Origin of the sequence: Nakamurella flava (assembly GCF_005298075.1) — a bacterium.
In the GTDB taxonomy this organism is placed as follows: domain Bacteria; phylum Actinomycetota; class Actinomycetes; order Mycobacteriales; family Nakamurellaceae; genus Nakamurella; species Nakamurella flava.
Window position 1 is genome coordinate 515,401 of record NZ_SZZH01000001.1, and the last position, 57,671, is coordinate 573,071.

The following is a 57,671-nucleotide window of genomic DNA, read 5'->3' on the forward strand; positions in this document are numbered from 1 at the left end:
CGGCGCCGGTGCGGCGGCGGACCAGCAGCTCGTGGAAATCCTCGACCATCCGCTCGAACGGGACCACATCGTCGAGGGCGATCAGGCAGAGGTTGCGGCGCCGGGCCGCCGCGGCCAGTTCCCGCGGCACGTCGAAGAAGGACCGGCCGACCTCCATGGCCAGGGCCGCACACCCGGCGTCGGCCAACCGGTCGACGTAGGTGCCGAGCTCGCGATCGGTCCGTCCCTCCAGGCCCAGCCCGCTGGTCAGCAGCACCTCACCGCCGGCCAGCAGACCGCCCATCTCGAACACCTCGGACGAATGCACCCACCGGATGGTGATCGAGGCCGGGTCACCGCACAGCAACCGGGGCGACCCGGCCACGAACGAGGGCAGGGTCAGGACCTCGGCCAGGGTGGGGAGCACCGGTCCAGCGTGGGGAGCACCGGACGATCTGTCCAGGACCTGCCGGGCAGGGCGGGACACTCTGTCCCTGTTCGACGGTCGTCCCGACCTGATGGGGTGAACGCCATCACCGACGGGAAGGGACCACATGCCCAGTGCACCGCCCACCGAGGACTCCCGGGTCCCCATCGACCCGGTCGATCGTGACCGGTACTTCCTGGACCTGGCCATCGAGCAGGCCGAGATCGGCTGGTCGGAGGGGGGCGTGCCGATCGGGGCGGTCCTCGTCCACGGCGACACCGTGCTCGCCGCCGGCCGCAACCGGCGGGTGCAACTCGGCTCGCCTATCCGGCACGGCGAGACCGACTGCATCGACCTGGCCGGCCGGCAGCCGGCCGAGGTCTACCGGGCCAGCACCCTCTACACGACCCTGTCCCCGTGCTACATGTGCGCCGGGACCTCGCTGCTCTACAACATCCCCCGCATCGTGATCGGCGAGAACACCTCGTTCGAGGCGTCGGAGGCGTGGCTGACCTCGCACGGGGTCGAGCTGACCGTCATGGACGACCCGACCTGTCGGGGTCTGATGGACCGCATGCTGGCCGAGCGCCCGGAGATCTGGTTCGAGGACATCGGGGAGCCCGCGTGACCGGCCGTCTCGACACTCCGGTGACCGCGGAGACGGTCGTCGACCCGGACTATCCGGTCACCCCGGTGCCCCGGCACGCCCGGCGCAGCTTCTTCTCCATCGCGGTCGTGCTGCTCGGCTTCACCGTCTTCACCCCGACCATGCTGGCCGGGGCGTCCCTCGGCGCCGCCTTCGATCTCTCGCAGCTGGTCCTGGTCATCCTGATCGGGTCCGCCGTCCTCGGCACCTACGTGGCCTTCATGGGGTGGGTCGGCGCCCGCAGCGGCCTGACCACCGTCGTGATGTCGCGCTACACCTTTGGCACCGGCGGCGCCAAGCTCGCCTCCATCCTGCTCGGCGGCACCCAGATCGGCTGGTACGGCGTCGTCGTCGGGACCATCGGCGACCTGACCGCGCAGGCCTTCGGCTGGGAGTCCTGGGGCGCCCGGGCCGCCGTCATGATCGTGACGAGCGCCCTGATGTGCGTGACCGCCTGCTACGGCTACCGCGGCATGTACTGGGTGTCGCTCGTCTCCACCCCGCTCATCCTCGTCCTGGCCGTCTGGGTCCTGGTGAAGTCGCTGGAACAGGTCGGCGGCTGGGCCGGCCTGGCTGCCGTCGCCCCCACGACGTCCATGAGCCTGGCCGTCGCCGTGACCACCGTCGTCGGCACGTTCGTCTCGGCCGGCACCCAGTCGCCGAACTGGACCCGGTTCGCCCGGACCGGTCGGCAGGCGGTGCTGGCCTGCGTCATCGGCTTCCTGGTCGGCAACGGGCTGATGATCTTCTTCGGGGCGGTCGGGGCCATGACCACCGGCGAGGGCGACTTCGTCCTGGTGCTGTTCAACATGGGCCTCATCGGCTGGGGACTCTTCCTGCTGTTCGGGAACCTCTGGAAGAGCAACGCCGACACCGCCTACGCCTTCGGGGTGGCCGGGGCCGAACTGTTCGACCGGCCGCGGAAACTGCCGTTCGTCGTCGCCGGATCCGTCATCGGCACCGTGTTCGCCCTCACCGGTGTGCACAACCACCTGGTCGACTACCTGGTGCTGCTCGGGGTCTTCATCCCCCCGCTCGGCGGCGTCATCATCGGCGACTTCCTCCTGCGGTGGCGCGGCGGCGTCCCCGAGGGGCAGGCCACCCAGGTGGTGCGCTGGCAGAACGTCGCCGCGTACGTCGTCGCCAGCCTCGCGGCTTGGGCGTCCAGTCACTTCGCGTTCGGGGTGCCCCCGGTCATCGGCATCCTGCTCGCCGTGGCGCTCGCCGTCGGCCTGGGGCTCGCCGACCGCGGTGCGGCGGCGATCGGTCGGGAATGACGGCTCCGTCTGACCCGCCGGCGTTTTCCCGCCGGCCCGGACCTTCGTAGGGTGGAGGAATGTCAGTCGCGGTGCGGGTCATCCCCTGTCTGGACGTCTCCGAGGGGCGCGTGGTCAAAGGGGTCAACTTCGTCGACCTGGTCGACGCCGGCGACCCGGTGGAGCTGGCCCGGCGTTACGACGAGGAGGGCGCCGACGAGCTCACCTTCCTCGACATCACCGCGACCAGTGACAACCGGCGCAGCGCCTACGAGATGATCCGGCGCACCGCCGAGCAGGTGTTCATCCCGCTCACCGTGGGCGGTGGGGTCCGCACCATCGACGACATCGACCAGCTGCTGCGGGCCGGGGCAGACAAGGTGTCGGTCAACTCGGCCGCGGTGGCCCGCCCGGACTTCCTCCGGGAGGGCGCCGACCGCTTCGGCTCGCAGTGCGTGGTCATCGCCATCGACGCCCGTCGGGTCGCCCCGGGTTCACCGGAGGCGGCGGCCTGCCCGTCCGGGTACGAGGTGACCACGCACGGCGGCCGGCGGGGGACCGGGATCGACGCGATCGCCTGGGCCGAGCAGGCCGAGGCCGCCGGCGCCGGGGAGATCCTGCTCACGTCAATGGACGCCGACGGCACCAAGAACGGCTTCGATCTGCCCATGCTGGCCGCGGTCCGGGCCGCGGTCGGAGTGCCGCTCATCGCCTCGGGCGGGGCGGGAACTCTGGCTCACTTCCCGGAGGCCGTCGGTGCCGGCGCCGACGCGGTCCTGGCCGCTTCGGTCTTCCACTTCGGCACGTTCCGCATCGACCGGGTCAAGCAGGAACTCGCCGAGGCCGGGTATCCGGTCCGCCGGGCCGGGCTGGCCGCCGCCGCCATCGACGCCGTCACCATGGGGGAGGCCCGATGAACGTCCCCGCCGCCGAACGGCAGCCGACGGATTTCCCGACCGTCCGGTTCACCGCCGAGGGACTGGTCTGCGCCGTGGTCCAGCAGCACGACACCGGCGAGGTGCTGATGGTCGCCTGGATGGACGCCACCGCGCTGTACCGGACCCTGACGACTGGGCGGGCCACCTACTGGTCCCGCTCCCGACGCGAGTACTGGGTCAAGGGCGAGACCTCCGGCAACCCGCAGCGGGTGGTCGAGGTCCGACACGACTGCGACGGCGACGCGCTCCTGGTCAAGGTGGATCAGACCGGGGTGGCCTGCCACACCGGGGCCCGGACCTGCTTCGACGACGGGCTGCTCACCGCCGACTAGGTCGCCGGTCAGTCCCGCGGGCGGCGGTAGTGGTAGCCGTGGTGGTCGACGAAACCCAGCCGCCCGTACAGCGCCCGCGCCCCCTGGTTCTCCCGGGCGACCTGCAGGTAGACCTGGTGAGCCCCGTGCGCCGCGCCCCAGTCGAACAGGTCGGCCATGACGGCGGTCCCGGCGCCGGCGCGCCGAGCCGACTCACGGACGGTGACCGCCGTGACCCCGAGCCAGCCGTCGGTGACGACCGCGCGGGCCACGGCGACCCGGCCGGCGGGCGCGCTCAGGGTGGCGAACACCGGTCCGGTCCCGCTGAGCAGCACAGCCTCCGCGGTGTCCGGTAGGGCGGAACCCCGGTACCGGTAGCCGGCGAGCCACTCCGGCGTCGGTCGATCGGCCAGCGCGGCCGGCGACCAGCCCCGCCCCGTCGACGCGCGGCGGGCCGCGTCCCGCACGGCGACCAGGTCGGCGACCATCACGCTCGTCGGGTTGAACGCGACCCACCCGTACCGGTCGAGCGCGGTGTCCAGGGCGTCGGTCGCCGGGCACTCCGGCACCTGGAACAGCGGCCGTAGCCCATGGCCGGCGTAGAAGCGGTCCACCGCGTCGAGGGCATCGTCCAGCGGTCCGTCCGCCGGGCCCAGCGGGAGGACCGAGTTGGCCCGCCCGGTGAACCCGGCCGCCGCCCGCAGCAGCCAGTCGCCGCGCCACACCTCGGTGGTCCCGCACCAGCCGCGCGCGGCCACCCGCTCCAGGGTGAGGACCTCGGTGTCCAGGTCAGGCATCGATCGCCCGGCCGAGCCGGTCGGCGAGTTCGCCGACGAGGGGGTGCGGCAGGGCCAGGTTGAGCCGCAGGAAACCGGGTGCGCCGCAGGCCTGCCCGTCGACCCCCCGCACCCGCGCCGCCGCCTGCAGGTCGGCCACCGATCGGTCCACCGATCGCAGGTCGACCCAGGCCAGGTACGTGCCCTCGATCGGGGCCACCGGCACCGTCGGCACCACCTCGGCCAGCCGTCGGACGAAGAGGTCCCGGCCCCGCTGCAGGTAGCCGACCGTGGCGTCCAGATGCGCCTGCCCCTCGTCGTAGGCGGCGGCGGTGGCCAGGGCGCCGAGCGGACCGACCCCGTGCTGCACCAGGAACGGGACGGTCGCCCACCGTTCGCGCATCGCCGCACCGGAGACGATGAGCTGGGCGCACCCCAGACCCGCGATGTTCCAGCCCTTCGACGCGGAGGTCCCGGTCACCGTGTGCTCGGCGGCGCGGTCCGACACCGTCGCGTACGGCACGTGCCGTCGACCGTCGAACACGACCGGCGCGTGAATCTCGTCGGCGAACACCAGGGCCCCGGCGGCGTCGACCACGTCGGCGACCGCCCGCAACTCGGCCGCCGTGAACACCCGACCGGTCGGGTTGTGCGGGTTGGTGAGCACCAGCACCGCGCCCGGGACGAGCGCCGCCGCGATGGCGTCGAGGTCGAAGGTGATCGCGCCGTCCGCGGTGTGGGTCATCGGGACGGTGCGCAACTCGCGCCCGGCCAGCGCCGGCACGTCCAGGAACGGCATGTAGGCCGGGACGGGCAGCACGACCGGTGTCCCGGGCGGGGTCAGATGGTCGAGCATCACCTGCAGGGCCCGCAGCACGGAGGTCGTCAGGTGGACGTCCGCGGGGTCGACGGCCCAGCCGTACCGGCGGTGCTGCCAGGCGGCGGCGGCGCGCTCGGCGGCCTGCTGGGCGGCCGGGGGCAGGTAGCCGGTCAGGCCCTGCTCGATCGCATCGTGCAGGGTGCGGCGGATCGCGGGGGCCAGCGGCAGGTCCATCTCGGCCACCCACGCCCCGAGGTCGCCCGGGTCGGTGGCCGTCCATTTGAGGGACCCGCGGGCACGCAGATCATCCGGTGTCAGGGCATCGGTGCCGCCGCCGATGTCCGGGCCGGGCCTGTCGCGCCCCGGAGCGGCTGCCGGTCGAGGATCGCCGCATTCGGCAAAAGTGGGGGACACCCGGCCACCGTAGGCCGACCGTCCGACAGCGGCGGTGCGGGTCCCGGGTGGCGTTCGGCCTCCCCGGCTCCCGGCAGAATGACCCGCATGTCCGTGCCCGCCAGCCCCGCACCGCCGACCGCCGGACCGAAGGCCCCGCTCGGGGAGGTCAGCCCGAGCCGTGAGCAGTTCCGGGAGCTGGCCCGTGACCGCCGGGTCATCCCGGTCACCCGCCGTCTGCTGGCCGACGCCATCACCCCGGTCGGTCTCTACGCCACCCTGGCCGGGGACCGCTCCGGCACCTTCCTTCTCGAATCGGCCGAGAACGGGCGGTCATGGTCGCGGTGGTCGTTCGTCGGGGTCAGTGCGCCGGCCGCTCTCACCGAACGCGACGGCGCCGCGACCTGGCTGGGGAACCCGCCGGTCGGCCTGCCCACCGGTGGCGACCCGTTGGCGGTGCTGGCGCAGACATTGCGGTTGCTGCATACCGACCCGCTGCCCGGCCTGCCGCCGCTGACCGGCGGACTGGTCGGCTACCTCGGTTACGACGTGGTCCGCCGCCTCGAACGCATCGGGAATCCCGACGAGCCGGGCGACCGTGAGGTCGACGTGCCGGAGTTGGTGATGTTGCTGGCCACCGATCTCGCCGCCCTCGACCATCACGAGGGCACCGTGACGTTGATCGCCAACGCGGTGAACTGGGACGCGACCGACGAGCGGGTCGACGCCGCCTACGACGCGGCGGTGCGGCGGCTGGACGAGATGACGGCCCAGCTGGCCGCCCCGGTCCCCGTCCCGGCCGCGGTGTTCACCGCCCGGCGCCCCGACGTCCGCCGGCGGATGACCTCCGAGCACTACCGGGGCCTGGTCGAGCAGGCCAAGGAGCACATCTACGCCGGCGACGCATTCCAGATCGTGCTCTCCCAGCGGTTCGACATGGATGTCGCCGGCACCGACGCGCTCGACGTCTACCGGGTCCTGCGGGCGACGAACCCGAGCCCGTACATGTACCTGCTGCGACTGCCCACCCCCGCCGGTGACCCGGTCGCCGTCGTCGGATCGTCCCCGGAGGCGCTGGTGACCGTCCGGGACGGCCTGGTCACGATGCATCCCATCGCCGGGACCCGGCCCCGAGGCGCCACCGAGGAGGACGACATCCTGCTCGGCAAGGACCTGCTGGCCGACGAGAAGGAACGCAGCGAGCACGTAATGCTCGTCGACCTGGGCCGCAACGACCTCGGTCGGGTCTGTGCCGCCGGCTCGGTCAAGGTGGTCGAGTTCTTCACCCTCGAGCGCTATAGCCACGTCATGCACATCGTGTCGACGGTCACCGGCCAACTGGCTCCCGACCGTTCGGCGTTCGAGGCGGTGACAGCCTGTTTCCCGGCCGGCACCCTGTCCGGGGCCCCGAAACCCCGCGCGATGCAGATCATCGACGACCTGGAACCGGCCCGTCGCGGCGTGTACGGCGGGGTGGTCGGTTACCTCGATTTCGCCGGGGACGCCGACACCGCCATCAGCATCCGCACGGCGGTCATCGTGGGGGACACCGCCCACGTCCAGGCGGGCGCCGGGGTCGTCGCCGACTCGGTGCCGGAGAACGAGGACGCCGAGTGCCGGAACAAGGCCGCCGCGGTGATCTCGGCGATCGGGGCGGCCACCACCCTGCGCTCGGTCCCGCCGGTGGGCGCTCCGTGAGTGGTGGGTCCGCTCGACGCGCCGCCGGGGTGGCGGCCGGGGCCGCCGTGCTGGGGGCGGCCGCCGTGGCCGGTGGTGCCGTCCTGACGTGGTGGACCGCGCAGTGGACCGACACCCTCGTCGGCCCGGTGACGACCGCGGCGACCGGGTCCGACGTCGTTCCCGAACTGCTGCCGCTGGCCCTGGTCGGTCTGGCCGGGTGGGCGGCGGCTGCCGCCACCCGTGGCCGATGGCGACGCGTCATCGGCGTCGTGCTGGCCCTGGGTGGCCTGTGGCTGGCCGGGCGGGCCGTGCTGGCCGTGCTCTCCCCGCCCGACGCCCTGGCGGCCGCCCTCGTCCGGCCGGCCCAGGCGGTCGGCGATCCGACGCGGAATCTGCCCGGCCCCGCGCTGACGGTGCTGGGCGGGATGCTGCTGGCCGTCGCCGGCCTGCTGCTGGCCGCCCGTCCGGCCGGCCCACCCCCGCCCCGGTCCGGCGTCACGTCCGGATCCGACGACGGATCGGCGCCGGCTCGTCCGAGCCCCCGGCGGCGTGACGCCGGCGACACCACCGACGACTGGTGGAAGGACCTGGACGCCGGGACGGATCCCACGACCCGGCCCGCGGGTGGGCCATGACCGATGTCGTGTGGTCGGCCAGCCCCCCTGGCGGGCATTACCATGACCAGGATCACGTGGCGATGCGGTTGCGGTTCCCGAAAGTGGGGGAGTGGCCGCCGCTGGTGGTGGAGAACGCAGATGTCCGGCACCTGGCCGGGCGGCCGGTGAGGAGAAGATTCGCGTGAACGTGCTGGAATCCATCCTCGTCGGCGTCCGGGAGGACATGGCCACGCGCGAGGCCGCGTTGCCATTGGCCGAGGTCAAGGCCATGGCCAAGGACGCCCCGGCCCCCCGCGACGTGCTCTCCGTCCTGCACGAGCCGGGTGTCGGCGTCATCGCCGAGGTCAAGCGGGCCAGTCCGTCGCGCGGCGCGCTGGCCGCGATCCCCGACCCGGCCGCGCTCGCCGCCGACTACGCCGCCGCCGGGGCCCGGGTGATCTCGGTCCTCACCGAGCAGCGCCGGTTCGGCGGGTCGCTGGACGACCTGGACGCCGTCCGGGCCGCCGTCGACATCCCCGTGCTGCGCAAGGACTTCGTGGTCAGTCCGTACCAGGTCCACGAGGCCCGGGCACACGGTGCGGACATGGTCCTGCTGATCGTCGCCGCGCTCCCGCAGAACGTGCTGATCGGTCTGCTGGAGCGCATCGAATCCCTGGGCATGACCGCCCTGGTCGAGGTGCACACCGAGATCGAGGCCGACCGCGCGCTGGCCGCCGGCGCCCGGCTGGTCGGCGTCAACGCCCGTGACCTCACGACCTTGACGGTCGACCGCACGGTCTTCGGGCGGATCGCGCCCGGGCTCCCGTCCGGGGTACTCACGGTCGCCGAGTCCGGTGTGCGCGGGCCGGCCGACCTCCTGGCCTACGCTGGAGCGGGCGCGGACGCGGTTCTCGTCGGAGAAGGGCTCGTGACCAGCGGCGACCCCCGGTCCGCGCTGGCCGACCTGGTGACGGCCGGGTCCCACCCATCCTGTCCGCGGCCGGCCCGCTGAGTCACAGCACCGGCCCAGGAGCGTCTGGAGTCGTCGGTTGTCCGTAGTACCGCCTGTCCTGTCGCGGCAGTCCGCCGCCGCCACCCCCGCCGGTCTGGCCGTCCCGTCCGAGGGTCTGGCCGGAACTGCGCACGATCCCGACGACCGCGGGTATTTCGGCAACTTCGGGGGGCGCTGGTTGCCCGAGGCGCTGGTCGTGGTGCTCGACGAGGTGGCCGACAGCTACCGCAAGGCGCGTCGTGATCCCGAGTTCCTGGCCGAGCTCGACCGGCTGGCCAGCACCTACGCCGGCCGGCCCAGCCCGCTCAGCGATGCGACCCGGCTGACCGCCCACGTCGGCGGGGCGCGGATCCTGCTCAAGCGCGAGGACCTCAACCACACCGGCAGCCACAAGATCAACAACGTGCTCGGTCAGGCGTTGCTGGCCAAGCGGATGGGCAAGACCCGGCTGATCGCGGAGACCGGTGCCGGCCAGCACGGCGTGGCCACCGCCACGGCTGCGGCCCTGCTCGGCATGTCCTGCCGGATCTATATGGGTCGTGTCGACACCGAGCGGCAGGCCCTGAACGTGGCCCGCATGCAGCTGCTGGGCGCCGAGGTCATCGCCGTCGAGACCGGTTCGGCAACCCTGAAGGACGCCATCAACGAGGCGTTCCGCGACTGGGTGGCCACCGTCGAGAACACCTTCTACCTGTTCGGGACCGTCGCCGGCCCGCACCCGTTCCCGGTGCTGGTCCGCGACTTCCAGCGCATCATCGGCCTCGAGGCGCGCGCGCAGGTCAAGGCACTGACCGGCCGTCTGCCGGACGCCGTCGCCGCTTGTGTGGGCGGTGGGTCGAACGCCATCGGCGCGTTCCATGCGTTCATCGACGATCCCGGGGTCCGCCTGGTCGGCTTCGAGGCCGGTGGCGACGGTGTCGAGACCGGCCGGCATGCGGCCACCATCACCGGTGGTTCGGTCGGCGTGCTGCACGGCTCGCGGTCGCACCTGTTGCAGAACGAGGACGGTCAGATCGTCGAGTCGCACTCGATCTCGGCCGGTCTGGACTACCCCGGTGTCGGGCCGGAGCACTCGCACCTGGCCGACATCGCGCGGGCCGAGTACCGGCCGATCACCGACCGGCAGGCGATGGAGGCGATGGCCCTGCTGTCGCGGACCGAGGGCATCATCCCGGCCATCGAGTCGGCGCACGCCGTGGCCGGTGCCGTCGACCTGGCCCGGGAGATCGGTCCGGACGGCATCGTGCTGATCAACGTCTCCGGGCGCGGGGACAAGGACATGGAGACCGCCCTGCGCTGGTTCGGCCTCGGCGGCGCCACGCCGCAGAGCGCCGCGTCCGCGCCGGGATCCGCCCCCCAGGGGCAGGCCGGGACCGACGGCACCTCGCCGGTGGGCGGCGCGAGCACGGAGGCCGGAGCATGACCGAGACGACCACCACCACGTCCGGCGTCGATCGGCTGGACGAGATGTTCGCCGGGGCCAAGGAGGAGGGCCGCGCCGCGCTGGTCGGCTACTTCCCGGCCGGGTACCCGACGGTGGACGCATCGGTCGACCTCATGACCGCGATGGTCGACGGCGGCTGCGACCTCATCGAGGTCGGGCTGCCGTTCTCCGACCCGGTGCTGGACGGCCCGGTCATCCAGGAGGCCGCGCAGACCGCGCTGGAGCAGGGCTACCGGGTCAAGGACACCTTCGACATCGTCCGCAAGATCACCGAGGCCGGCGGCCGGGCCGTCGTCATGACGTACTTCAACCCGGTGCTGGCCTACGGCCCGGAACGGTTCGCGGCCGAACTGGCCGCGGCCGGCGGGTGCGGGGTCATCACCCCGGATCTCATCGTCGACGAGGCCGGCCCCTGGCTGGCCGCGGCGGAGTCCGCCGGTATCGCGCCGATCTTCCTGGTCGCACCGTCGTCGTCGCCCGAGCGGATCGCGCTGACCACCGCCCGGACCCGCGGCTTCGTCTACGCGGCGTCGGTGATGGGGGTCACCGGCACCCGTGACCAGGTGTCGTCGGCCGCGCCCGAGCTGGTGGCCCGCACCCGGCAGCAGACCGACCTCCCCATCGGGGTGGGCCTCGGGGTCCGGACCGGCGCGCAGGCCGCGGAGATCGGCAAGTACGCCGACGCCGTGATCGTCGGTTCGGCGTTCGTCCAGGCGGCCCGGAACGCGGCGGGTGCGGCCGACGCCACCGACGCCGTCCGCGAGGTCGCCCGCGGGCTCGCCGCCGGGGTCGCCTCGGCCCGATCGGAGTGAACACCGCCTACCTGGCCGCCATCCCGTCGCCCCCGCAGGGCGTCTGGTATGTGGGGCCGGTTGCTCTCCGGGCCTACGCGATCTGCATCATCGCCGGGATCGTCGTCGCCGTCTGGTGGGGCAACAAGCGCTTCGTGGCCCGCGGCGGTCGCCCCGGGCGGGTGACCGACATCGCAGTGTTCGCCGTGCCTTTCGGGATCATCGGCGGGCGGCTGTACCACGTGATCACCGACCATCAGCTGTACTTCGGTCCCGGTCGCAACCCGTGGAACGCGCTGGCCATCTGGAACGGCGGCCTGGGGATCTGGGGGGCGATCGCGCTCGGCGCGGTCGGCGCCTGGCTCGGTTGCCGCTACTACAAGGTGCCGCTGTCGGCCTTTGCCGACTCGGTCGCACCCGGCATCGTCACCGCGCAGGCCATCGGTCGGCTCGGCAACTGGTTCAACCAGGAACTCTTCGGTGGTCCGACGTCGCTGCCCTGGGGGCTGGAGGTCTTCGTCCGCACCCCCGGCGGGGTCGCGGGGGCAGTACCGGCCGATGGGGTCTGCGAGTTCCCGACCGACTACGTCAAGGCCACGCCCGAGGTGTTGTGCGGGACGTTCCAGCCGACGTTCCTCTACGAGCTGTTGTGGAACCTGCTGGTCGCCGCGGTCATCGTGGCGGCCGACCGTCGGTACCGGCTGGGGGGCGGCCGCGTCTTCGGCCTCTACGTGGCCGGTTACACACTGGGTCGGGTGTGGATCGAGATGCTCCGGATCGACCCGGCCAACACCTTCCTCGGTGTCCGCATCAACGTGTTCACCTCGGTCGTGGTGTTCCTCGGCGCCGTCGTGTTCCTCGTGCTCCGCCGCCACGCGCCCCGGGAGGATCCGGCGCTGGTCGCCGGCCCGGAGAACCCCCGGGGCAAGCCCACCGACCCGACCGCTGTCCCGGCCGACGAGCCGGCGGACGCCGCCGGGTCGGTGGCCGCGACGGCCCGGCGGGCCGGCGAACCGGATACCGACGCCACCGATCGGGCCGGGAGTGCCGGGTCGGCGGAGGACGCGTCCGGCGGACGGTCGTGACGGCGGTTTCTGGGGAGTTCCACCGCGCGGTAATGTGAATCGACTGGGCCACCGGTGTCCCGGGACGACGCGCCTGGAACACGGCGTCGGCGACGGCGGCGATCCCGTTCCGTGGTCGAGCGGTGTGTTCGGGTCGAGCGGCTCGCCGGCCGCAGACGACCTGCCTCGGCCGAGCGGGCAGTCCGGCTGACCTTCGTCGGACGTTCCGCCGCGCCGGAGGTTGCCCCGAGCCACCTCCTGGTGTCAGTGCCGCACCAGGACTCGTTGATCCACCGCGTCAGCGCCGCCGCCCGCCGTGTCAACACCGCACATCGATCCCCGTAGGTTCCCCGCGCAGAGCGCGATGACCCGCCGGTGGAGCAACCGGGAAGCCCCGGACCCGAGTAGTACCGATCCAGAACAGGTCACCGGTCGCGCGCCGCGCGGTCCGTCCTGCCACGCCGCGACGACGGGAGGTCTGCCGTGCAGTACTCGGCAACACCCGCCCCCCAGGGGCTGTACGACCCGAGCAACGACCGGGACGCCTGTGGCGTCGCGGCGGTCGCCGACATCAAGGGCCGCCGGAGCCACCGCATCGTGGCCGACGGCATCACAGCTCTGATCAACCTCGACCACCGGGGCGCCGCCGGCGCCGACCCGGCCGTCGGGGACGGCGCCGGGATCCTGCTACAGGTCCCGGACGAGCTGTTGCGCGCGACCGTCGACTTCGAGCTGCCCGTCTCGCCCGATCCGCGGCACGGTCAGGCGTACGCCGCCGGTATCGCCTACCTGCCGGTGGACGCCGAGCTCCGGGCCCGGGCCAAGGCGCAGATCGCCGACATCCTCGCCGAGGAGAACGTCGAGCTGCTGGGGTGGCGTGAGGTGCCCGTCGACCCGGCCGGCGCCGGCGTCGGCCGGATGGCGCTGGACGTCATGCCCGCGTTCGAGCAGCTGTTCGTCGCTGCCCCGGTCCAGGCCGACGGCTCCCGTCCGCACGGTGTCGACCTCGACCGGTACATCTATCCCGCCCGCAAGCGCATCGAGCACGAGACGGTGCCGACGCTGGGTGAGGCGCAGGCGGTGTACCTGGCGTCGCTGTCCAGCCGCACGATCGTCTACAAGGGCATGCTCACCACCGAGCAGCTGCCCGCGTTCTTCGCCGACCTGACCGACGAGCGGGCGACCAGCGCGATCGTCATCGTGCACTCCCGCTTCTCGACCAACACCTTCCCGGCGTGGCCGCTGGCGCACCCGTTCCGCTACATCGCCCACAACGGCGAGATCAACACGGTCCGCGGCAACCGCAACCGGATGCGGGCCCGGGAGTCGCTGCTGGCGTCCGATCTGATCCCCGGCGACCTGTCGCGGGCGTTCCCGATCGTCACCCCGGACGGTTCGGACTCGGCCTCGTTCGACGAGGTGCTGGAACTGCTGCACCTGGGTGGGCGTTCGCTGCCGCACGCGGTGATGATGATGATCCCGGAGGCGTGGGAGAACGACGCCACCCTCGACCCGTCGGTCCGCGGGTTCGCCGAGTTCCACGCCTCCCTCATCGAGCCGTGGGACGGGCCGGCCTGTGTGACGTTCACCGACGGCACCGTGTTGGGTGCGACCCTGGACCGCAACGGTCTGCGCCCGGGCCGCTGGTGGCTGACCACCGACGACACCGTCGTGCTGGCCTCCGAGGCCGGCGTGCTGCCGATCCCGCCGGAGAAGGTGCTCGAACGCGGGCGTCTGCAGCCGGGCCGGATGTTCCTGGTCGACACCGACCAGGGCCGCATCCTGGACGACAAGGAGTTCAAGGCCGGGCTGGCCGCCGAGCTCCCGTACCGGGAGTGGGTGCACGCCGGGCTGGTCCGGCTGGCCGACCTGCCGGCCCGCGAGCACGTCACCGTCTCGCACCGCAGCGTGCTCTCCCGGCAGCGCATCTTCGGCTACACCGAGGAGGAGGTCCGGCTGATCATCACGCCGATGGCCGCCTCCGGTGCCGAGGGCATCGGGTCGATGGGCACCGACACCCCGGAGGCCGTGCTGTCCCAGCGGCCGCGAATGATCTTCGACTACTTCACCCAGCTGTTCGCGCAGGTCACCAACCCGCCGTTGGACGCCATCCGCGAGGCCGTCGTCACCTCCCTGTCCAGCGTCATCGGCCCGGAGCAGAACCTGCTCGAGCCGGGCCCGGCGTCCTGTCGGCAGATCGTGCTGCCGTTCCCGGTGGTCGACAACGACGACCTGGCCAAGCTGATGCGGATGAACGCCGACGGCAACATGCCTGGGTTCGCGTCGGCCACCATCTCCGGTCTGTACGACGTGCACGGCGGCGCCGAGGCGCTGGCCGCGGCGATCGAGCGCTGCCGGGCCGAGGCCGACGAGGCCATCGCCGACGGTGCCCGGATCCTGATGCTGTCCGACCGGCACTCGACCGCCGACCTGGCCCCGATCCCGTCGCTGCTGCTGACCTCGGCCGTGCACCAGCACCTGGTCCGGCAGAAGTCGCGGACGAAGGTGGCGCTGGTCATCGAGTCCGGCGACGCCCGCGAGGTGCACCACATCGCGCTGCTGCTCGGCTACGGCGCGGGTGCGGTCAACCCGTACCTGGCCATCGAGTCGGCCGAGGACCTGGCCCGGCAGGGTCTGCTGGGCGACATCACCGCGGCCAAGGCCGTCAAGAACGTGGTCTACGCCCTGGGCAAGGGCGTGCTCAAGGTCATGAGCAAGATGGGCATCTCGACGGTCGGCTCGTACCGGCAGGCGCAGGTGTTCGCCGTCTTCGGTCTCGATCCGGAGCTGCTGGACGAGTACTTCACCGGTACCACCACGCGTACCGGTGGCAGCGGCCTGGACACCCTGGCCGCCGACGTGCAGCGCCGGCACAGCCTGGCCTTCGTGCCGAACCCGCGGGCCCTGGAGCACCGCGGTCTCGAGGTCGGCGGGCTCTACCAGTGGCGCCGTGAGGGCGAGATCCACCTGTTCAACCCGGAGACCGTCTACCTGCTGCAGCATGCGACCCGCAGCAAGCAGGAGGACGTCTTCCGCCGGTACGCCAAGACGGTCGACGACCTGTCCAAGGAGGGCGCCACCCTCCGTGGCCTGTTCGAGCTGCGCACCGGGGTCCGCCCGGCGGTGCCGCTGGACGAGGTCGAGCCGGCGTCGGAGATCGTCAAGCGGTTCGTCACCGGGGCCATGTCCTACGGCTCGATCTCTATCGAGGCCCACGAGACGCTGGCCCGGGCGATGAACAAGCTCGGCGGCAAGTCCAACACCGGGGAGGGCGGCGAGGATGTCGCCCGCCTGCTGGACCCGGAGCGTCGGTCCGCGATCAAGCAGGTCGCCTCCGGCCGGTTCGGCGTGACCAGCGCGTACCTGGTGAACGCGGCCGAGATCCAGATCAAGATGGCCCAGGGCGCCAAGCCCGGTGAGGGTGGCCAGCTGCCGGGGTCCAAGGTCTACCCGTGGATCGCGGCGACCCGGCACGCCACCACCGGTGTCGGCCTGATCTCGCCGCCGCCGCACCACGACATCTACTCGATCGAGGATCTCAAGCAGCTGATCCACGACGTCCGCAACGCCAACCCGGCCGCGCAGGTGTCGGTCAAGCTGGTCTCCGAACCGGGGGTCGGGACGGTCGCGGCGGGGGTGACCAAGGCGCACGCCGACAAGGTCATCGTGGCCGGCGCGGACGGCGGCACCGGCGCGGCGGCGCTCACCTCGCTCAAGCACGCGGGGCAGCCGTGGGAGCTCGGTCTGGCCGAGGCCCAGCAGACGCTGCGGATCAACGAGCTGCGCGAGCAGGTCCGGGTCCAGGTCGACGGCGGTCTGAAGACCGCGCGCGACGTGGTCGTGGCCGCGCTGCTGGGTGCCGAGGAATTCGGTTTCTCCACGGCGCCGCTGGTGGTGGCCGGCTGCATCATGATGCGGGTCTGTCACCTCGACACCTGCCCGGTCGGCATCGCCACCCAGAACCCGGTACTGCGGGACCGTTACACCGGCACCCCGGAGTTCGTCGAGACGTTCTTCCTGTTCCTGGCCGAGCAGGTGCGCGAGTACCTGGCCGAGCTCGGTTTCCGCTCGATCGACGAGGCCGTCGGGCAGACGGACGTCCTGGACGTCACCGCGGCCGTCGCCCACCACCGGGCCCGCGGTCTGGACCTGGCGCCGCTGCTGGAGCAGGCGGATGTGCCCAGCGACCACCGCTGCGTGCGCCCGGCCCAGCACGACCTGTCCAAGACCCTGGACGCGGTGCTGATCACCAAGGCCGCGCCGGCGTTGCAGGAGGCCCGGCCGGTGCGCATCGACCTGCCGATCCGCAACGTCGACCGCACCGCCGGCACCATGCTCGGCTCCGAGGTGACCCGGATCCACGGTCCCGAGGGTCTGCCCGAAGGCACGATCGACGTCCACCTGACGGGGACGGCCGGACAGTCGCTGGGCGCGTTCCTGCCCAAGGGTGTCAGCATCACGCTGGTCGGCGACGCCAACGACTACGTCGGCAAGGGCCTGTCGGGTGGCCGGGTCGTCGTCCGTCCGGACGAGAACTCCCCGTCGCAGGCGCCCGGGTCCAAGACCCAGGTCATCGCGGGCAACACCATCGGCTACGGCGCCACCTCCGGTGAGCTGTTCCTGCGCGGCCGGGTCGGGGAGCGCTTCGCCGTCCGCAACTCCGGCGCGCTGATGGTGGTCGAGGGGTCCGGCGACCACGCCTGCGAGTACATGACGGGTGGCCGCGTGGTCATCCTCGGTCGCACCGGGCGCAATGCGGGCGCCGGGATGAGCGGTGGTATCGCCTACCTGCTCGATCCCGACCCGGCCCGGGTCAACCCGGAGCTGGTCGACCTGGAACCGCTGGACGCCGACGAGGTCATCTGGCTCGGCGACGTCGTCAGCTCGCACGCCAAGCTGACTGGTTCGCCGGTGGCCTCGGCCCTGCTGGCCGACTGGCCCATCGCCGCCGTCCGGTTCTCGCGGCTGATGCCGCGGGACTACCGGCGGGTGCTGTCCCTGCGCGCCGAGGCCGCCGCCCGCGGTGTCGACGCCGACGAGTTGATCATGGAGGCCAGTCATGGCTGACCCCACCGGGTTCCTCAAGTACGGCCGACAGGGTCCGGCCCGGCGGCCGGTGCCGCTGCGCCTGCGGGACTGGAAAGAGGTCTACGAGCCGTTCGAGGAACAGGACACCCGCAAGCAGGCCGCACGCTGCATGGACTGCGGGATCCCGTTCTGCCACCAGGGTTGCCCGCTGGGCAACATCATCCCGGAGTGGAACGACCTGGTCCGGACGGGCAAGTGGCAGGAGGCGTCGGACCGGCTGCACGCCACGAACAACTTCCCCGAGTTCACCGGGCGGTTGTGCCCGGCTCCCTGTGAGGGGGCCTGCGTGCTGGGTATCGGCGACGACCCGGTGGCCATCAAGCTGGTCGAGCAGGAGATCGCCGATCGGGCGATCGCCGACGGCTACGGCCTCGAGCCCCGTCCGGCCGAGCTGTCGACCGACCGGACGGTGGCCGTCATCGGTTCCGGCCCGGCCGGCCTGGCCGCGGCCCAGCAGCTGGCCCGGGCCGGCCACGCGGTGACGGTCTACGAGCGTGATCAGCGCATCGGCGGCCTCATGCGCTACGGCATCCCCGAGTTCAAGATGGACCGCGACGTGCTGGACGCCCGGTTGACGCAGATGTCGGCCGAGGGCATCGATTTCGTCACCGGGGTGAACGTCGGGGTCGACCTGACCGTCGAGGAGCTGCGGGAGCGGTTCGACGCGGTGGTCATCGCCACCGGGGCGACGGTCGCCCGCGAGCTGACCGTCGACGGCCGCGAACTGCAGGGCGTGCACCTGGCCATGGACTACCTGGTCCAGCAGAACGAGGTCTGCGAGGGCACCCGCGACCAGGTCGAGATCTCGGCCGAGGGCAAGCGGGTGGTCATCATCGGTGGTGGCGATACCGGGGCCGACTGCTACGGCACCGCGCTGCGCCAGAATGCCGCGTCGGTGACCCAGCTGGACATCCACGTGCAGCCGCCGGCCACCCGTTCGCCGGCGACGCCGTGGCCGACGTACCCGCTGATGCTGCGCATCTCGGCGGCGCACGAGGAGGGCGGCGAGCGCGTCTTCGGCGTGAACTCGACGTCGATCGCGGGGGAGAACGGTCACGTCACCGGTCTGAACCTGGTCGAGGGCAAGCGCATCCCCGGCAGCTTCATCCCCACCGAGGGCACCGAGTTCCACCTCGACGCCGACCTCATCCTCATCGCCCTGGGATTCACCGGCCCGGAGCAGGAGGGTCTGCTCGACGGGCTGGGGGTGGCGATGTCGTCGCGCGGCACCATCGTGCGGGACGCGAACTACATGACCGACGTGCCCGGCGTGTTCGTGGCCGGGGACGCCGGCCGCGGGCAGTCGCTCATCGTCTGGGCCATCGCCGAGGGCCGGTCCGCGGCCGCCGGGGTGGACGCCTACCTGGCCGGTCAGTCCTTCCTGCCCGACCCGGTGCCGCCGACGGCGGCCGCCCTGCGGTAGTCGATCGCCACCGATCCGCGGGCCGTCGGAGACGGTTCCGCGGATCGGTGGCGCGCGCCGTGCGGCGGGAGGACCATGCTTTGCATGGGTAAAGATCTTCCGCCGGCTGCGGCGGACGGGAACGCCACCGTCGACCCGGCGGTGGCTCGGGCGGAGTCCCGGGCCGCGCAGCTGCGGACGCAGGACCAACCCCACGGTCCGGTCGGTCGGCGGTTCGACTGGCGCTCACCGTTCCTGGTCGCCCTGCTGGCCACCCTGGGGGTGGCCGTCGGGGCGGGCATCGTCGGTCTGCTGTGGCTCAGCGCCCACGTCCTCCTGCTGGTCGGGGTGGCGCTGTTCCTGGCCATCGGGCTGGATCCCGTGGTGTCCTGGCTGGTCCGGCGGCACTGGCCGCGGTGGCTGGCCGTACTGGTCGTGCTCCTGGTCATCGCCGGGGCGGTGGCCGGGTTCGTCGCGGCCGCCCTGCCACCGCTGGTGGACGAGACCGAGCAGCTCGTCGCCGACGTGCCGCAGCTGCTGCAGCAGGCGCAGGACCATTCGTCCTGGATCGGGCACCTCGACGACCAGTTCGGTCTGCAGGACCGGTTGCAGAACTTCTTGTCCTCGTCGGGCGAGACGATCGCCGGCGGCATCTTCGGGATCAGTGTCGTCGTCTTCGGCGCCCTGGCCGACGCCCTGGTGGTCGTCGTGCTGATGATCTACCTGCTCGCCGACCTGCCCCGGGTCCGCGCCCTGCTGTACCGGACGGTGCCGGGGTCGCGTCGCCCGCGGGCCATCCTGCTCGGGGACGAGATCATGGCCAAGGTCGGCCGTTACGTGCTGGGCAACCTGGTGATCTCGCTAATCGCCGGGGTCCTGACGTTCGTCTGGCTGACGGTGTTCGGCGTCCCGTACGCGGTGCTGCTGTCCCTGACGGTCGCGATCCTCGACATCGTCCCGGTCGTCGGCTCCACCGTGGCGGGTCTGGCCGTGACGGCGGTCGCACTCACCATCTCGCTGCCGGTGGCGTTGGCCACCATCGGTTTCTTCGTGGTCTACCGGGTGGTGGAGGACTACGTGCTCGTCCCGCGGATCATCGGTCGGGCCGTCGACATCCCGCCGTTGGTGACGGTGATCGCCGTGCTGGCCGGCGCGGCCCTGTTGGGGCTGGTCGGGGCTCTGGTGGCGATCCCGACCAGTGCCGGGGTGCTGCTGCTCGTCCGGGAGATGCTGTTCCCGCGGCTCGACGCGGCGTAGCGCCCGGGTCCGCGACGGTCACACGGCCGGGTCTCTGCATTCCCCGAATGTTCATGACCCCCGTCTCGGAATCGGTTCAGAAAGGCGCTAGGGTTGGGGCCATGACTCGTCGAGCGAAAATCGTCTGCACGCTGGGTCCGGCGACCTCGTCCGAGGAGGGCATCGCCGCCCTGCTGGACGCGGGCATGAATGTCGCCCGGATGAACTTCAGCCACGGGGCCCACGAGGACCACGAGGTCATCTACCACCGCCTGCGGGCCGCCGCCGAGCGGTCGGGCAAGGCGCTGGCCATCATGGCCGACCTGCAGGGCCCGAAGATCCGCCTCGGCAAGTTCGCCGACGGCCCCCACCTGTGGAACACCGGCGAGCAGGTCGTCATCACGGTCGACGACTGCGAGGGCACCAAGGACCGGGTCTCGACCACGTACAAGGGCCTGGCCACCGACGCCCGTCCCGGTGACCGGCTGCTGATCGACGACGGCAAGGTCGGTCTGGTCGTGACCCAGGTCGACGGCAACGACGTGCACTGCGCCGTCACCGAGGGCGGCCCCGTCTCGAACAACAAGGGCATCTCGCTGCCCGGCATGAACGTCTCCGTCCCCGCGATGAGCGAGAAGGACGTCGAGGACCTCAAGTTCGCCCTGCACCTCGGGGTCGACGTGATCGCGCTGTCCTTCGTCCGCTCGCCCGACGACGTGGACCTCGTGCGCAACGTCATGGACGAAGTGGGCGCCGAGCGTCGTCCCGTCATCGCCAAGCTCGAGAAGCCCGAGGCCATCGCCAATCTCGAGGCCATCGTGCGCGCGTTCGACGCGATCATGGTCGCCCGCGGCGACCTCGGCGTCGAGCTGCCGCTGCAGCAGGTGCCGCTCGTCCAGAAGCGCGTGGTCCAGGTCGCGCGGGAGAACGCCCGCCCGGTCATCGTGGCCACCCAGATGCTCGAGTCGATGATCGAGCACTCCCGCCCGACCCGCGCCGAGGCCTCCGACGTCGCCAACGCCATCCTCGATGGCGCCGACGCGGTGATGCTGTCCGGCGAGACGTCGGTCGGCAAGTACCCGATCATCGCGGTCAAGACGATGGGCAAGATCATCGAGGCCGTCGAGTCCGAGTCGGTGAGCGCCCCGCCGCTGACCCACACCCCGCGTACGCACGGCGGTGTCATCTCCTTCGCGGCCCGCGACATCGGCGAGCGCCTCGGGGCCAAGGCCCTGGTCGCCTTCACCTTCACCGGCGACACCGTCCGGCGGCTGGCCCGGCTGCACACCGAACTGCCGGTGCTGGCCTTCACCCCCAAGGAGGAGGTCCGCAACCAGCTGGCCCTGACCTGGGGCGTGCAGACCTTCGTGACCCCGCCGGTCGCCACCACCGACGAGATGATCCGCCAGGTCGACGGGGCGGTCCTGTCCATTCCCGGGTACTCCGAGGGCGACATCGTCATCGTGGTGGCCGGTGCTCCGCCGGGGCAGTCGGGTTCGACGAACCTGATCCGCGTGCACCGGCTCGGACACGACGACTGACAATGGTCGCGTGAGCAGCGACGACGGCACGCAGACCGCGATCTCGACCGCACCGGTCCTGGACACCGACGGGGTTCCGCGGGGCCAACCGGCGGTCGACGGGCTCGTCCAGCTGCTGAATTTGGAGCGGCTGGACGACAACCTGTTCCGGGGGGTGTCGCCGGAGGTGTCGCCCACCCGGGTGTTCGGTGGTCAGGTGGCCGCGCAGGCTCTGGTGGCCGCCGGTCGCACGGTGCCGAGCGACCGTCCGGTGCATTCCCTGCACGCGTACTTCCTGCGTCCGGGATCGCCCGAGCGGCCGATCATCTATCAGGTCGACCGCACCCGGGACGGGCGGTCGTTCACCACCCGGCGGGTGGTGGCCCTCCAGCACGGCAAACCGATCTTCACGATGTCGGCGTCGTTCCAGGTGGACGAGCCCGGGGTCGACCACGCATTGCCGGCGCCGCTGGACGTGCCGCCGCCGGAGGTCCTGCCCGGCTTCGCCGAGCGGATCGCCCCCGTCCGGGAGTATCTCGACGTGTGGGGCCGGGTGCCGCGGCCCCTGGACATCCGCTATGTGGACGACCCGCCGTGGCTGGCCCGGTTGTCCGGGCCGCGGCCGGCCGCGCACTCCCGAGTCTGGTTCCGCACCGACGGCGACCTGCCGGACGACGACCTGCTGCATGTCTGCCTGCTGGCGTACATGTCGGACCTGACACTGCTGTACTCGGTGCAGACCACCCACGGGCTGGCGATGGGGTTCGACCGCATGCAGGTGGCGTCACTGGACCACGCGATGTGGTTCCACCGGCCGTTCCGGGCCGACGAGTGGATCCTGTACGACACCAGCTCGCCGAGTGCGTCCGGCGCCCGTGGGCTGGGGACCGGGCACTTCTTCTCCGCCGACGGGCGGCTCTTGGCCACCGTCGTGCAGGAGGGACTGATCCGTTTGCGCTGATTGGCTTCGGCCGGTGACGAGAGGGACGAGGACCGTGCGGTCCCCGTCCCTCTCGTCGTCTCATGACCGTTGGCGGCTCAGCCGCCGATCGGCGTCGGGTTCACCGGGTCCGGCGGGACGGGCACGGAACCGCGGATGCGGTTCTGGGCCTGGCAGTCGCTGGTGCAGTTGGTGGCTCCGGCGGAGAGTTCGACGGCGTCCTCGCCGAGCACACCGCCCATGCGGCCGCCCGAGGTGACCAGCCAGCGGGTGGCGGTGCCGTCCTGGTAGGTCTTGGTGGCGACCTGCGGGCTGTCCTTGCCCAGCAGCATCTGGTGATAGCCGGTCGGGCTCTGGGCCGGCGTCACGGCGGAGGTCCCGTCCCCGAAGTTGATCTTGCCGGTGAACGGGTTGACGAAGTAGAACAGCCCGCTGCCCAGGGTGTGGGTGATCTCGACCGCCGACCCGAACTCGGGCTCCATCTGGAAGATGCCACCCTGGGCGCCGTCCTTGGCCTGGATCTTCACCTTGCCGGCCGTGGTCTGGAAGATCAGCACCAGGCTGTCGTCCTCGACCTGCAGCTCGCGGACCTGCAGGCCGGACCGCTGGGCGGTGGTCAGGGTCGGCACCTTGGACGCGAAGACCACGGTGGGCGCGGTGACCATGCGCTGGGTGTCCGGAGCGCCGGTCAGCGTGTAGCGGTAGACCCCGAGGGTGGCCGGGTCGACGTCGAAGCCGACGTTGCGGCCGCGCACGGCGATGGTGCCGGTGGGGGTCACGGACTTCACCGTGACCGACTGGCCGGCGGCCGGGTTGTAGACGCGGCCGTTGAGGGTGACCGCGAAGTCGCCGCCGGCGGAGGTCTTTCCGGAGGCCTGGGCCGGGCCCCCGGTGGCCAGGGCCAGCGCGGCGACCGCTCCGACCACCACCAGGGTGCGGGCGGCCCGCAGGGCCGATCGGGTTCGGGACATCAGGTGCTCCTCGAGGAGTTCGGCGCGGCCGGGCCGCGATGGACCGCTCATTGCGGTCCGTCCACCGTCGGTCACAGCGGGTCGTGCGCACCATCGGACGGAGGTACTAGTACCTGCCCGTCCGGTTCAGGGCCGCGCCTCCGGCAGGTGGTCGCGGGCCCACATCGCCGCGCTGGTCCGGTCGGCCACGCCCAGCCGCCGAAACAGGCTGCCGACGTGCACCTTGACGGTTCGCTCGGCGATGCCCAGGTCCCGGCCGATCTGCCGGTTAGACAGGCCACGGGTGAGCCGCAGCAGCACTTCACGTTCCCGCACGCTGAGCTGGTCGACGAGCGGGACCTCGGTGGTCGGCAGCAGCGCGGTGGCCACCCGTGGGTCGAGCGGTGCGTGCCCCCGGGCCGCCGACCGGACCGCTGCGAGCAGGTCGTGCGGCTCGCAGTCCTTGAGGAGGTAGCCGACCGCCCCGGCCCGCAGCGCCTCGGTGACCCGGTCGGTGTCCGAGTACGAGGTCAGCACCACGACCCGGGTGCCGGGGCAGGCGGCCAGCACCCGGCGAGTGGCCTCGACCCCGTCGACGTCCGGCATCGACAGATCCATCAGGACGACGTCCGGCTGGTGGGCCCGGGCGACGTCCGCCGCCGAGGCACCGCCGGGGGCCTCGGCGACGACCCGCAGGTCGGTGGTCGCGCCGAGCAGTGCGGCCAACCCGGTCCGCACCAGCGGGTGGTCGTCGACCAGCAGCACCCGGGTCACCGGGTCCGGGGGCGGAGCGTCCGGGGGTGTCGGGGTGGTCACGTCGGGAACCGTAGCTGCCAGCGTGTTCCCGCCCCGGGGGCGGTCCGGACCCGAAGGCTCGCACCGGCTTCCGCGGCGACGTCGGCCAGCACCTGCACGCCGAAATGGCCCGGCGGTGGGTCGTGGACGACCTGGTCGGCGTCGAAACCCACGCCGTTGTCGACGATCTCGAGGATGGCCTCGCCCGGGGCGTCAGCGGGACGGACGCTGACCACTGCGGCGGTGGCGCCGGAGTGGCGGCCCACGTTGCCCAGGCACTCCCGCGCGACCCGGTAGATCAGGCGCTGCCGCTCGGCGTTCAGGTCGGCCGGAGCGATCTCGGCACTCACCTGCACTCGGACGTCGATGCCGCGGACCCGCAGTTCCCCGGCCAGGTCCTGCAGGGCGGCGGTCAGGCCGCCGTCGGCCAGCCGGGGTGGGTAGATGTCCAGTAGCAGGGAGCGCAGGCCGCCGATGCTGGACCGGACGGTCGCCGCGGCCTGCCGCAGCTCGGTCGCCGCCTGGTCACGTCCCTCGGTGGCGGCCCGTTCGGCCGCGCCCGCCACGGCGAAGGACGTGGCCACCAGGTCCTGCACCACCCCGTCGTGGACGGTCCCGGCGATCCGCCGGCGCTCCTCGGCCGAGGCGTCGACCGCCCGCTGCAACAGCGATTCCCGTTGGCGCTGGGCGGCGCTGAGCCGGTCCAGCAGGCGCCAGAGCACCGGCAGCAGCAGCACGACCAGCAGCAGCAGGCTACTCAGGGTGATCCCGGCGAAGCCGCGGAAGAGCTGGCTGCTGCGGGCGGTCACCTCGTCGTACCGGAAGTAGGCCTCGAACAGCAGGGGCGCCCCCGACGGTGTCCACACCGGCCGGTAGGTCTCGAGCAGCTGGTCGTTGCCCCGTTCGTAGACGTTCTCCGGCGCGGCCAGATCGGAGACCTCGGCCCTGGTCGCCGGGACCGCGAAGACCTCCCGTTCGTCCTGGCCCAGCGGGAAGGTCTGCCCGATCAGTCGGGGTTCGTCGGAGTACAGCACTCGACCGGTCGGGTCCCACACCTTCAGGCGGACCACCGGTGGGCCGGCGAGCACGTGTTCGCGGACCACGCCGTCGATCGCGGCGACCGACCCGGGATCGCCGTCCAGCAGACCGTCCTGCAGGGCCGGCTGGAGCAGCAGTTCGGCCAGCAGGTCGGCGGTCTTGGCCGCGTCGGCGACCGCCTCGGCCTCGGCCAGCCGCCGGGCGGCGACCACCCCGGCGACGGCGACGGCGGCGACGACCACCAGGGCCAGCAGCACCACCTGGAGCAGGACGCGCCGACGCCGGAGCGCAGGAGCGGTCTGCTCCTGCGCTCCGACCGTCAGGTCGACCCACCCGGGGGGCGGGGGTGGTGGGTCGACCGGCTCCTCGGTGGGATGGCTCATCGGTGTCCGGCGCCGTCGTCCCCGCCGCTGGAATCCGAGCCGGAACCCGAGCCCGATCCGTGACCGGAGCCGGACACGCCGCCGGAGTGCGCACCGTCCTCGCCGCGGTCACGGTCGCGGCCCCGATCGTCGGGCTCCTCGCCCGAACGCGCCCGGGCCGGGTCGTCGCTGGTCGGGGCCACGGTGGCGGTGGTGCGGTCGTCTTCGGCCGGGTCGTCCGCGCCACCACGCTCGTCCCCGCCCGGGGCGGATCCGCCACGATCGTCCGCGGAATCGTCGCCGGTGCGTCCGCCGTGCCGGTCGACCGTCTCGCCGGTCGGATCGTCATCGGTGGCGTCCGCCCGGCCGCCGTGGTCGTCGGGTGCGGTGCTCACCGTGCTCGGCGACGTGGTGGTCGGCGACGTGGTGGTCGGCGATGCGCTGGTGGACGACTCGGTCGACGGTGTGGTGCTGGCCGCGTTCGGCGACGAGGAGCCGGCCGGGTCGTGGTCGGTCGTCCGGCCGCCGTGGTCGTCCGCGGCCACGACGGTGAGGGTGGCCGACTGCGGGACCCGGACGGGGATGCTGTCGCCGAACGAGGCGTTCCCGACCAGTCCGAGCACGGCGGGCACACAGGCCGCGACCACCAGGCCGCTGAGGATGGCGATGCGCTTCATGGTGCGCTCCCTTCTGCCGACTCAGTTCTCTCCCATCCGTCGTCGGCGGCGACATCGGACCTTGGTACTAGTACCGCGGCTCAGCCGACGTGCACCTTGGGCCGGCGGGACCGGTCCGGCTCGGCCCGGCGCAGCACCTCACGGGTGACCGGCGCGAACTCGCCCTCGCCGAGGAAGAGGAACCGCAGCAGGTTGGTGACCGGATTGCCCTCGGTCCACTCGAAGTAGACGTTCGGCCGGACCCCGTAGGCGTCCCGCAGGTGCAGCAGGATCGCGGCGATGGAGTTGGGCACGACGGGGCTGACGACCTCCAGCACCCGCCGCCCGTTGCGCAGGCAGCCCCGCACGTCCAGGTGGGTGGTGAAGTCGGAGGCGTCGATGACGGTGACCTCGAGGAAGACGATCGGATCCTCGGCGGGGATGTGGTTCTCGGCCCGCTGCTGCCGCTCCTTGGCCCCCAGGCTCTGCGCGTCCGGCCGGTCCGGGTCGTGGGCCACCAGCCGGACCTCGCGGCCGGACAGCCCGGTGAAGAACCCGGACGCGGTGGCGTCCAGGCTGATCGAGGTGACCCGCAGCTCGAACGAGCGGCGCACCCGGGAGATCAGCGAGATGACGACGATGCCGAGGATGAACAGCGAGGCGATCCGCACGCCGTCCGGACGCTCGATGACGTTGACGACGGTCGTGTAGACGAACACCGCTGCGATCAGCGCGAAGCCGATCGTCGACGCGCGGTGCCGGCGCCGCCGGGCGGACAAGGTCACCGCGATGGACGCCGATGTCATCAGCACCAGCACACCCGTCGCGTAGGCGCCGCTCTGGGCGTCGACGTCGGCGTCGAAGATCCAGGTGATGAAGAACGCGACGAACGCGAACACCAGCACCAGCGGCCGCACCGCTCGCGTCCACTCCGGGGCCATGCCGTACCGGGGGAGGTAACGGGGGACCAGGTTGAGCAGGCCGGCCATCGCCGACGCCCCGGCGAACCACAGGATGGTGATGGTCGAGACGTCGTAGATGGTGCCGAAGGCCGCCCCCAGGTGCTCGTGGGCCAGGTAGGCCAGTGCTCGTCCGTTGGCCTGCCCGCCGGACTGGAACTCCTGCTGCGGGATGAGGAACGTGGTGATGAGGCTCGAGGTGATGAGGAACGCGCTCATGATGATGGCGGCGGTGGTCAGCAGCCGGCGGGTGCCGCGGATGCGGCCCTTCGGGTGGTCCGGACGGTCGTCGGCGTCACCGCGGATCTGCGGCATGACCGCGACCCCGGTCTCGAACCCGGACAGGCCGAGCGCCAGCTTGGGGAAGACCAGCAGCGCGATGCCGACCATCATCCAGGGGCTCGCATAGCTGGTGGTCAGTGCGCTGGTCCAGTCGGTCACCACCACCGGCGCGGTGATCACCTCGACCAGGCCGACGATCACCACCACCAGGTTGAGCAGCAGGTAGACCCCGACCAGCAGGACGGCGATGCCGATGGCTTCGCTGAACCCGCGCAGGAACACGGCGGCCAGGGCGGTCAGCAGCAGCAGGGTGATGAGAAGGGTGTGTCCACCCCAGCTCTCGGGGACGTACGGGTTCTCCACCAGGTGTGCGGTCGCGTCGGCGGCCGACAACGTCATGGTGATCATGAAGTCGGTGGCGGCGAAGCCGAGCAGGGCCAGGACGAACAGCTTGCCCAGCCAGGCCGGCAGCAGCCGCTCCAGCATGGCGATCGAGCCCTCGCCGCGGAAGCTCTCGCTCGCCACCCGCCGGTAGACCGGCAGCGCGCCGAACAGGGTGAGCAGGACCAGCACGATGGTGGCCAGCGGCGAGAGGATCCCGGCGGCCAGTGCGGCGATGCCCGGCTGGTAGCCCAGGGTCGAGAAGTAGTCGACACCGGTCAGGCACATGACCTTCCACCAGGACTGCCGGTGGCCGGACTCCTCCGGTGCGGGCGACCCGGGGGTGGTCTCGATCGCCGAGGCCGGCTGCACCGTCCCCATCGCCGGGGTGGGGACCTGTTCGGTGTCCTGCAGCAGCCAGTGCCGCAGTCGGTGGTGGCGGTCGTGCTGGCGGGTGGTGGGGGTGCTCATCGGGTCGGCCCCGTCTACGAACCGGTCGGGAACAGGGTGGACGTGCTGAGACGGTGTCGCGTCTCGATGGTGCGCACGGCCCCGGTCCGCGACCGCATCACCAGGCTGGAGGTGACCGCGGTGTCGGCCGAGAACCGCACTCCGCGCAGCAGTTCCCCGCCGGTGACCCCGGTGGCGGCGAAGTAGACGTTGTCGCCGCGGACCAGGTCGTCGGTGGACAGCACCCGGTCCAGGACGAGGCCGGCGTCCCGGGCCTGCCGGGCCTCGGTCTCGGTGCGGGGGGCGAGCCGGCCGTAGATGGCCCCACCCAGGCACTGGACGGCACAGGCGGCGATGATGCCCTCGGGCGTGCCACCGGTGCCGATCAGCAGGTCGACCTCCGAGTCGGACTGGACGGCCATCAGGGCACCGACCAGGTCACCGTCGAGCAGGATCTTGATGCGCGCCCCGGCGGCCCGGATCCGGCCGATGAGCTCGGTGTGCCGGGGCCGGTCGAGCAGGGCGACGGTGACCTCGCCGAGACCCACGCTGCGTTCCCGGGCGATCGCGGCCAGGTTGTCCTCGATGGGGGCGTCGAACTCGACGGTGCCGACCAGGTCCGGCCCGATGACCAGCTTGTCCATGTACAGCACATGGCCGGCGTCGAACATGGCGCCGCGGTCGGCGACCGCGATGACCGACATCGCGTTGGGCAGGCTGCGGGCCGTCAGCCCGGCACCGTCGATCGGGTCGACCGCCAGATCGACCAGCGGGCCGTGACCGGAGCCGACGTGCTCGCCGGGATAGAGCATGGGGGAGTCGTCGTTCTCGCCTTCGCCGACCACGACGACGGCCCGCATCGGCACCGTGCCCAGGACGGGCCGCATGGCGTCGACCGCGGCCGCGTCGACCTCGTCGTCGTTGCCGCGGCCGAGCAGGCGGGCGGTGGCCAGGGCGGCGGCCTCGGTGGCGCGGAGGAGGTCGAAGACGAGGACGCGGTCGTCGTCCAGCGCGTGGGTGCCCTCGGGGGCGGCTGCAGTCACGGGGGAGATTGTGCGGCCGACGAGGCCCCCATGTGCAGGCAACCCCGCCGCGGCGGTCCGAAAGGACTCGTCGTGGCGGGGTTGCCGAGTGCGGGGAGCCGGGGAACGAAACTAGATGTCGACCTTGGCCCGGGTGCGCAGCTTCTGGACAGCGACCCAGATGATGCCCACCGCGAGCAGCCCGTACAGCGAGAGGGTGATGCCGGAAGCGAACAGTGCGCTGGGGTCGCCCTCGCTGATGGCCAGGGTGCGGCGCAGGCTGGTCTCGGCCAGCGGTCCGAGGATGACGCCGATGAGCACCGGGGCCAGCGGCATCCCGAACCGGCGCAGCACGAAGCCGAGCAGGCCGAGCAGTACCAGCAGCACCAGGTCGACGACCGAGGAGCTGGCCGCGTAGACGCCCAGGCAGGCGAACACCGAGATCCCCGCGTACAGGTAGTGCTTGGGGATGTCGAGCAGCTTGGCCCAGATCGGCGCGAACGGCAGGTTGATGATGAGCAGCACGACCATGCCGATGAACAGGCTGGCCAGCAGGGCCCAGACCAGGTCGCCGTTGCGGGTGAACAGCAGCGGACCGGGCTGCATGCCGTACTGCTGGAACGCGGCCAGCATGATCGCCGCGGTGGCCGACGTGGGCAGGCCCAGGGCGAGCAGGGACCCCATGGCGGTGCCGGCGGTGGCGTTGGCGGCCGACTCCGGCGCGGCGAGGCCGCGGATGGCGCCCTTGCCGAACTGCGGGTCACGCCGCCGCTGGTCCAGGCGGCGCTCGGTGCCGTAGGCCAGGAACGTCGGGATCTCCGACCCGCCGGCCGGGATGGCGCCGAACGGCAGGCCCCAGGCGGTGCCGCGCAGCCAGGCCGGCATCGCCTCGCGGAACTCGCTCTTGGACAGGTAGGGCCGGCGGCCGACCGTCAGCGCGGTGGGCACCGGGTCCTTGTGGATGCGGGACGCCACCCACAGCACCTCACCGACGGCCAGCAGACCGACGGTGATGACGACGATGTCGATGCCGTCCAGCAGCGACGGCAGCCCGAAGGTGAAGCGGGACGCGCCGCTGATGCCGTCGATGCCGATGAGCGCCAGGGCCAGGCCGATGGCCAGCGCGGCGACCCCCTTGATGGCCGAGTCGGAGACGACGGCGGCGGTGGCGATGAAGGCGACGATGGCCAGCGCGAAGTACTCGGCCGGGCCGAAGACGGTGGCCAGCTGGGCCATCGCCGGGGCGAAGAACGCGATGAGCGTGGTGGCGATGATGCCGCCGACGAACGCACCGATGGCTGACGTGGCCAGGGCTTGCGGGCCGCGGCCCCGTTTGGCCATCCGGTGGCCCTCGAACGTCGAGGCGATGGCGCTGGACGCGCCGGGGGTGTTGAGCAGGATGGCGGTGGTCGAGTCGCCGAACAGGCCGCCGTAGTAGATGCCGGCGAACATGATGAACGCAGCGGTCGGGTCGAGGCTGAAGGTCACCGGCAGCAGCAGGGCCACCGCCATCGAGGAACCCAGGCCGGGCAGCACGCCGACGGCGGTGCCGAGCAGGCAGCCGACGAACACCCAGACCAGGTTCATCGGGGTCAGTGCGTGACCGAAACCGGTCATCAGGTCCGCGATCTGGTCGCCCATCAGAGCACCCCCTCCAGGAAGCCGGCGGGCAGGTTCAGGCCCAGGGCCACGCCGAAGATCAGTTGGATCGCCGAGGACATCACCAGGGCGATGGAGATGTCGAAGATCGGCCGGCGCGAGCCGAACGCGTAGGCGACGCCCCAGAACAGGATGGCGGCGGAGAGGATCCAGCCGGCCGGCACCAGCAGCACGACCAGGGCGACGAACGAGCCGACCACGGTCAGCACGGCGCGCCAGTCGGTGACCGCGTTCAGCGGCCACGGCGCCCGCCCCGGCGGGACGTCCGGCGGGGTGCCGGTGATCTGGCCGTCCTCGTCGATCAGCTGGTCTTCTGTCAAGGGCGCAGCGAGGGGTCCGTCTTCCGCGGTGCGTCTGCGCTGCCGCAGGATCTGCACGGTCGAGGCGATGGCCATGGCGACCAGGACTCCGATGACGATCCACGGGAAGAAGGTGGGTCCGGGCTTCTGCACCGACGGCGGCTGGACCATCGAGACGGTGCCGACGGTGAGGAAGCCGGCGACGACCAGCAGGATGGCCGGGACGACGAGCTCGGCCAGGCCGGCCAGCGGTCGCTTCGGCGCGGCCGCTGTGCTTCCGGCGGTGGACGGGGGTGGGGCGGCGGTGGTCGACACGGTCAGGCTCCGATTCCGAGATCGTCGGCGATCTGCTGGATCTCCTGGGTGTTCTGGGTCAGGAACGACTGGAACTCGGGCCCGCTGATGAAGGTGTCCTGCCAGCGGTTGCGGGCCAGGGTGTCCTGCCAGTCGGCCGAGTCGCGCATCTGCGTGACCACCTCGACGAGCGCGGCGTTCTGCTCGGCGGTCAGTCCGGGCGGGGCGACCAGGCCGCGCCAGTTGGTGAGCTCGACATCGATGCCCTGCTCGCCGAGGCTGGGGATGTCGATGCCGTCGACGCGTTCCTTGGTGCCGATGGCCAGGGCGCGGACGTTACCGGCCTCGATCTGGTCGGCGAACTCGTTGTAGCCGGAGATGCTGGCGTCGGTGGTGCTGGACAGGATGGCGTTGAGCGCCTCGCCACCACCGGAAAAGGCCAGGTAGTTCAGCTGTGCGGTGTCCACCCCGCCGGCCCGGGCGATCAGCCCGGCCAGCAGGTGGTCGGTGCCGCCCTTGGATCCGCCGCCGATGGCCATGCCCTGCGGGTCGGCCTTCCAGGCCGCGATGAAATCGGTGAGGTTCTGGTACGGGGACGACCCGGGAACGACGAGGACCTCGTAGTCCTCGGCCAGCCGGGCGATGGGGGTGACGTCGGCCAGCGTGGTGTCTGCGTCGTTGGCGATGATGCCGCCGACCATGACGGTGCCGGTGACCATGAGAGTGCCGCCCTGGCCGGACATGCCGGCCAGCTGACCGAGACCGATGGTGCCGGCGGCCCCGGGGATGTTGACGACCTGGACGTTGTTGACGATGCCCTCGTCACGCAGCGCACGCTGGGCCTCGCGGGCCACGCCGTCCCACCCGCCGCCGGGGGCGGCCGGGGCGATGACGGCGAGCCGGCTGCGGACGGACTGGCCGCCGCCGGAGCCGAGGGTGCTGTACAGGCCCGCACCGACGACCAGGGCGGCGACCACGGTCCAGACGATGAGGACCGGGCGGGACATCGCTGTCGGCCGCCTGCCGCTCGGCGTGACCGGCGAGGTCGAGGCGGTGCCGTCGGTGCTCGGCGGGGGTCCGGACGGGGTGCCCGGGGTGGTGGTGGATGCCATCGTTGGCCTTCCGGGTGGGCGTGGGGTGAGGCGAGGGACGGGGCGGCTCGGTCAGTGGTGGGGCACCGGATGGTCCGGCGGTCGCGTCAGGAGGCGCGGACGGCCAGCACCGGCACGGTCGAGGTGAGGAGCACGTCCTGGGCGGCGGAGCCGAGGAAGAGTTTGCCGACGGGGGACCGGCGGCGCAGGCCGATGACGATCATCTCGGCGTCGAGTTCGGTGGCCAGGTCGACGACCTCGGCGGCCAGGTGGTCGGCACGCACGGCCGGCCGGACGGTGACCCGCAGGTCCCCGGCGTCGGGGCGGTCGGTGACGCCGTCGATCTGGTGGATCGGGTCGCCGCCGTGGGCGGGCGCGGTGAGCACGACCAGGTCGGTGCGGCGCAGACGGGCCTCGTCCACAGCCCGGACGACGGCCGCCTGGCCCTCGGGCGTCTGCTGGTACGCGGCGAGAATGGTCATCGTTGACGCTCCTGGGGTGCGGCGGCGGTGCGGCGGAGGCCCGTTCGTCGAGATCGACTTGTCATATCCGCACGTTCCCGGGCGTCGGCAACGTGCGGGTATGACAAGTCGATCTGCGGTGAGCCGGGTGCGGTACTGGACGGACGGTAGCGATGCGTCACCCGATCGGCATGCTTTTCCGACTTTGCTGCGGTTGTTCTCGTTGGCCGACGTTCTGCTCGTTGTGCTCGACGACCGGCCCGGCACTACCGTTTGCCCCATGCGGCAGCGGCGCCTGAGGTTCAGCGGGCAGCTGTTGCTGCTCCAGGTGGCCGTGGTCGCCGCGGTCATCGCGCTCGGGTTCGGTCTGTTCACGACCCTGCTCGACCGGCAGCGCAGTTCCGAGTACGGGCAGCGGGCACTGGCGATCGCCCGGTCGGTGGCCGCCGACACCGAGCTGCGTGCCGCGGTCGCCGAGTTCAGCCGCACCGACATCGCCTCGCCGTCCCTCGAGACCCAGTTGGCCGGTGGCCCGGTGCAGCTGGACGCCGAGTCCGTCCGGCAGCGCACCGGGGCCCTGTTCGTGGTCGTGGTCGACGACCGGGGCATCCGGCTGTCCCATCCGGACCAGGACGAGCTGGGCGACCCGGTCTCTACCGACCCGTCCCGCGCCCTGGCCGGTCAGGAGGAGGTCACCGAGCAATTCGGCACGCTGGGGGAGTCGGCCCGGGCCAAGGTTCCGGTCTACGCGCCCGACGGTGGGGCGCCGGCCGGAACGGTGGTCGGGGCGGTGAGCGTCGGCATCGCCAGCGACGAGATCGACGCCGCGCTGTGGACCGATCTGCGGATCGGCGCGCTGTACGCGGCGGCCGCGTTCGCGGTCGGCATCGGCGCGTCCGTGCTGCTCAACCGCCGGCTGCGGCGGCTCACCCTGGGCGTCGAACCGGAGGAGCTGGCCGCCCTGGCGACCGAGCACGAGGCGGTCCTGGGCGGCATCGACGAGGCGGTCATCGGGGTCGACCCGCAGGGCCGGGTGACGGTGGCCAACGCCGAGGCCCGGCGGTTCTTCGCGGTGCCGTTGCCTCCGGGGACGCCGATCGCCGACGCAGGCCTGCCCGACGGGGTGTGCGAGATGCTCGTCCCGCCGGTGCTTTCCGATGCGACGGTGCCGCCGGTCCGCGCCGATACCGTCGAGGAACCCCGGTTGGTGGTCGTCGGCGAGCGGGTGCTGGTCTGCACCCGGCGGACCGTGCACCGGGGCCGGCACGACCTGGGTGTCGTGCTCACCGCCCGCGACCGCACCGACCTCGAACTACTGACCCGGCAGCTCGACGCGGTGCAGACCATGAGCACCGCGCTGCGCGCCCAACGGCACGAGTTCGCCAACCGGCTGCACGTCGTGCACGGGTTGCTGGCCCACGACCGGCCCGACGAGGCGGCCGAGTTCGTCGATGCGGTGCTGGGGTCGGGGCCGCTGGGGGCGACCCTGCCCGGTCTGGACGCGATCGGCGATCCGGTGCTGCAGGCGTTCCTGTCGGCCAAGGCGGCGCATGCCCGCGAGCGCGGGGTGCTGCTGCGCATCGGCCCAGAGTCCTGGCTGGACCGGGCGGTCACCGACCAGGTCGCGGTCACCACCGTGCTCGGCAATCTCATCGACAACGCCTGCGACGCCGCCGCTTCCGCCGTCCCGCCGGCGGCCGACCCGCTGACCGTCGACCGGGCCGCCTGGGTCGAGGTCGAGGTGCTGACCGACGGCGACACCCTGTTCGTCACCGTCGCCGACTCCGGAGACGGCATCGTCGACGAGCTGGGCGACCGCGTCTTCGAGCAGGACGTGAGCACCAGAGCGGTCAGCGGACGCGGGCTCGGCCTGGGCCTGGTCAGGCAGGTCGCCCGGGCACTCGGCGGGGACGTCTGGATCGCCGATCCCGGCAGCGGCGGCGGGACGGGAGCGGTCTTCGTGGCCCGACTCCCGGGCGCCGTGGCCGAGCGAGCCGGTCACGTCAGCATGAGCGAGACCGCCCCGGATGCTGCGGAGGTCACCCCATGACGCTGTCCGTCCTCGTCGTCGACGACGACTTCCGAGTAGCCCGCCTGCACGCCGATATCGTCGCCGCGGCAACGGGTTTCACGGTCGCCGCGGTGGTCCCGACGATCGGTCAGGCATTGGCCCACCTCGGATCCGAGCCGGTGGACCTGGCGCTGGTCGACCTGTTCCTGCCCGACGGGTCGGGGCTCGACCTGCTGCGCCGCCTGCCCTGCGAGGCGATCATGCTGTCGGCGGCGGCGGAGAGCGCCACCGTCCGGGCCGCGCTGGCCGCGGGGGCGGTGGGGTATCTGATCAAGCCGTTCGGTCAGGACGCGCTCCGCGAGCGACTGTCCGCCTTCGCCCGCTACCGGGCCATTACCGACCGGTCCGAGACGCTGACCCAGGCCGACCTGGACACCGCGATCCGCACCCTGCACGCCCAGCCCCAGCACCGCCCCAAGGGCCACTCCCAGCTCACCGAACAGGCCATCGTGACGGCGTTGACCGAGGCGGCGGACCCGTTGTCGGCCAGCGAGATCGCCGAACGCGTCGGGGTGTCCCGGGCCACCGCGCAGCGGTACCTGGCCGAGCTGGTCAACGGCGGGCGGATCGTCATGGGCCTGCGGTACGGCACCACCGGCCGGCCCGAGCACCGCTACGGCGTCTCCTGACGTCCCGCGCCACCGACTGCAGTCGATGGGGCGCCGCCCCCCGGGGACCGGCGATCCCCAGCCCGTCAGGTCACTGTCGGTGCCGCCGGGCAGGATGGGCGCGTGACCACTACCGGAACCGGCTACGACCGCGATTTCCTCGGGCTGAGCATCGCCCCGCCCGCCGGGGTGGACGGTGACGGCGACCTGCTCCAGCTGCCCGGCGGCGGGACCGAGCTGACGTACACGCACTTCTCGGTCGCCCTGCACCGGGGGCGGCGGCTGGCCCGCTGGGTGGCCTGGAACATCGACGGTGGCACCCGGTGGGACGGCGACGACATCCCGCGCAAGGGTCTACGGTTCCGCACCGACTCGCGGATCCCGGTGACCGCCCAGATTGGTGACGAGCTGTACCGCGACAACCCGCTGGACCGTGGACATCTGGCCCGCCGGGCCGATCTGCTGTGGGGTCCGCGGGCGGAAGCGGAAGCGGCCAACCGGGACTCGTTCTTCTTCCCCAACATCACGCCGCAGATGGACACGTTCAACCAGTCCGGTAAGGACGGGGTGTGGGGCCGTCTGGAGAACGCCCTGCTGGCCACCACCGGGGTCGGTCGGATCAGCGTGTTCGCCGGGCCGGTCTTCGCCGACGACGACCCGGTCTACCGGGACGTCCCCATCCCGCTGTCGTACTACAAGGTGCTGGTCTACCGGGACGGTCTGTGGCAGACCGAGCAGGCGCCGAACGGCGAGCTGCAGGCCCGCGCCTTCCTGTTGACCCAGACGCTGTCCGGGCTGCGCACCGTGTCCCCGCTGGACGAGTTCGTCACCGACGAGCTGACCCTGGGTGCGCTGACCGAACGCGTCGGGCTGCGCTTCGACCCCGCACTCACCGCCACCGCCGCCGACCGGCGGACCGCGGTGGCGAGCGGGGGGTCGCGGCGCATCCGGGACCTCGCCGACGTCCGGTGGTGACTGCTCACGCCACGGTGATCACCGTGGCGTGGTACCCGGCGAACTCCGGCGGGGCGCCCTGGGGGCTGACCACGGCGTAGCGGCCGGGGGTCAGCCGGGTGGAACTCCGGGCGGGCTGACCGTCCGGTCCCGGGGACGCGGCCATCACGATGGTGGCCTGGGTGGCCAGGTCGACGCGGTTCGCGATCAGGTCGTCGACGGTGAGGGTGACGTCGTCGTGCACCCGGGCGAGCAGCAGCACGAAACCGGTTCCGCCGTCGGCGTTCTCGAACGACACCGAGATGGGTCCGGGTGGCAGGGTGTCGGGGACACCGGCCAGGCCGGTGGGGGAGTTGGTGGCGGCGAGGCGGGGGAAGCCGCAGGCGTCCCACATCCACTGGTCCACCGCGGTCGACGCCGCGCCCAGGGCAGGGTCGGACAGGTCCAGCGGCTGACCGCCGGCCGCCTGCTGCCGCGCGGCCGCCAGAGTGTCGATATCGGGGCCCAGTTCGGCCGGTGCGAGGGCGCGGAACCCGGCCAGCGGGGCCTGCATCCGGTCGGCCCAGGCGGCCAGGGCCTCCCCCGAGGGTGTCGTGTCGAGCGGGCCGCTTCCCGGGTAGCTCAACGCGGTGGCCGTCACGGTCAGGCCGGCGTCGCAGGCGGCCTGGCCGACCGGCGGCGAGGACGGCGCCGTCGCGGAACTGACGGCCGACGTCCCCGATGCCGCCGCGGGGGTGGCCGGTGCGGCGGTGCCCCCGCAGCCGGCGGTGCCGACGACGAGCGCGCAGGCCGCGGCCAGGGTCATCGGCAGCAGTGGGCCGCGGCGGTACGGGTGCTGGTTCGACGGACGGGACCAGGGGGCCGCAGGGGTGGGGTGGGACATGGCTTCTCCTTCGCGGGGCAGGGCTGACGGACAGGGGTGGTTCACCGGGCGTCGAGGTCGACCCCGGTCGCACGGCGGCGACGGCGCATCGCGACCCGTCCGCCGAGCAGCACCAGGGCGACGCCCACGGCCAGCACCAGCAGACTGACGGCGAGGTAGTCGACCGAGTAGTCGGCCGGTCGGCGGAAGGCGGTGTCGTCACCCAGGACCCAGCCGCGGACCAAGTAGGCGGACTGGAACGTGAAGCAGTACAGGTAGGCGGCCAGGTAGATCCCGACGGCGACCCGGCGGTCCCGCACCAGCAGACCGAGGGGGAAGGCGGGGAGGACGGTGACGATCGCGATCATGGCGGGCTCCGGGGTGTGGTGGTCGACGGACGACGACCACCCTGGTGGCGACCCGCGGTGCGGCACATCGGGGCGGTCACGGGTCCGGTCTGCCGATCTGCCGTGCGGGCCGCCGCGCAGAGCGACTGCGTGCTGGCCCGGATGTCCGGACCGCCCCGGACGGTCCACACTGATTCCGTGTACCGCTCGGCGGCCCCCACCCCGTCTCCGGCCCGCACCGGCGGGTCGCCGCGCCCCGCTGCTCACGCCGCTGAGACGTCACGGTCCGAGCGGCGGTCGCCCCCGTTCCGACCGGCCGTGCTCGTCCCGCTGGCCGTCTTCCTGACCGTCACCGCCGTGTCGCTGGCGGCGCTCGGTCCGGGGTCGGGCACGCCGGGCGGGTGGGCGCTGTCCACCGTCCTGCTGGCGCCGTCGGTCGTGGTGGGGGTGCTGCTGGGCGTCCGTGTCCCGCACTCGCCGGTCGGTCCGGCGCTGGCCTGGGTCGGCGTGTGCCCGGCCGTCGTGCTCACCGTCGAACGGTGGGCCGGCACGGTGGCCGCCCCGGACCCATGGCCGGGGGCCGCTGCGGCGAACCTGGTCGTCGCCCCCCAGGCGATCTGGCCGTTGCACTTCGTCGGACTGTTGGCGCTGCTGCTGGTGTACCCGGACGGACGGCTTCCCGGGCGCGGCTGGCGGGTGGTCGCGGTCGCCGTCGGGATCGTGCCGGTGCTCTTGGCGGCGCAGCTCGCGCTCAACCCGGGGAACTACGCCACCGAGGGTGGCCCGGTGCCAGGTCCACCGCCGGTCCCCCTGTCGGACGGCGTCTGGACCGTACTGACGGCGCTGACGTTCGCGGCGTTCGCCGGACTGTTGGCGGTGGCCGCGGCGTCGGTGGTCGTGCGGTACCGCCGGGGCGACGAGGTGACCCGGCTGCGGGTGCGGTGGCTGGCGCTGGTCGCGGTCGCCGTCCCCGCGCTGCTGGTCCTGACCTGGGTGGCCGCCGCCCTGGGTCTGCCCGTCGAGACCGGATCGCTCACGCTGCTCTGCCTCTTGCTGCTGGGCATCCCGGCCGCGGTGGCGATCGCCGTCCTGCGGTATGAGCTGTTCGACGTGGACCGGCTCCTGGGCGAGGGCGCGGCCTGGCTGCTGACCACCCTGGTGTCGGCGGGGGTCTTCGCCGGTGTCGTCGCCGTGCTGACCCCGCTGGTGCGGTCGCTGGCCGACGTCCCGGCCACGGCCGATGGCGGCAGCGGGATCGATATCGGTGTGAGCAGTGCCGCTTTCGTCGCGGCGCTGGTCCTGCTGCCGGTGCATCGCGGCCTGACCCGGGCCATCGGCCGGCTCCTGGACCGGGAACGCTGGGTCGTGCTGCGCCGGGTCGAGGAGTTCACCGAGCAGGTCCGGGACGGGTCGGCCGAGCCCGAGGCGGTGGAGCAGGTCCTACGGGTGGCCATCGGTGACCCGGGAGCCCGGCTGCTGCTGCGACGGCCCGGTACGGACCAGTTCGTCGACCTGTCCGATCGTCCGATCCGCTCCATCGCCGGCGATGCCGTCGTGCCCCTGCGGGAGGGGGACGACGAGGTCGGGATGCTGACCCTGTCGTCGGCGTCGGCCCGGCGGCTGCGTCGGGCCCGGGACGTCCTGGTCCGCGCGCGGCTGCCCATCGAGGTCAGCCGGTTGCGACTGGAACTCCGCCGGGCGCTGGCCGACGTCAGCGCCAGCCGCACCCGACTGGCCCAGGCGGCGGAGCAGGAGCGGCGGCGGCTGGAACGGGACCTGCACGACGGGGCCCAGCAGAGCATCGTCGCGGTCGGCATGACGGTGCGGTCGGTGCAGCGGGACCTGGATCCGGCGTCGGCGGCGTGGGCCGACCTCGACCGGGCGGTGGGGACGCTGGAGGCGACCATCGCCGAACTCCGGCGACTGGCCCACGGGCTGCGGCCGGCCGGGCTGGACGACGGTCTGGCCCGGGCCCTCGCCCGGTTGGCCGCCGACTGCCCAGTCCCGGTGACGGTGGACTGCCGCGGATCCGGCCCCGTCCACTCGACCGGCGACGCGTGGGCCGATCTGGACCCGCTCACCGTGGAGACGGTGTGGTTCGTCGTGGCCGAGGCGCTGACGAACGTGCTGCGGCACGCGCGGGCGGACCGCGCCGCGGTGATGGTCGACCGCACGGGGAGCGGGGTCACGGTCATCGTGACCGACGACGGGATCGGCGGGGCCCGTGAGGGTTTCGGACTCCGGTCGCTACGCGACCGGGTCGGCGCGGCGGGTGGTGAGCTGACCGTCGACAGCGCACCGGGCCAGGGGACGACGGTGCGGGCGGTGGTGCCGTGCGCGTCGTAGTGGCCGAGGATTCCGTGCTGTTCCGGGAGGGACTGGTGCGGCTGCTGCACGAGGACGGACATCACGTAGTGGCGGCGGTGGGTGACGCCCCGGCGCTGGTCGACGCAGTCCGGGACCACGATCCGGACCTGGCCGTCGTCGACGTCCGGATGCCCCCCGACCTGACCGACGACGGCGCGCGGGCGGCCGCCCAGGTGCGGGCCGAGCGTCCCGGGCAACCGATCCTGCTGCTGTCCCAGCACGTCGAGACCCGTCACTCGGTCGCCCTGGTGACGACCGGGGCGTTCGGGTATCTGCTCAAGGACCGGGTGCTGCGGGTGGACGAGTTCACCGAGGCCGCCCGCCGGGTGGCGGCCGGCGGTTCCGCGTTGGATCCCGAGGTGGTGGCGGCACTGTTGTCGCCGCTGCGCGGCCCGTCGGGCGGCGACGGGTGGGGACGGCTGTCCGAACGGGAACGTCAGGTGCTGGCGCTGGCGGCCGAGGGTCGCAGCAACGCGGCCATCGCCCGCACCCTGGTGGTGGGCGAGCGGACGGTCGAGACCCACATGCGGGCGGTCCTGCTCAAGCTGGAGATCCCGGACGACGGCGACGACCACCGACGGGTGCTGGCGGTGCTGACGTACCTGCGCCGGCGACGCCCCTGATCCGGGGCCGCGCCCGGACGGTTCACCGTTCCCCGAGGGCGGCGATGCCGGTCAGGACCAGTTGCAGCAGGTCTTCGAAGCGCCGGTCGACGTCGGGGTCGAACAGCCGCCGGCCGGCCGCGGCGACCAGCGGGTGGTCGTCGGCGCCGATCCGTTCGTCCCGCGCGGCGAGGTCGTAGGTCCCGGCCGGGGCCTGGGTCCGGCCCTGCTCCTCGATGCACTGACCCACCACGAAGGCGATCAGGATCGTGAACGCGTCGGCGGTCGCGGCCACCGAGAACCCCTGCGCGCCCATCCATTCAAGGCCCCGTTCCTGATCGGTCAGGACCTGCGAGTCGGTCAGGGCGGTGCCGGCGAACAGGCGGGCGCCGTCCCGATGGGCCAGCAGGGCGGAGCGGGCGGTGCGGGCGAACGCAGCACAGGCCGACCACCAGGCCGGCTCGTCCGGTGTCCGTTCGGACGACGGGTCCGGGAGCTGCCCGCCCACCACCGACGACCGGATGACGGACGCCCAGACCCGGGTGCCCATCTCGTCCAGGAGCGCCTGCTTGTCCCGGATGTGCCAGTACAGCGCCGGAGCCTTGACGCCCAGGCGGTCGGCGACCGCGCGCGTCGTCAGGCCGTCGGCGCCGACGGCGTCGAGGACGGCGAAGGCGGCGTCGAGGATCGCATCCCGGTTCAGTCCTCTGGGCATGGTTGACAACTTAACAGCATTAAGTGCACCGTGGAGGCATCCGCTTAACAACGTTAAGGAGAGCCCGTCATGCGAGCTGCCGTCATCACCAGCCCCGACGCCGCCCCGGTCGTCACCGACTTCGCCGAACCCACCGCCGCCGCCGGCGAGACCCTGGTCGACGTGGTCGCCGCCGGTATCCACACCGTCGTCCGCAGCCGAGCGACGGGCCGCCACTACAGCAGCACCGGTCGCTATCCGCTGGTACCCGGGGTCGATGCCGTGACCCGGATGGCCGACGGTTCACTGCACTACGCCGGCATGGTCCGAGCGCCGTGGGGCACGCTGGCCGAGCGGGCCGCTGTGCGATTCACCGTCCCGCTGCCCGACCAGGCGGACCCGGTGGCCATTGCGGGCGGGATGAACCCGGGTCTGAGTTCCTGGATCCCGCTCACTCAGCGCGCTGTGTCGCCGGCGGGGCTGGACGCCGTCCTCGTCCTCGGGGTGACCGGGGTCGCGGGGCTGCTGGCCGTCCAGTCCGCCCGGTACCTCGGTGCCCGGCGGGTGGTCGGGGTCGGCCGGGACGCCGGTCGATTGGTCGCGGCGGCCCAGTGGGGTGCCGAGGCGATCGCGCTGACCGATGCCCCCGCCGTGTTGGGCGACCGGCTCGCCCAGGTGCTCTCCGAGCACTCCTCGTTACTCGTCCTGGACTACCTCTGGGGTGAGGTCGCTGAGCTGACCTGGTCGGCCCTGAGCCGCCAGGACGGTTCCGAGGACCGGGTCGACATCCAATGGCGGCAGATCGGTGCGCGGGCCGGCGAGCGCGCCGCCCTGCCCGCCCCACTGCTGCGCGGACGCCGGATCACCCTGTCCGGGTTCGGACTCGGCGGCACCCCCGCCGGCGAGATCGCCGCCGGGGCCGGTGGTTTGTCCGCAGCGATCGCGGACGGCGCCGTACTGGTGCCGACCCGGCCCTTCGACCTGGACGACGTCGCGTGGGCGTGGGGGTTCGACGGTCCGGAGCGGGCGGTGGTGATGACAGGGCGGAGCCGTTGACCGCGGATCGCGCCACCGGCCCAGGATGAGGTCCGGACCCCATGTCGCCGCGAGCACCCGACGGCCAGGCTGGGTGATCTGATGACTGACTTCCCGCCCGTCGCCGCCGCGGCCGCCCGCCTGCCCGTCGGACGGTGGCCATGACCACGCTCATCGTGCAGATCCCCTGTCTGAACGAGGAGGCGACCCTGGCGACCGTCCTCGACTCCATCCCCCGGCGGATCGACGGGATCGACGACATCCAGGTCGTCGTCATCGACGACGGATCCACCGACCGCACCGCGGCCATCGCCGCCGAGCGGGGCGCCCACGTCATCCGGCACGTCCGGACGATGGGGCTGGCCCGGTCGTTCCGGGACGGCGTCGACTACGCCCTGCACGTCGGGGCGGACATCGTGGTCAACACCGACGGCGACAACCAGTACCCGCAGGGGTCGATCCCCGAGCTGGTCCGGCCGATCCTCGACGGCACCGCCGAAATCGTCGTCGGTGACCGGCAGACCGACCAGGTCCCGCACTTCAGCCCGTTCAAGAAGATCATGCAGCGGTGGGGCAGCCGCGTCGTCAACGCGGCGGCGCAAACCGAGATCCCCGACGCGGCCAGCGGTTTCCGGGCCTACTCGCGGGCCTCGCTGCTCCGGCTGAACGTGATCACGCCCTTCAGCTACTGCATGGAGACGATCATCCAGGCCGGCAGTCGGCGACTGCCGATCGTCAGCGTGCCCGTCGTCACCAACCCGAAGACTCGCGAGTCCCGGCTGTTCCGGAACATCTGGGAGCACATGTTCAAGTCGGGCATGGCGGTGACCCGCAGCTACCTGATGTTCCGGCCCTACCTGGTGCTGACCGTCCTCGGCGTGGTCTTCGGCCTGGCCGCCCTGATCCCGTTCGCACGTTTCGGCGTCCTCTGGCTGACCGAGGACGGGGTCGGCCACATCCAGTCGCTGATCTTCGGCACCTCGATGTTCGTCGGCTGCCTGCTGTCCTTTGCCCTGCTGGTCATCGCCGACCTGCTGCGCACCAACCGCCTGCTGCTCGAGGAGACCCTGGAGCGCACCAAGCAGATGCAGTACGCCGATCCGTCCCGCTATCCCCGGCTGTGGCAGCGGGCGCGTCGTGGGCCCGTGCTCCCCGTCCAGCGGGGCGCCGACGGACGACCGCCCGTCGTTGAGGGCACCGACTGGCCGCGCCGGGAAGCGATCTGAACGCACCCGCCCGGCCGTCCGGGCCCACTCCGGGCCGGGGCCGCTGGCTGCGGGCCGCGGGGATCGTCGTGGGCCTGCTGGCGGTCGGTTTCTGCGGATGGACCCTGATCGCCGAGTGGTCGACGGTCCGGGCCGCGGTGAGTGCGGCCGATCCGGCGGTGGTGACGGCCGCGGCGGTCGGCGGACTGGCCGGCACGATCTGCGTCGCCGAGCAGTGGCGGTGGGTGCTGGGCGCCCTGGGCGCACCCACCGGGCGTCGGCGGGCCTGGACGTGGTTCTTCGCCGGCGAGCTGGGCAAGTACGTACCCGGCGGGGTGTGGGCGGTCGTGGGTCGCGGGGAGCTGGCCCACCGCGGCGGCGTGCCCCGGGCGGTCGCCTACCCGGCCACCCTGCTGTCGCTGGGGGTGTTCTGTCTGTCCGGCGGAATCGGCTGGGCGGCGCTGTACCCGTTCACCGGACCGGCCCGGTGGTGGACGGTGCTGCTGATCCCCGTCCTGCTGACCGTGGTCCATCCCGCCGTCCTGCGACCGGTGTTCGCGATCCTGGGCCGGGTCAGTCGGGGGCGGCTGATCGTTCCGGTCCTGCCGTGGCCGCGGATGCTGGGCCTGGTCGGCGTGACCCTGCCCGGGTGGCTGCTGCTCGGCGCGACCAGCGCGCTGGTGGCGGGCTCGCTCGGGCTGACCGCCGACCCGGTGGCCGTGGCCGGCGCCGCGATCGCCGCCTGGGTCGTCGGGGTCCTGGTGCCGGTCCCGGCCGGGGCGGGGATCCGTGAGGTGGCCTTCGCGGTCGGGTCCGGGTTGCCCGCGGGACCGGCCGTCCTGGTGGCCGCGCTGGCCCGGGTGGTGTTCGTCGTCGTCGACCTGGCCACCGGACTGCTGGCCCTCACGCTGCTGCGCCGGACCGGGGCGCCGCCGCGACCCGTGGTGCCCGCGCCGCCAGGTTGACCGTCACCGCAGCGGCGGCAGCAGCCTCCGGTGCCGGGCGGACCGTCACCGGGGGAACGGCACCCGCCACCAGTGCAGGGCGAAGGGCGCCAGGAAGGGCAGTTGCTCGTCGATGCGTTCGTAGCGGGCCGGCAGGTGGTCCAGGGTCGGCTCGGCCGACCACCGGTCGTACACCTCGATCGAGGACTGCACCTGGGTCGGATCGTCGGTCAACGACGTCAGGTCGTCCCGGAGCAGCGACACCAGGACCAGTCGGTAGCCGTTGGCGGCGACCCGGTCGGTGAGGGCGGGCAGGTCCTGCACGCGTTGCCACGAACCCAGCCCGGCGACCGGAACCTCGCACCAGCTGCGCAGGGTCTGCAGCAGGGTGATCTCGGCGTAGGCGTCGGTCACCACCACCGCGTCACCGGGGGCCAGAGCGGCGCACGTCTGGAGGACGGGGTCCAGATGGGCGGCCTGGACGCGGTGCCAGCGCACCGGGGCCGAGGTCACCAGCACCGGAGCGAGCAGGGCCACGACCAGCGCGCCGACGGTCAGCCGCGGGACGACACCGCGACCGCGGGACCACCTGGCCGGGAGGGCGTCGAGCAGCAGAGCCAGGCCGGCGGTCGCCCAGACGGCCACGGCCGGCAGGATGGCCGGCACGAAACGCCGTGAGGCCCAGAGCTGGTCGGGGGTGATCTGGGGGTCGTACCAGTAGATCGCGCCCGCCCCGAGTCCGAGGACGAGGACGGCCAGCAGTGCGGGCGCGACAGTCCGGTGGCCAACCCGCCAGAGCACCACCACGGCCGCCGCGATGGCCGCGGCCAGGGCGGTGGCGCCCACGTACCAGGACATCCACACCAGGCTGTGCTCGGCGTAGTTCCGGTAGGGCTCGGCGGGCAGACCGTCGGCCGCCTGCAGGTCGATCACCGCGGGATAGGCGATTGCGCTCGTCGTCGTCTGCACCAGCGGGCGGATCAGCCATCCGAACAGCAGTGTCGCCCCGACCACGACCGCGGCGGTCCGTGCCACCGGGCGGCGCAGGCGGACGGCGGCCGCCCGGACCGCCGGCCGGCCCGACCACAGGGCGAGGCCGGCCCCGCTGACCACCGCGGAGGCCACGAGCGCGAACCGCAGGAGACCGATCTGACCGGCCAGGTCGGTGACGTACCCGCCGGTGCGCTCGACCAGGTCCCACCACCCCACCAGTCCGACCGTCACGGTCGCCGCGACCGCTGCGCCCCAGGCCCGCAGCAGTGCCCTCCGGCCGCCGGGATCGGCGGCCGCGACGGACACCGCGGCCAGCGGCAGGGCCAGGCAGAGATAGGCCAACGCGTCGACCCGGGTGCTGACCAGTGCCCCCATGAGGAGCCCGCCGAGCAGCCCGAGACTCACCCGTGGACGGCGGGCCATGATGACCAGCACCAGGATGGCCGCCCATAGCAGGGCCAGCGCGAACGGCTCCGAGTAGGTGTTGCGGGCGACGTACAGCAGCGGCAGGCCGCCGGCCAACAGCGCGGGCGCCAGCAGGGCGACGGCGGGGCGGCGGGTCGCCCGCACGGCGACGGCGTACACCAGCAGCAGTCCCACCCCGGCGATGAGGGCGGGAACCCGGAACAGCAGCGGCGCGCCGCCCACGTCGAAACCCACGGCCAGCGCCACCGCGGTCAGATGGTTGAACTGCGGGTCCAGCACCCCGGTCGCCGTCTCCGCATTCGGCCCCTGCGGGTCCACCGGTTCGTCGTACACGGCCGCACTGCTGAACCGCAGGCCTTCGATCCCGGCGAAAGCGGTTCCGCGCGCGTCGATCTCGAGCGCGCCGAAGGCCGACAACTGCCGGGCCGTGGCGGCGTAGGAACCAGGGTCGCGGGCGACCACGACATTCTGCGACGGGGTCACCGCGACGAAGAGCAGGTACCCGACGGCCAGCACGGCGGCCGCCGCGCCGGCGACGTGCGCGGCCCGGGTGGTCGAACCCCGGGGGAGGGACCGCCACAGCCCGACCAGGGCGAGCAGGGTCGGAGGGAGGGCCAGCAGCAGCGTCAGTCCGGTCGAGAACCAACCGACGACGGCCAGCAGCAGCCCGACGACACCGCCGACGGCCAGCGTGACGGCGACCGCCAGGGCGGCGAACTCCAGCCAGAAGGGGGCCGCGACCTCCGGCTGCGCTCGCCGGACCGGCGACGATCCGGCGGCGGTGGGGGAGGGCGGGGCGAGGTCGTCCGGGGGGGCGGTCCGACCGCTCACGGTTCGATCAACCCCGTCCGGATCGCGTACCGGGCGAGGTCGAGCCGGTCGTGCAGACCCAACTTGCCCAGGATGTTGGCGCGGTGCCGTTCCACCGTCTTGACGCTGATCACCAGGGCGTCGGCGATGGCCCGCGACGAATGCCCCTCGGCGATCATCTTGACGACCTCGTCCTCGCGTGGGGTCAGGACACGGGTCGGTAGCGCCTGCCCGGAGCGGGCCCGCCGCAGGACGTCGTCGACCAGCGGACCGGGTTCCCCGCCGTAGACGAACGGATCGCCCCGCCGGGCCCGCCGGCAGGCGTCCACCAGGTCGCGGTCGGCCACCGACTTGAGGACGTAACCGCTGGCCCCGGCCTTGATCGCCTCCAGGAAGTACTGCTCGTTGTCGTACATCGACAGCATCAGCACCGTCACGGTCGAGCCCCGCCGACGGAGCTCCTGCGCGGCCTGCAGGCCGGTCATCCGGGGCATCGCGATGTCCAGGATCGCCAGATCCACGGTGGTGCTGCGCAGCTGGTCCAGTGCGGCGGCGCCGTCCCCGGCCTCGGCGACCACCTGCAGGTCGGGCTCGCCGTCCAGGATCAGGCGCAGGCCACGCCGGACCAGGGCGTGATCGTCGGCCAGCAGGATGCGCGTCGGCGCGGTCACCGGCCGCCCCCGGCGGTGGACCGGCCGAGGGGGACGGCCAGTTCCAATCGGGTCCCGCCCCCGGGGGCCTCGTTCACCGTCAGGTCGCCGTGCACCAGGATGGCCCGTTCCCGCATGCCCCGGATGCCGCCGCCCTCGACGGCGCCGACCGGTCCGCGACCGTCGTCGACGATGCGGACGAACAGCTTCTCGCCCCGGCGGCCCACCACCACCTCGATCCCCGCGCTGGTGGCGTCGGCGTGCCGGGTCACGTTGGTCAGGCCCTCCTGGGCGACGCGGTAGATGGCCAGTTCGGTGTCGGGCGGCAGGTCCGGCAGCCGGTCGTCGATCCGGACGGTGACCGGTAGATCCCCGGCCCGGCTCACGTCGGCACCCAGGGCGTGCAGGGCGCTGGACAGCCCGAGGTCGTCGAGCACCCCGGGGCGCAGCCGGCGGGCGACGGTGCGGACCTCGTCCAGGCAGTCGCGCACGGTCTCCTGGATCTCGGCCACCTCGCCCCGCAACGACTCCGGGCAGCGGTCGGCCGTCCGCCGCAGCCCGAGCAGCACCGCGGTCAGGCTCTGCCCGACCTCGTCGTGGAGTTCGCGGGCGATGCGGCGGCGCTCGTCCTCCTGGGCGGCCAGGGCGTGGGCGCTGCTCGCCTCCCGCTCGTGTTCGAGCCGATCGAGCATCTGGTTGAACGTGTCGACGAGGTGCCCGACGGTGCGGTCACTGGTCGGAGCCAGGCGTTGACCCGGCCGCAGCAGATCGACGCGTTCCATCAGCGAGGTCAACCCGTCCAGGGGGCGCAGGGTGGCGCGGACGAGCACGGCGTTGATCGCGACCATCAGGGCCGACCCCAGGGCCAGCACGATGCCTTCCGGCCAGGACAGGGGGTTGGACACGGTGACCGGGGTGATGGCCAGCAAAACACCGGCGACCGTGACGACCACGACGTTGAACAGCAGCAGCCGCCGGAACAGGGTGTCGGCCGGCCCCCGGGTGTCGCCCGGACGGCGGGCCGCGGGCACGGGCCTGGTCAGCACACTGGTCACCCCACCAGCTTCACCACGGGGCGACCGGCCTGTCCATGGGCGCTGGACCCCACAATCCGCGCCCACCGGTCGACCGCGGTGACCGCAGGCGTCGGTCGGCCCACCGGGGAGTGCCGCCCCCGGTCCGGTGCCGGACGGTGGCGGTCGACTCTTTCGGGTACCCGGGACGCGCCCGCCCGAACCCCGGGGCGACCATGCTGGGGACGACCGGAAGATCCGTGGACGACCGATCGTGGCGTGCGAACCGGGGGCCCAGGGCTTCCACCCCGCCGGACGGCCGGTCGATAGGCGATCGATGGAGACGACGTGGCGACAGCAGCGATGAAGCCGGCGGGGTCGAACCCCCTTCCGCCGTTGACCGCGGGCCCGCACACCCGGCGTCTGGATCTCATCGCGGTCGTCGCCACCTTCGGCGGCCTGCTCTTCGGCTACGACACCGGCGTCATCAACGGTGCGCTCGAACCGATGAAGGCCGACCTCGGCCTGACCGCGGTCACCGAGGGTCTGGTCACCAGCATCCTGCTCATCGGGGCGGCCATCGGTGCCCTGGCCTGTGGGCGACTCAACGACCTCCTGGGCCGCAGGAAGGCGCTGCAGATCCTCGCCGTGCTGTTCCTGGCCGGCACCATCGGTGCCGTGCTCGCCCCGGGACTGGGCGTTCTGCTGCCCTCCCGTTTCGTCCTCGGGTTCGCAGTCGGCGGCGCGTCGGTCACCGTGCCGGTGTACCTGGCCGAACTGTCACCGACCGAACGGCGCGGGCAGCTCACCGGTCGCAACGAGCTGGCCATCGTCGTCGGCCAGTTCCTGGCCTTCGGGATCAACGCGATCATCGGCAACGTCTGGGGTGAGGACGACGGCGTGTGGCGCTACATGCTGGCCGTCGCCGCCGTCCCCGCCGTCTGCCTGTTCGTCGGGATGCTGCGGATGCCGGAGTCGCCGCGCTGGCTGCTCGCCCATGGCCGGGACGACGACGCACTGGCCGTGCTGATGCAGGTGCGGCCGGAGGAGCGGGCCCGGGCCGAGCTGGCCGAGGTCCGGGAGCTGGCCGCCGAGGAGGCGCAGTCCCAGCTGGGCGGGTGGCGGGACCTGCGTACCCCGTGGGTGCGGCGCATCGTCGTCGCCGGTATCGGCCTGGCCGTGGCCCAGCAGTTCACCGGCATCAACTCGGTCATGTACTACGGCTCACAGGTGTTGACCATGGCCGGCTTCTCGCAGAGCGCCGCGCTCATCGCCAACGTCGCCAACGGGGTGCTCGCCGTCCTCGGCGCCGTCGTCTGCCTCTGGTTCCTCATCGACCGCTTCCCCCGCCGCACCCTCATCATCGGCGGGTTCGTCGCCACCACCACGATCCACCTGCTCATCGCCGTGGCCTCCGCCGTGCTGCCCGACGGCCTGGGCAAGGCCTGGGTGACGCTCGTGCTGATGGTGCTGTTCGTCTTCGCGATGCAGCTCGCGCTCAACGTGCCGGTGTGGGTGACCCTGGCCGAGCTGTTCCCGCTGCGGCTGCGCGGCTTCGCCATGGGCCTGTCCGTGCTGTGCCTGTGGGTCGCCAACGCGGTCATCTCGTTCGCGTTCCCCAGCCTGGTCGAGACGGTCGGCATCCAGGGGATGTTCCTCATCTTCGCCATCGCCGGGGCGCTCAGCATCTGGTTCCTGGCGAAGCGGCTGCCGGAGACCGGCCACCGCTCGTTGGAGGAACTGGAGGAGGACTTCTCCGCCGGCCGGTTCTGACCCTCAGGCGCCGGCGAAGAACGCCCCGATGGCGGCCGAGAGCGCCCACGGGTCCGACGATCCCGCCATCTCGCGGGCCGAATGCATCGACAGCAGCGGGATCCCGACGTCGATGGTGGTGAACCCGGAGCGGGTCGCGGTCAGCGGGCCGATCGTCGACCCACAGGGCATCGCGTTGTTCGACACGAACTCCTGGGTCGACACCCCGGCGGCGGCGCAGGCCCGGTGCCAGAGGGCGGCGCCGACCCCGGTGGTCGCGTACCGCTGGTTCGCGTTGATCTTCAGCAGCGGGCCGCCGTTCAGCAGGGGGCGGTGGGCCGGGTCGTGCCGGCCCGGGTAGTTGGGGTGCACGGCGTGGCCGGCGTCCGCGGACAGGCACACGGTGTTCGCGGCGAGCCGGTACCAGCCCTCCCCGTCGATCCCGAGTGACAGGGCGATCCGGCGCAGGGTGTCCTCCAGCAGGGGACCGGAGGCCCCGGACCGGGTGGCCGACCCGACCTCCTCGTGGTCGAAAGCGACCAGCACCCGGACGAAGTCGGAATCGCCGCGGGCGTCCTCCAGCGCCGCCAGCCCGGCGTGCACGCTGGACAGGTTGTCGAGCCGCCCGGCGGCGAAGAACTCGTCCGCTGGACCGAACACCTCCGCCGGCTGGGTGACGTAAGCGACGACGTCGGTCGCCACCACGTCGGCCGCGCGGACCCCGGCCAGCTCGGCGAGATGGCCGCCGATGCGCCGGTCCGGGCGGTCCACGCTCCACACCGGCGCGGTGTGCTGCTGCCGGTCCAGCTTCACGCCCTCCTCGTTGACCGCACGGTCGAGGTGGATGGCCAGCTGCGGGATCCGCATCACCGGGCCGGTCCGTACCAGCGTCGTGCTGCCGTCCCGCAGCACCAGCCGACCGGCCAGTCCGAGCTCGCGGTCGAGCCAGGAGTTCAGCAGTGGACCGCCGTAGACCTCCATGCCGACCTGCTGCCACCCGTCGCGTTGCAGATCGGGACGCGGCTTGAGGACGAAACCAGGGGAGTCGGTGTGCGCGCCGCAGATGAGAAACCCGCGCGGACGGCCCGTCGGCAACCGCCAGGCCACGACCGAACCGTCCCGCACCACCACGTGCCCGCCGGGCCCGCCGTCGAACGGCTCCCGCTCGTCCTGCGACCGGAAACCGATGGCCCGCAAGCGATCCCGGACCGCGGCGGCGGTGTGGAACGCCGACGCGGCGGACGCCAGGAAACCGGCCAGGTCGTCCAGATGGCGTCGGGCGGGACTCGGCTGATCGGCGGGCATGGCCCGAGCCTAGAGGCGAACGGCCGATCGACTCCTAGGCTGGACCGGTGACGTCTGCGATTCCACCCGACGACGGACTGCCCGCCCTCAAGGAGTGGGGGGCCGCCATCGCCGCGCTGCTCGCCGGCCGGCAGACGGTCCTGCTGCGCAAGGGCGGCATCGGTGAGAAGCGGTTCACGCTCGGCCGGTCGCGGTTCCTGCTCTATCCGACGGTCGCCCACAGCCACGCCGAGTCGACCCGGGCCGACCACCACGACCTGCTGGCGGTCGGGGCCCGCGACGTCCGCCTCGCCCCGGACGGCGCCCCCGCCGCCGTGACCGTGCGCGCCGTCGCCGAGGTCACGGCCGCGATCGCCGTGGCACGCCCCGACGACGTCGCGGCGCTCGAGCCGTTCCACGTGTGGACCACCGACTCGGTCCGGCGCAACCGCATCGACTTCCGGCCCCGCCACCAGTTGACCGCGATCGTCCTGTCGGTCCGGCCGATCACCACCCCGATCGAACTGCCGGTGCTGCCGGAGTACGGCGGATGTCGCAGCTGGGTCGATCTGCGGACCGGGTGGGACACCCTGGGCGGCGTCCCCGTCGGGGATCCGGTGGTCGAACCGTCCGCCCTGCAGCGGATCGCCGACGACGTCCGCTCGGCCGTCGGCTGAGACCCGGCTCAGCGACGCAGGATCGGCCGCAGCGCGTCCAGGACGGCGACGTTCTCGATGGTCCCGGGGACCGGCTCGTCCACCCCGTCGGCGATCCCGCGCATCGTCCGGCGCAGGATCTTCCCCGAGCGGGTCTTGGGCAGTGCGGGGACGACGGCGACCTCGCGCAGGCTCGCCACCGCACCGATCTGCTCCCGGACCAGCTGCACCAGCTCGGCGGCCAGCTCGTGCTCGTCCCGCTCGACCCCGGCCTTGAGAACGACGAATCCGCGCGGCACCTGCCCCTTCAACCCGTCGGCCACGCCGATCACCGCGCATTCGGCCACGTCCGGGTGGGCGGCCAAGACCTCCTCGAGCCCGCCGGTGGACAAGCGGTGACCGGCGACGTTGATGACGTCGTCGGTGCGGCCCATCACGAAGACGTACCCGTCCTCGTCGACGTGCCCGCCGTCGCCAGTGAGGTAGCAACCGGGGAACGCCGAGAGGTAGGACGCCACATAGCGTTCGTCGTCGTTCCACAGCGTCGGCAGCGCCCCGGGCGGCAGGGGGAGCCCCAACACGATGGCGCCGTCGACGCCCGGCGGGACCGGACGCCCCGCCGGGTCCAGGACACGCACGTCCCACCCGGGCATGGGCCGGGTCGGCGAACCGGGCTTCACCGGCAGCAGTTCGATCCCCGCCGGGTTCGCCACGATCGGCCAGCCGGTCTCGGTCTGCCACCAGTTGTCGATCACCGGGACGCCGAGCCGCTCGCCGGCCCACCGGTGGGTCTCCGGATCGAGTCGCTCACCGGCCAGGAACAGCTGTCGCAAACTCGAGATGTCGTACCGGGCCAGCAGTGTCCCGTCCGGGTCCTCCTTGCGGATCGCCCGGAACGCCGTCGGCGCGGTAAACAGACTCCGCACCCGGTGGTCCTGCACGACCCGCCAGAACTGGCCGGCGTCCGGGGTGCCGACGGGCTTGCCCTCGTAGAGCACGCTCGTCGCCCCCACCAGCAACGGCCCGTAGACGATGTACGAGTGGCCGACCACCCAGCCGACATCGGAAGCGGTGAACATGGTCTCGCCCGGTCCCACGGCGAAGACGTTCGGCATCGTCCAGGCCAGTGCGACCGCGTACCCGCCGCCGTCGCGCACCACGCCCTTGGGCTTTCCCGTCGTGCCCGAGGTGTAGAGGATGTACAGCGGATCGGTCGCCCGGACCGGGACGCAGTCGTGCGGGACGGCTGTCGCCACCGCCGCCGCCCAGTCGACGTCCCGCTCGCCGAGCGTGGCCGTGGCCTGCGGCCGCTGCAGCACCACACAGTGCGCGGGCCGGTGGGTCGCGAGGTCCAGCGCCGCGTCCAGCAGTGGTTTGTACTCGATGACCCGGGCGACCTCGATCCCGCAGGAGGCGGTCACGACGACCGCCGGGGTGGCGTCGTCGATGCGGGCGGCCAGCTCCTTCGGGGCGAACCCGCCGAACACCACGGAGTGCACCGCGCCGAGGCGGGCGCAGGCCAGCATCGCGACGGCGGCCTCCGGGATCATCGGCAGGTAGACGACCACCCGGTCCCCCCGGCCGACCCCGAGCCCGGCCAATACCCCGGCGAACCGCGCGACCTCGTCCTGCAACTCGGCGTAGGTGATCCGGCGGACGGAGCCGGTGACGGGGGAGTCGTGGACGATGGCCGGCTGCTCCCCCCGCCCGGCCGCCACGTGGCGGTCGACGGCGTTGTGGCACACGTTCAGTTCGGCGTCGGGGAACCATCGGTGGAACGGCGGGTTCGCGGCGTCCAGGGCGCGGGTGGGCGGCGCCGTCCAGTCGATGGCCGCGGCCGCCGCCAACCAGAACGCCTCCGGGTCGTCCTGGCTCGCCCGGTGCACGTCGTCGTACACACCCATCGTGGTCACTCCTGGATTCGGGGGAACTCCGGGGGATCAGTGTCGGTCCCGGGCGCCGAGCCGGCAGCCCGGGACTCCGTTCACCGTGCCGGTCAGACGATCCGGCGGGTGTCGGGCGACGGGACGAGGGTGACCCCGGCGCCGGCGAAATTCGCCAGGTCGGCGACTGTGGCCTGGCCCTGAGGGCTGCCCATCCCCGCGTCGAAGGCTGCCTGGTCCTCGAACTCGAGAGTGGCGATGAGGTGCCAGGCCGGTCTCGTGCCGTCCGGTGCCGGCGCCGGCCGGGCGACCGTGAGCCGTCGCAAGTTCGGGATGTCCCGGGCGAGCGCGGTGTGCGTGGAGTCGTAGTGGGCGTCGAACGCCGCCGGGTCGGTGGGGTGGTCGTACAGAACGGTCAGCGCGAACATCGCAACTCCTTCGGTCGTGGGCCGCGCCGGGACGCCCCGGCGGGGTGATCAGCGTGCCGCCGCCTCCCGCGACCGGGCTGTCCCAGAAACGGACACGTGGGTTCGCGGGGCCGCCTGGCGGCCGGCGCTGATTGGGTCCCACCCCGCTCGGGAACGACCAGGACGCCACCGCGCCGGTGGCGCCGGACACGACGTCCGGGTTCCTGCGGACCGGCCTCGCTGGCCGTGCTGTCGATCATTAGGTTGGTCTGCGGTGGCCGTACGGCCGCAGTCCACGCCCGGTCGGGGGCCACACCAGCCCGCCGGCCGACGACGAAGGGTGCAGATCATGGGTCTGAGCGACGACGACATCGTCAGCAGCGGTTCGGCCGGTTCGGAGGGTCCCGCCGACGGCGGCGCCTCCGGCACGCCGGGGGTCCACGACGGTGGCGCTGACGGCGGGGCCGAGGGTCCGGCCGACGGCGGCGCCTCGGGCACTCCGGGTGTCCACGACGGCGGGGCCGATGGTGGCGCCGACAGCGGGGCCGAGGGCCCGGCCGACGGCGGCGCGGCCGGCAAGCCGGGGGTCCACGACGGCGGCGCTGACGGCGGGGCCGAGGGTCCGGCCGACGGCGGCGCCTCGGGCACTCCGGGTGTCCACGACGGCGGGGCCGACGGCGGCGCCGATGGTGGTGCGGACAGCGGCGCCTGATGACGGCAGTGCAGACGGGGGCGTCCGAACTGACCGGACGCCCCCGGGCCGTCGCCGCTGACCCGGCCGTCGCCGCACCGGTCCCCGCGGGTCCCGACGGCGCAGCGACCGAGTCCCGACCGACCGTCCGTCGGTGCATCAGCGGCTCCACCGACGACTTCGCCCGGGACGTCTGGTCCCGGCAGCCGATGCTGACCCCGCGTGCCGATCCGGCCGGATTCGCCGATCTGTTCTCCGCCGACGCCGTGGACGAGCTGGTGTCCACGCGTGGGCTGCGGACGCCGTTCCTGCGGATGGCCCGGGACGGGTCGGTCCGCGCCACGTCGACCTTCACCCGCTCCGGTGGGGCTGGCGCCACGATCACCGACCAGGTCGCCGACGACAAGGTGCTGGCCCAGTTGGCCGCCGGTTCCACGCTCGTCCTGCAGGCCTTGCACCGCACCTGGCCGCCGCTGGTCGAGTTCGGCAGTCGGCTGGCCGCCGAGCTGGGGCACCCGGTGCAGATCAACGCCTACATCACCCCACCGCAGAACCAGGGGTTCTCCCCGCACTACGACACCCACGACGTCTTCGTCCTGCAGATCGCCGGGACCAAGCGGTGGACGATCCACGCGCCCGTCCTCGACGCGCCGCTGCCCGACCAGCCGTGGGATCGGCGGCGGGCCGCGGTGGCCGCGCGGGCGGAGGAGGATCCGCTGCTCTCGGCCGTGCTGGCGCCCGGCGACGCGTTGTACCTGCCCCGCGGCTTCCTGCACTCGGCGGTCGCCCAGGGCGATGTCTCCATCCACCTGACCGTCGGGGTGCACCCGATCACCGGGGTCGATCTCGCTCGCGAGCTGATCGCCGTGGCCGCGGGTGATCCGGAGCTGCGCCGGTCGTTGCCGATGGGCTTCGACGCCGACCAGCTGACCGCCGCGGTGCGCGCGGCGGCCGCCCGGCTGGCCGACGATCTGGCCCGCGTGCCGGAGGAGAACGTGGCGGCGACGGTGCAGCGCACGCAGGACCGTTTGCGGGCCGACACCCGGCCGCAGCCGATCGCTCCGCTCGCCCAGTTGGCCGCCGCGGCCGGACTCACCGGGGCCGATCGCATCCGCCTGCGGGAGGGGCTGCGGCCGCGCCTGACCGACCGGGGCGACCGGGTCGTGCTGTGGGCGGTGGACAGCTCGTTGGAGCTACCGGCGGTGGTCCGTCCCGCCCTGGATCTGCTGCTGTCCGGTACTCCAGTCGCAGTGGCGGACCTGCCCGGCCTGGACGCCGATGAGCAGCTGGTGCTGGCGCGGCGGTTGCTGCGGGAGGGCCTGGTCGTCCTGTCGCCGGCCGATGATCGGGGACCGGCGGTTTCGTGACTGACGCGCAGTCGACCGGTCGACCGGTCCGGGAGTTCCCGGACCGGTGCGCCTTCCGATCCGCCCAGCGGGACGACCCGATGCTGGGGACGGCGTTCCCGGCCGGTCGGCTGCTGCTCGTCGAACAACCCGGGCCCTGGGGCCGACTCGGGTTGGAACAGTCCCGTTTCGATCCGGTCCTCGCGCAGGAGCTGGTCAAGCGGCTGGGCCGGCAGGGCGTGCGCGTGTTGACGATCCGGCGCCCCGGCCGGGTCGAGGGACTGCTGTCCCGCCGCTGGGGGTACGTCGACTGCCGGGCCGAGCACCCGCGGATGCGGTGGGGTCGCTTTATCGAAGACACTGAGCTGCTGACCTTCGACCCGGATCGGCAGGACACCGAGCCGGGGAGCCTGGAAGTCGAAGGGGACGATGCGCCGGTCTTCGCGGTCTGCGCGCACAGCACCCACGACGCCTGCTGCGCCATCCGCGGCCGGCCGGTCGCGGCCGCGTTGGAGGCGCTGGCTCCCGGGCGGGTCTGGGAGTGCAGTCACGTCGGTGGTGACCGCTTCGCGGCCAACGTCCTGCAGTTGCCGACCGGCATCCTCTACGGACGGGTTCCGCCCGGGTCGGCCGGCGAACTGCTCACCCGCGCGCAGGAGGGCGAGGTCATCGTCGACCTGCTGCGGGGCCGGGTGGGTTTCACCCCGGTGGCGCAGGCGGCCATCGCGGCGGCCCATCGGCACACCGGGCTGCTCCGCCCGGCCGACATCCGGCCGATCCGGGTGCGCGAGATCGGCGCCGACGCGGTGGACGTCGATCTGGAGTGCGCCGGCCGGCGGGTCCGGGTCAGGGTGCACCGGGAGCGATCGGAGCCCTATCGGATGACCTGTCAGGCGGTCATGGACAGCACCGCGATCGTCTACCGACCCGAGGTGATCGCGGCCGAGGTGTCGGGAGCGTTGCCCGTCGGCTGACCGACCGATGAGTTCGGACGACGTTCACCGTCTTCCTGTGGTGGGGCCGGCCCACAGCCGCAATCGCCGATCTGGGAGC

50 protein-coding genes (1 of these 50 running past the window's edge) are annotated in these 57,671 nt (G+C 72.6%); 28 read left to right on the forward strand and 22 right to left on the reverse strand.

Annotation, left to right across the window (positions count from 1 at the left end):
- A protein-coding gene (locus FDO65_RS02375; RefSeq protein WP_137447874.1) for a PucR family transcriptional regulator crosses the window boundary here: on the reverse strand, positions 1–406 show its beginning. Its footprint begins 1,115 nt before the window's first position; 406 of the gene's 1,521 nt are visible here — the first part of the coding sequence; its start codon is at positions 404–406; its stop codon lies off the left edge, out of view.
- A gap of 127 nt (positions 407–533) precedes the next feature.
- Here FDO65_RS02375 and FDO65_RS02380 point away from each other — a divergent pair, with 127 nt between their 5' ends.
- The 4 genes from FDO65_RS02380 to hisI are packed head-to-tail and all read left to right on the forward strand — an operon-like array spanning position 534 to position 3,578.
- A complete protein-coding gene (locus tag FDO65_RS02380; protein ID WP_137447875.1) occupies positions 534–1,034 on the forward strand; it encodes a nucleoside deaminase in 501 nt (166 codons plus the stop codon).
- On the forward strand, positions 1,031–2,329 hold the full coding sequence (gene codB / locus FDO65_RS02385) for a cytosine permease (RefSeq protein WP_137447876.1): 1,299 nt from the start codon (positions 1,031–1,033) through the stop codon (positions 2,327–2,329). The genes FDO65_RS02380 and codB overlap by 4 nt, the downstream gene beginning before the upstream one ends.
- Before the next feature lie 59 nt (positions 2,330–2,388).
- Complete coding sequence (hisF, locus tag FDO65_RS02390) at positions 2,389–3,225, forward strand: imidazole glycerol phosphate synthase subunit HisF (protein WP_137447877.1); 837 nt, start codon at positions 2,389–2,391, stop codon at positions 3,223–3,225.
- The gene (hisI, locus tag FDO65_RS02395; protein ID WP_137447878.1) at positions 3,222–3,578 is read left to right on the forward strand and encodes a phosphoribosyl-AMP cyclohydrolase; all 357 of its coding nucleotides are present in this window, start codon (positions 3,222–3,224) and stop codon (positions 3,576–3,578) included. Before hisF ends, hisI begins: the two co-directional genes overlap by 4 nt.
- A gap of 8 nt (positions 3,579–3,586) precedes the next feature.
- Here the strand turns inward: hisI and FDO65_RS02400 are convergent, their stop codons facing one another.
- Together FDO65_RS02400 and FDO65_RS02405 are read right to left on the reverse strand one after the other, a co-directional pair.
- Positions 3,587–4,354 (reverse strand): GNAT family N-acetyltransferase, encoded by a 768-nt coding sequence (locus FDO65_RS02400; RefSeq protein WP_137447879.1) that lies wholly within the window; start codon positions 4,352–4,354, stop codon positions 3,587–3,589.
- The gene (locus FDO65_RS02405) at positions 4,347–5,567 is read right to left on the reverse strand and encodes a MalY/PatB family protein (RefSeq protein ID WP_205849731.1); all 1,221 of its coding nucleotides are present in this window, start codon (positions 5,565–5,567) and stop codon (positions 4,347–4,349) included. Before FDO65_RS02405 ends, FDO65_RS02400 begins: the two co-directional genes overlap by 8 nt.
- 78 nt (positions 5,568–5,645) lie before the next feature.
- On the opposite strand from FDO65_RS02405, the gene FDO65_RS02410 reads away from it, so the two are divergent.
- The 11 genes from FDO65_RS02410 to tesB all read left to right on the forward strand — a co-directional run bounded on the left by FDO65_RS02410 (position 5,646) and on the right by tesB (position 22,340).
- Positions 5,646–7,244, forward strand: coding sequence for an anthranilate synthase component I (locus FDO65_RS02410; RefSeq protein WP_137447880.1), 1,599 nt, complete (start codon positions 5,646–5,648; stop codon positions 7,242–7,244).
- Positions 7,241–7,861: a Trp biosynthesis-associated membrane protein gene (locus tag FDO65_RS02415; RefSeq protein WP_166442007.1), complete on the forward strand. Its 621-nt coding sequence runs from the start codon at positions 7,241–7,243 to the stop codon at positions 7,859–7,861. The genes FDO65_RS02410 and FDO65_RS02415 overlap by 4 nt, the downstream gene beginning before the upstream one ends.
- A gap of 163 nt (positions 7,862–8,024) precedes the next feature.
- Positions 8,025–8,834: an indole-3-glycerol phosphate synthase TrpC gene (trpC, locus tag FDO65_RS02420; RefSeq protein ID WP_137447882.1), complete on the forward strand. Its 810-nt coding sequence runs from the start codon at positions 8,025–8,027 to the stop codon at positions 8,832–8,834.
- 94 nt (positions 8,835–8,928) lie between these two features.
- Positions 8,929–10,257, forward strand: coding sequence for a tryptophan synthase subunit beta (gene trpB / locus FDO65_RS02425; RefSeq protein ID WP_137449391.1), 1,329 nt, complete (start codon positions 8,929–8,931; stop codon positions 10,255–10,257).
- Positions 10,254–11,090, forward strand: coding sequence for a tryptophan synthase subunit alpha (gene trpA, locus FDO65_RS02430; RefSeq protein WP_137447883.1), 837 nt, complete (start codon positions 10,254–10,256; stop codon positions 11,088–11,090). The genes trpB and trpA overlap by 4 nt, the downstream gene beginning before the upstream one ends.
- Entirely contained in the window at positions 11,087–12,154 is a 1,068-nt protein-coding gene (gene lgt, locus FDO65_RS02435) for a prolipoprotein diacylglyceryl transferase (RefSeq protein ID WP_205849732.1), read from the forward strand. Before trpA ends, lgt begins: the two co-directional genes overlap by 4 nt.
- Before the next feature lie 462 nt (positions 12,155–12,616).
- The gene (gltB, locus tag FDO65_RS02440) at positions 12,617–17,200 is read left to right on the forward strand and encodes a glutamate synthase large subunit (RefSeq protein ID WP_137447885.1); all 4,584 of its coding nucleotides are present in this window, start codon (positions 12,617–12,619) and stop codon (positions 17,198–17,200) included.
- A complete protein-coding gene (locus FDO65_RS02445) occupies positions 17,193–18,644 on the forward strand; it encodes a glutamate synthase subunit beta (protein ID WP_137447886.1) in 1,452 nt (483 codons plus the stop codon). Before gltB ends, FDO65_RS02445 begins: the two co-directional genes overlap by 8 nt.
- An 84-nt stretch (positions 18,645–18,728) precedes the next feature.
- On the forward strand, positions 18,729–19,880 hold the full coding sequence (locus tag FDO65_RS02450; RefSeq protein WP_137447887.1) for an AI-2E family transporter: 1,152 nt from the start codon (positions 18,729–18,731) through the stop codon (positions 19,878–19,880).
- 101 nt (positions 19,881–19,981) lie between these two features.
- On the forward strand, positions 19,982–21,400 hold the full coding sequence (gene pyk / locus FDO65_RS02455) for a pyruvate kinase (RefSeq protein ID WP_137447888.1): 1,419 nt from the start codon (positions 19,982–19,984) through the stop codon (positions 21,398–21,400).
- 10 nt (positions 21,401–21,410) lie between these two features.
- Entirely contained in the window at positions 21,411–22,340 is a 930-nt protein-coding gene (tesB, locus tag FDO65_RS02460; protein WP_137447889.1) for an acyl-CoA thioesterase II, read from the forward strand.
- 77 nt (positions 22,341–22,417) lie between these two features.
- Here tesB and FDO65_RS02465 read toward each other — a convergent pair whose 3' ends face one another.
- The 10 genes from FDO65_RS02465 to FDO65_RS21990 all read right to left on the reverse strand — a co-directional run bounded on the left by FDO65_RS02465 (position 22,418) and on the right by FDO65_RS21990 (position 33,039).
- The gene (locus tag FDO65_RS02465; RefSeq protein ID WP_137447890.1) at positions 22,418–23,290 is read right to left on the reverse strand and encodes a hypothetical protein; all 873 of its coding nucleotides are present in this window, start codon (positions 23,288–23,290) and stop codon (positions 22,418–22,420) included.
- Positions 23,291–23,416: 126 nt separating this feature from the next.
- On the reverse strand, positions 23,417–24,085 hold the full coding sequence (locus tag FDO65_RS02470; protein ID WP_205849733.1) for a response regulator: 669 nt from the start codon (positions 24,083–24,085) through the stop codon (positions 23,417–23,419).
- Positions 24,082–25,485 carry a sensor histidine kinase gene (locus FDO65_RS02475; protein ID WP_137447891.1) on the reverse strand — a complete coding sequence of 468 codons (1,404 nt, stop codon included), beginning with the start codon at positions 25,483–25,485 and terminating at the stop codon, positions 24,082–24,084. The genes FDO65_RS02470 and FDO65_RS02475 overlap by 4 nt, the downstream gene beginning before the upstream one ends.
- The gene (locus tag FDO65_RS02480) at positions 25,482–26,141 is read right to left on the reverse strand and encodes a hypothetical protein (RefSeq protein WP_137447892.1); all 660 of its coding nucleotides are present in this window, start codon (positions 26,139–26,141) and stop codon (positions 25,482–25,484) included. The genes FDO65_RS02475 and FDO65_RS02480 overlap by 4 nt, the downstream gene beginning before the upstream one ends.
- A gap of 80 nt (positions 26,142–26,221) precedes the next feature.
- Positions 26,222–28,213 carry an amino acid permease gene (locus FDO65_RS02485; RefSeq protein ID WP_205849734.1) on the reverse strand — a complete coding sequence of 664 codons (1,992 nt, stop codon included), beginning with the start codon at positions 28,211–28,213 and terminating at the stop codon, positions 26,222–26,224.
- Between the two features lie 14 nt (positions 28,214–28,227).
- Complete coding sequence (gene glpX, locus FDO65_RS02490; protein WP_240757380.1) at positions 28,228–29,235, reverse strand: class II fructose-bisphosphatase; 1,008 nt, start codon at positions 29,233–29,235, stop codon at positions 28,228–28,230.
- A gap of 111 nt (positions 29,236–29,346) precedes the next feature.
- Positions 29,347–30,855, reverse strand: a complete 1,509-nt coding sequence (locus FDO65_RS02495) for a tripartite tricarboxylate transporter permease (RefSeq protein ID WP_137447893.1) — start codon at positions 30,853–30,855, stop codon at positions 29,347–29,349.
- Positions 30,855–31,487, reverse strand: coding sequence for a tripartite tricarboxylate transporter TctB family protein (locus tag FDO65_RS02500; RefSeq protein ID WP_205849735.1), 633 nt, complete (start codon positions 31,485–31,487; stop codon positions 30,855–30,857). The genes FDO65_RS02495 and FDO65_RS02500 overlap by 1 nt, the downstream gene beginning before the upstream one ends.
- A 2-nt stretch (positions 31,488–31,489) precedes the next feature.
- A complete protein-coding gene (locus FDO65_RS02505; protein WP_137449395.1) occupies positions 31,490–32,473 on the reverse strand; it encodes a Bug family tripartite tricarboxylate transporter substrate binding protein in 984 nt (327 codons plus the stop codon).
- Positions 32,474–32,664: 191 nt separating this feature from the next.
- Positions 32,665–33,039 (reverse strand): universal stress protein, encoded by a 375-nt coding sequence (locus tag FDO65_RS21990; RefSeq protein ID WP_166442008.1) that lies wholly within the window; start codon positions 33,037–33,039, stop codon positions 32,665–32,667.
- Positions 33,040–33,298: 259 nt separating this feature from the next.
- Here FDO65_RS21990 and FDO65_RS02515 point away from each other — a divergent pair, with 259 nt between their 5' ends.
- From FDO65_RS02515 to FDO65_RS02525, 3 genes are all read left to right on the forward strand, one after another.
- Positions 33,299–35,068, forward strand: coding sequence for a sensor histidine kinase (locus FDO65_RS02515; protein ID WP_205849737.1), 1,770 nt, complete (start codon positions 33,299–33,301; stop codon positions 35,066–35,068).
- Positions 35,065–35,718: a response regulator gene (locus tag FDO65_RS02520; RefSeq protein WP_137447895.1), complete on the forward strand. Its 654-nt coding sequence runs from the start codon at positions 35,065–35,067 to the stop codon at positions 35,716–35,718. The genes FDO65_RS02515 and FDO65_RS02520 overlap by 4 nt, the downstream gene beginning before the upstream one ends.
- 102 nt (positions 35,719–35,820) lie before the next feature.
- Positions 35,821–36,672 (forward strand): DNA/RNA non-specific endonuclease, encoded by an 852-nt coding sequence (locus tag FDO65_RS02525; RefSeq protein WP_137447896.1) that lies wholly within the window; start codon positions 35,821–35,823, stop codon positions 36,670–36,672.
- 4 nt (positions 36,673–36,676) lie between these two features.
- Here FDO65_RS02525 and FDO65_RS02530 read toward each other — a convergent pair whose 3' ends face one another.
- Positions 36,677–37,534 carry a hypothetical protein gene (locus FDO65_RS02530; RefSeq protein WP_137447897.1) on the reverse strand — a complete coding sequence of 286 codons (858 nt, stop codon included), beginning with the start codon at positions 37,532–37,534 and terminating at the stop codon, positions 36,677–36,679.
- Positions 37,535–37,575: 41 nt separating this feature from the next.
- On the reverse strand, positions 37,576–37,881 hold the full coding sequence (locus tag FDO65_RS02535) for a hypothetical protein (RefSeq protein ID WP_137447898.1): 306 nt from the start codon (positions 37,879–37,881) through the stop codon (positions 37,576–37,578).
- Between the two features lie 177 nt (positions 37,882–38,058).
- Here FDO65_RS02535 and FDO65_RS02540 point away from each other — a divergent pair, with 177 nt between their 5' ends.
- Positions 38,059–40,206, forward strand: a complete 2,148-nt coding sequence (locus FDO65_RS02540; protein ID WP_137447899.1) for a sensor histidine kinase — start codon at positions 38,059–38,061, stop codon at positions 40,204–40,206.
- On the forward strand, positions 40,194–40,850 hold the full coding sequence (locus FDO65_RS02545) for a response regulator (RefSeq protein WP_137447900.1): 657 nt from the start codon (positions 40,194–40,196) through the stop codon (positions 40,848–40,850). The genes FDO65_RS02540 and FDO65_RS02545 overlap by 13 nt, the downstream gene beginning before the upstream one ends.
- A 22-nt stretch (positions 40,851–40,872) precedes the next feature.
- Here FDO65_RS02545 and FDO65_RS02550 read toward each other — a convergent pair whose 3' ends face one another.
- The gene (locus tag FDO65_RS02550; protein WP_137447901.1) at positions 40,873–41,544 is read right to left on the reverse strand and encodes a TetR/AcrR family transcriptional regulator C-terminal domain-containing protein; all 672 of its coding nucleotides are present in this window, start codon (positions 41,542–41,544) and stop codon (positions 40,873–40,875) included.
- A 69-nt stretch (positions 41,545–41,613) separates the two neighbouring features.
- Here FDO65_RS02550 and FDO65_RS02555 point away from each other — a divergent pair, with 69 nt between their 5' ends.
- From FDO65_RS02555 to FDO65_RS02565, 3 genes are all read left to right on the forward strand, one after another.
- Positions 41,614–42,579, forward strand: coding sequence for a zinc-binding alcohol dehydrogenase family protein (locus tag FDO65_RS02555; protein ID WP_137447902.1), 966 nt, complete (start codon positions 41,614–41,616; stop codon positions 42,577–42,579).
- Positions 42,580–42,719: 140 nt separating this feature from the next.
- Positions 42,720–43,784 carry a glycosyltransferase family 2 protein gene (locus FDO65_RS02560; protein ID WP_137447903.1) on the forward strand — a complete coding sequence of 355 codons (1,065 nt, stop codon included), beginning with the start codon at positions 42,720–42,722 and terminating at the stop codon, positions 43,782–43,784.
- A gap of 68 nt (positions 43,785–43,852) precedes the next feature.
- Positions 43,853–44,728, forward strand: a complete 876-nt coding sequence (locus FDO65_RS02565; protein WP_166442009.1) for a lysylphosphatidylglycerol synthase domain-containing protein — start codon at positions 43,853–43,855, stop codon at positions 44,726–44,728.
- Positions 44,729–44,773: 45 nt separating this feature from the next.
- Here the strand turns inward: FDO65_RS02565 and FDO65_RS02570 are convergent, their stop codons facing one another.
- Genes FDO65_RS02570 through FDO65_RS02580 form a run of 3 tightly spaced genes read right to left on the reverse strand, consistent with a single transcriptional unit; the run spans position 44,774 to position 48,641 of the window.
- Positions 44,774–46,957, reverse strand: coding sequence for a hypothetical protein (locus tag FDO65_RS02570; protein WP_137447905.1), 2,184 nt, complete (start codon positions 46,955–46,957; stop codon positions 44,774–44,776).
- On the reverse strand, positions 46,954–47,607 hold the full coding sequence (locus FDO65_RS02575; RefSeq protein ID WP_137447906.1) for a response regulator: 654 nt from the start codon (positions 47,605–47,607) through the stop codon (positions 46,954–46,956). Before FDO65_RS02575 ends, FDO65_RS02570 begins: the two co-directional genes overlap by 4 nt.
- Positions 47,604–48,641, reverse strand: a complete 1,038-nt coding sequence (locus tag FDO65_RS02580; RefSeq protein ID WP_240757381.1) for a HAMP domain-containing sensor histidine kinase — start codon at positions 48,639–48,641, stop codon at positions 47,604–47,606. Before FDO65_RS02580 ends, FDO65_RS02575 begins: the two co-directional genes overlap by 4 nt.
- Positions 48,642–48,962: 321 nt before the next feature.
- Between FDO65_RS02580 and FDO65_RS02585 the strand changes: the two genes are divergently transcribed.
- Complete coding sequence (locus FDO65_RS02585) at positions 48,963–50,372, forward strand: sugar porter family MFS transporter (RefSeq protein WP_137449398.1); 1,410 nt, start codon at positions 48,963–48,965, stop codon at positions 50,370–50,372.
- A gap of 3 nt (positions 50,373–50,375) precedes the next feature.
- Here the strand turns inward: FDO65_RS02585 and FDO65_RS02590 are convergent, their stop codons facing one another.
- Positions 50,376–51,656, reverse strand: a complete 1,281-nt coding sequence (locus FDO65_RS02590) for a M18 family aminopeptidase (protein ID WP_137447907.1) — start codon at positions 51,654–51,656, stop codon at positions 50,376–50,378.
- A 47-nt stretch (positions 51,657–51,703) separates the two neighbouring features.
- On the opposite strand from FDO65_RS02590, the gene FDO65_RS02595 reads away from it, so the two are divergent.
- Entirely contained in the window at positions 51,704–52,312 is a 609-nt protein-coding gene (locus tag FDO65_RS02595; protein WP_240757383.1) for a DUF1802 family protein, read from the forward strand.
- An 8-nt stretch (positions 52,313–52,320) separates the two neighbouring features.
- Here the strand turns inward: FDO65_RS02595 and FDO65_RS02600 are convergent, their stop codons facing one another.
- Both FDO65_RS02600 and FDO65_RS02605 read right to left on the reverse strand, forming a co-directional pair.
- Entirely contained in the window at positions 52,321–54,195 is a 1,875-nt protein-coding gene (locus tag FDO65_RS02600) for a propionyl-CoA synthetase (protein ID WP_137447908.1), read from the reverse strand.
- Between the two features lie 92 nt (positions 54,196–54,287).
- Positions 54,288–54,602, reverse strand: coding sequence for an EthD family reductase (locus tag FDO65_RS02605; RefSeq protein WP_137447909.1), 315 nt, complete (start codon positions 54,600–54,602; stop codon positions 54,288–54,290).
- A 328-nt stretch (positions 54,603–54,930) separates the two neighbouring features.
- Between FDO65_RS02605 and FDO65_RS02610 the strand changes: the two genes are divergently transcribed.
- From FDO65_RS02610 to FDO65_RS02620, 3 genes are read left to right on the forward strand one after another with little or no spacing between them, the layout of a single operon-like run.
- Positions 54,931–55,293, forward strand: coding sequence for a BatC protein (locus tag FDO65_RS02610; RefSeq protein ID WP_137447910.1), 363 nt, complete (start codon positions 54,931–54,933; stop codon positions 55,291–55,293).
- Positions 55,293–56,639, forward strand: coding sequence for a cupin domain-containing protein (locus tag FDO65_RS02615; RefSeq protein ID WP_137447911.1), 1,347 nt, complete (start codon positions 55,293–55,295; stop codon positions 56,637–56,639). The genes FDO65_RS02610 and FDO65_RS02615 overlap by 1 nt, the downstream gene beginning before the upstream one ends.
- Positions 56,636–57,592: a sucrase ferredoxin gene (locus FDO65_RS02620; protein WP_137447912.1), complete on the forward strand. Its 957-nt coding sequence runs from the start codon at positions 56,636–56,638 to the stop codon at positions 57,590–57,592. The genes FDO65_RS02615 and FDO65_RS02620 overlap by 4 nt, the downstream gene beginning before the upstream one ends.
- Positions 57,593–57,671: the final 79 nt, after the last annotated feature.

Bases quoted from the DNA above. Each gene is read 5' to 3' on its own strand.
- FDO65_RS02380 (WP_137447875.1), top strand. From the start codon at position 534: ATGCCCAGTGCACCGCCCACCGAGGACTCCCGGGTCCCCATCGACCCG.
- hisF (WP_137447877.1), top strand. From the start codon at position 2,389: ATGTCAGTCGCGGTGCGGGTCATCCCCTGTCTGGACGTCTCCGAGGGG.
- hisI (WP_137447878.1), top strand. From the start codon at position 3,222: ATGAACGTCCCCGCCGCCGAACGGCAGCCGACGGATTTCCCGACCGTC.
- FDO65_RS02400 (WP_137447879.1), bottom strand. From the start codon at position 4,354: ATGCCTGACCTGGACACCGAGGTCCTCACCCTGGAGCGGGTGGCCGCG.
- FDO65_RS02410 (WP_137447880.1), top strand. From the start codon at position 5,646: ATGACCCGCATGTCCGTGCCCGCCAGCCCCGCACCGCCGACCGCCGGA.
- trpA (WP_137447883.1), top strand. From the start codon at position 10,254: ATGACCGAGACGACCACCACCACGTCCGGCGTCGATCGGCTGGACGAG.
- FDO65_RS02445 (WP_137447886.1), top strand. From the start codon at position 17,193: ATGGCTGACCCCACCGGGTTCCTCAAGTACGGCCGACAGGGTCCGGCC.
- FDO65_RS02450 (WP_137447887.1), top strand. From the start codon at position 18,729: ATGGGTAAAGATCTTCCGCCGGCTGCGGCGGACGGGAACGCCACCGTC.
- pyk (WP_137447888.1), top strand. From the start codon at position 19,982: ATGACTCGTCGAGCGAAAATCGTCTGCACGCTGGGTCCGGCGACCTCG.
- FDO65_RS02465 (WP_137447890.1), bottom strand. From the start codon at position 23,290: ATGTCCCGAACCCGATCGGCCCTGCGGGCCGCCCGCACCCTGGTGGTG.
- FDO65_RS02475 (WP_137447891.1), bottom strand. From the start codon at position 25,485: ATGAGCCATCCCACCGAGGAGCCGGTCGACCCACCACCCCCGCCCCCC.
- FDO65_RS02480 (WP_137447892.1), bottom strand. From the start codon at position 26,141: ATGAAGCGCATCGCCATCCTCAGCGGCCTGGTGGTCGCGGCCTGTGTG.
- FDO65_RS02485 (WP_205849734.1), bottom strand. From the start codon at position 28,213: ATGAGCACCCCCACCACCCGCCAGCACGACCGCCACCACCGACTGCGG.
- FDO65_RS02495 (WP_137447893.1), bottom strand. From the start codon at position 30,855: ATGGGCGACCAGATCGCGGACCTGATGACCGGTTTCGGTCACGCACTG.
- FDO65_RS02505 (WP_137449395.1), bottom strand. From the start codon at position 32,473: ATGTCCCGCCCGGTCCTCATCGTCTGGACCGTGGTCGCCGCCCTGGTC.
- FDO65_RS21990 (WP_166442008.1), bottom strand. From the start codon at position 33,039: ATGACCATTCTCGCCGCGTACCAGCAGACGCCCGAGGGCCAGGCGGCC.
- FDO65_RS02515 (WP_205849737.1), top strand. From the start codon at position 33,299: ATGCGGCAGCGGCGCCTGAGGTTCAGCGGGCAGCTGTTGCTGCTCCAG.
- FDO65_RS02520 (WP_137447895.1), top strand. From the start codon at position 35,065: ATGACGCTGTCCGTCCTCGTCGTCGACGACGACTTCCGAGTAGCCCGC.
- FDO65_RS02530 (WP_137447897.1), bottom strand. From the start codon at position 37,534: ATGTCCCACCCCACCCCTGCGGCCCCCTGGTCCCGTCCGTCGAACCAG.
- FDO65_RS02535 (WP_137447898.1), bottom strand. From the start codon at position 37,881: ATGATCGCGATCGTCACCGTCCTCCCCGCCTTCCCCCTCGGTCTGCTG.
- FDO65_RS02550 (WP_137447901.1), bottom strand. From the start codon at position 41,544: ATGCCCAGAGGACTGAACCGGGATGCGATCCTCGACGCCGCCTTCGCC.
- FDO65_RS02555 (WP_137447902.1), top strand. From the start codon at position 41,614: ATGCGAGCTGCCGTCATCACCAGCCCCGACGCCGCCCCGGTCGTCACC.
- FDO65_RS02560 (WP_137447903.1), top strand. From the start codon at position 42,720: ATGACCACGCTCATCGTGCAGATCCCCTGTCTGAACGAGGAGGCGACC.
- FDO65_RS02585 (WP_137449398.1), top strand. From the start codon at position 48,963: ATGAAGCCGGCGGGGTCGAACCCCCTTCCGCCGTTGACCGCGGGCCCG.
- FDO65_RS02590 (WP_137447907.1), bottom strand. From the start codon at position 51,656: ATGCCCGCCGATCAGCCGAGTCCCGCCCGACGCCATCTGGACGACCTG.
- FDO65_RS02600 (WP_137447908.1), bottom strand. From the start codon at position 54,195: ATGGGTGTGTACGACGACGTGCACCGGGCGAGCCAGGACGACCCGGAG.
- FDO65_RS02605 (WP_137447909.1), bottom strand. From the start codon at position 54,602: ATGTTCGCGCTGACCGTTCTGTACGACCACCCCACCGACCCGGCGGCG.
- FDO65_RS02610 (WP_137447910.1), top strand. From the start codon at position 54,931: ATGGGTCTGAGCGACGACGACATCGTCAGCAGCGGTTCGGCCGGTTCG.
- FDO65_RS02615 (WP_137447911.1), top strand. From the start codon at position 55,293: ATGACGGCAGTGCAGACGGGGGCGTCCGAACTGACCGGACGCCCCCGG.